Here is a 57,194-nt window from a genome sequence, read left to right on the forward strand (position 1 = left end):
TGATATTCATCAACGAGTGCCCACACAGATTGATAGGTTTAAATTGTTAAAGAGCTTCTCTTCGTTGTGACTTACATCACTTCGGAAGAGGCGGCCATTCTAGCGATTTAATCCTCAGTGTCAAACACTTATTTGGAATTAATTCCTACTTTCTAAAAGTAGAAGCGAATCATCGCTTAAAGCTAGTTGCCTTACTAACATTTCTCGCTGAAGCCTTGTGGCGTCTGCCGTGTCAGTGAGGCGGCATTATAGAGATGCCGCTCATATTGGCAAGCAATAAATGCGTTTTTTATTAAAAAAAGAGGTTAAGCGAAGACATTTCAACCAAGGGCTTATTTATACCACTTTCACCCCAAGTTTCGAACAAATTACCCACAACGACCTGTGGATAACTACTCTCCACTATCAAAAAAGTAAGATAAACGAGCCCTAGGGTTTAGATACTCTCGAACTTGTTCAGGTAATTTGCTTGGATGAACGGCATTAACGATTTTGATCTCTTTAATAAAGAGGTCAATGATCGGAGCTTGGGTTCTTGGCACGCTAGGATCATAGATAAGTACATTTGGATAAAGCATATGTTTAGCGTTAACGGATATCACAATCCCAATCGAGTCATTTGAAAGCTGTACTACAGTTCCTGGTGGATAGACTCCCATGAACTTAACTAACAGCCCCAAGTTATCTTGGCTATATAGATGCTTGCAGCTCTTATATAGGTGGGACAGTGCCAAATACGGGATCATTTGTTGAGATTGCGTTTTACCATGGCAAAGGTTATCAAATGCATTAGCCACGGCGACTATCTTGGCAAATTCATCAATCTCATGTTCTTTTAAGCCCTCGGGGTAGCCAGAACCATCATTCATCTCATGATGTTGAGCGATCACCTTTTTAGCACTTTCAGGAAAGTCATCAATTGCCGATACAATATCCGCACCGTATTTAGTATGAAGCTTCAGGTAGTTCTCTTCTGGCACCGTTAGTGCACTCTGCTTTCTTAGTATCGCGACTGGTATTTTGATCTTGCCTACATCGTGAAACAACGCTGCGAATGAGAGGTCTTTCAATTGCTGTGTGTTATAGCCTTTGGCCTTTCCTATCATCAGTGCAACAACCGAAACATTTAGAGTATGAAAGTAAATATCTTCGAAATCTGCTTTAGCATTCATAAGGTGCAAGGTGACGTTATCATCGCTCACTAGAGTTTCAACGATATCATCAACAAGAGCCTTAACCTCCCCTACCGCATCTAAAGGTCTGTTACGGATCTTGGTCATCACAGATCGCATTCGAGCAAGCGAACGTTCAAACTCTCTCTCACAATGACTCACCCTGCGGCGGTAAGAGCTAAGGGTTTCGATACGCTCATGCTTATCTTTCCACATTCTTTCCGTTTCAAGGCTTACCTGTGAATCAATATTGACTTCTTGTTCACCTACGTGATTAACAGGTAAAGGTGAGGTATCACTTTGACTCAGGTTTATATAGACGTGCTTAATCCCAAGATGTCGAATTACTTTTACTTGAGCGTCATCTTTGATTTTAAAGCTGTTGAATAAAAATGGGTGTTCATTCCATTTTACGGGGAGTCGTATATGCAGACCGGGCTGAATGCGATCTACGGTAATCTTTATGCTGCCCATTTTTATATATAATATTGATGATTAATCTCTATTTATAATTCTAATAAAACCAAGCAGCAATTTCACTATCCAATTTCACTATCCAATTTCACAGGCTCAACTTAAAGAGTCGCAGTGCACCATCCAGCGTATACCGAATTTATCTTCTACTTTGCCAAATCGAGCCCCCCAAAAAGTATCTGCGAGTGGAGTCATTATCCGCCCTCCCTTCTTGAGCTTTTCAAAGATTTGTTCTTGAGTCGCGGTATCTTCAGTCACAAGAGAGAGAGCGAGATTGTTGCCTTCAAGTTCTTTTGCCTTAACACCATCAGACATCATCAGCTTCATACCAAACGCTTCGAACTCAGCATGCATAACCCAATCAGGTTGAGCGCCCTCGATTACCTGTGGTGCATCACTAAAAAGCTGCTTAGATAAAACCACACCACCAAAGCACTTGTGATAAAAATCCAACGCTTCATTACAACGACCATCAAAAAACAAGTAAGGGGTTACTGTCAGCATATCTATCTCCTCTGTTAGTCCTTTAAACATAGACAATAGAAAAGAGAATGACAGGTAACATCATGATTTAAGATAATTAATTCATTATCAGATCGAATAGCGAAGGGAAATTATGAGATTTAGGAGTGAAACATCAAGATCTGTCTGATTGAAGAGCAACTGCAACGACACGCCGGATTTCAAATTCACATACGTCCAAAACATAGAAAGGTCGCTATAAAAGCGACCTTTCTATGTTTGGTACCGATAGGCGGACTGATTGGACAGGCATTCTTGCCGCCACCGTGAAGGCAATGCTTCCTATACCCCACAACAAAGCCCCGATTTTCATCTAGGCTTTGTCATTTAAATATGGTGCCGGTAGGTGACTTGACTGGGCTTGCATCCAAGCCGACACGCTGGATTTAAAATTCACAAACGCCCAAAATGACGAAAGGTCGCTATAAAAGCGACCTTTCTATGTTTGGTACCGGTAGGCGGACTGATTGGACAGGCATTCCTGCCGCCACCGCGAAGGCAACGCTTCCTATATCCCAGATACAACAAAGCCCCGACTTTCGTCGAGGCTTTGTCATTTAAATATGGTACCGGTAGGCGGACTTGAACCGCCACGCCCGAAGGCAACGGATTTTGAATCCGTCGTGTATACCAATTTCACCATACCGGCATTATCTTGGGGCATTGCCCTTTCGATGTTTGGCATTATACGTATGCGAACTGATGTGGCAAGTATAAAAACTTGAATTCATGTGTGTTTGCCGATAATTTCGCCACTAAGTCATAAGCTGTGCGTCATGTCTCTTTTCAGGCTAAGCCTTAAACTATATTCTGACGCCTCAATTTTTAAAGAAGTAATAACACATGACATCAACAAACACTCTGCCACCAGCAGGAGTCATGCGCCGATTTGGTGCCTTGTTCTACGACGCTCTGATCGTAATCGCTATTGAAATGTTGGCGGCTGGCGTCATTGTCGCTCTACTGCACGCGCTCATGGCTCTCGGCATTTTTAACCACAGCGGTTATGCCGATGTTAGTGACTTCTTAACCAACCATCCGATTTGGAGCCCTGCATATACCTTTTACTTAGTCGCCGTTTGGGTATATTTCTTCGTGTTCTTCTGGACTAGAGCTGGTCAAACTCTCGGCATGAGAGCTTGGAAGCTGCGCGTTCAAAACAAAGATGGCTCAGCGATCACAGTAACTCAGGCGCTGATTCGTTTAGGTACTTCAGGTTTTGGACTGGCAAACCTATGTGTTCCATTCGATCCTGAAAAACGTGGCTTTCACGATATCTGGGCAAAGACCGAAGTCGTTGTGTTACCACAAGCACGATAATGTGATTTAAGTTAGCTCCAATCAAGATCAAAAAAGGAAGGCGTTATGCCTTCCTTTTTACTATTTACAGTTTCCGCCTCAAGAGCATGATGGCAATTCCAAGGAACACCACGCTCGGGGCTATTGCGCCAAAGGCGGGTGGTATTTGATAAACCAAACTCACTGGGCCAAAGAACTCACTGGATATATAGAAGGTAAAGCCAGCAATAACACCTGACAAAATCCTCGCACCCATGGTCACACTACGCAAAGGACCAAAGATAAACGACAGTGCCATCAACATCATAACCGCGATCGAAATTGGCTGGGTTATCTTTCTCCACAGCGCCAATTCATAGCGTGATGCATCTTGCTCTGACGCCTTCAGATAAGAAACATAATCATACAACCCACTTAACGATAGCTCTTCTGGTTTAACCGTTACTATCGCCAACTTATCTGGAGCTAATGACGTTTCCCAAGAGTAAGTCGGTAAACTTTCTTTAGTAATTTGAAGTTCGTTTTCAAAAGACGTGATCTCTACATCCTTCATCGTCCACACGTTGTCTCCAACGTAATCAACTTCGTCAGAATAAATAGCGGTTTTAAGTGCCTTGTTTTCATCAAAGCGCCACATGTTCATTCCATATAGCTTCTGGTCATCGATTTTGACAATGAAGATGAAGTCATTGGCATCACGAGCCCAGACACCACTTTGCGTCGAAATAATATTACCACCAGCAATCGAGATAGTTCTTAAATCACGAGCCATTTTCTGCGCTTGCGGTGCTCCCCATTGACCAAGCAATGTCACCACGATCATCAGTGGAATAGCTGTTTTAAGTACTGATAGGCCGATATCTAACTTAGAGAAACCAGCTGCCTGCATAACGACAAGCTCAGAACTTGCAGCAAGCATACCAAGCCCTATCAATGCGCCAAGCAATGCAGCCATTGGAAAGAACATTTCGATATCACGAGGGATACTCAATAAAACGAAATACAGCGCTTGTAATAGATCGTATGTACCACGGCCAACTTTTCTTAGCTGTTCTACATATTTGATGATCCCAGAGAGACCAACAAACGTCACCAATACCAGTGACGTCGTTGCGATGATGGTTCTGCCTATATATAAATCGAGAATCTTAAACACGGCTTAAGCCAACCTCTTATTCTTGAATTTTTCTTTCAAACGCCTTACTGGCACGCTATCCATAAAGTTGGCACCAATCGCGACAAATAACAATAACGCATTGATTGGCCACATGCCGATTACCGCAGGAATGCTCCCCTCTTCGATTGAAGACTTGGTTGCACTGATTGCTAAGAAATAGGTGAGATAAATCAGTATTGCTGGGCCGATTTTCGCAAAACGACCTTGTCGAGGGTTTACCGCAGACAGTGGCACGACAAGCATGGTCAACAATGGAATACAAAGTACCAAAGAAATACGCCACTGCAACTCTGCTTTCGCACTATTATTTGAGTTACCAATCAGTTCAAGCGTAGGGATCGCTTCCCAGTCTCGACCTTTCTTCTCAACTTCACGCTGACCAATCAGGCCTTCGTATTCTTCAAAGTGCGTCACCCTGTAGTCGAGGCGAGTCGGAATGCCTTCATGACGAGTACCATCGTACATTACGATCACTTGGCGACCATCACTGAGCTCTTTTACATCACCTGACTTCGAGAACATCACACTTGGCAGTACAGAATCACGCGGACGCATTTGAGCTACGAACACGTTTTCTAACTTATTACCGTCGATATCATCAATAAACACGACAGAAGAGCCATCCGGCGTACCTTCAAACTTACCTTTTGGTAGCAAATCAACGCTGTTCTCTGCAGCTACTTCTTCATACATTTGTTCAACTTTGTCTTGTGACCAAGGAGATAACCAAAATGAGTTAAAGGCTGCAACAGATGCCGTAATTAAAGCGAGGTAAAGCGCAGATTGGATCAGGAATTTATTACCGATACCGGTGGCGTTCATGACCACTATTTCACTTTCAGCGTAAAGGCGGCCAAAAGTAAGCAAAATACCAATATAGATACTGAGTGGAAGCATCAATAGGCCCATCGCTGGCATATTTAAGCCAACAATCGACAATATAAGACTCGCAGGGATATCACCATCAGAGGCATCCGCTAAAACACTGATGAATTTTTGGCTGAGAAACACGAGAAAGAGAACAAAAAAGATCGCAAATTGGCTCTTGATTGTCTCGCGGATCAAATATCTAACAATAATCACGCTCAAATTACCTATACAAAACTTGTTTTTTTGATTGAATCACTATAATTTCCCGTTGAACCTTTTATTTTTTTAAATTTTTAGCTAAGTGTTAGCGTTCTTCTTTAAGGTTAGTTCCATTATAGGATCCAACAAGTAAGAACCCATTATCTAACATTTAGTTCGATTTGTCTTCAGGATGTAGGAGTACGCATGGAGTTCAGTGTAAAAAGTGGTAGCCCAGAGAAACAGCGCAGCGCATGTATCGTTGTCGGTGTATTCGAACCGCGCCGCCTTTCTCCAGTAGCCGAGCAATTAGATAAGATTAGCGATGGCTACATTAGTTCACTGCTTCGTCGCGGTGATCTAGAGGGTAAACCTGGCCAGATGCTACTACTGCATCAAGTACCTGGTGTACTTTCAGAACGTGTTCTACTGGTAGGCTGTGGTAAAGAACGTGAGCTAGGCGAGCGTCAATACAAAGAAATTATCCAAAAAACCATCAGTACACTAAACGAAACAGGTTCTATGGAAGCTGTATGTTTCCTTACAGAACTTCACGTTAAAGGTCGCGACACTTATTGGAAAGTTCGCCAAGCGGTAGAAGCGACTAAAGATGGTCTTTACACATTTGACCAATTCAAGAGCAACAAGCCAGAGACTCGTCGCCCACTACGTAAATTGGTATTCAATGTACCAACACGTCGCGAATTGAGCCTGGGTGAGAAAGCAATCTCTCACGGCCTTGCTATTGCTTCAGGTGTAAAAGCGTCTAAAGATCTAGGCAACATGCCACCAAACATCGCAAACCCTGCTTACCTTGCTTCTCAAGCTCGTCGTTTAGCCGACGATTACGAGACAGTGAAGACTAAGATCATTGGCGAAGAAGAGATGGAAAAACTGGGTATGACATCATACCTAGCAGTTGGCCGTGGCTCTAAAAATGAATCGATGATGTCTATCATGGAATACAAAGGCGCTCCGGATCCAGATGCGAAGCCGATTGTATTAGTAGGTAAAGGTCTGACTTTCGATTCAGGCGGTATCTCGCTTAAGCCTGGTGAAGGCATGGATGAGATGAAGTACGACATGTGTGGTGCGGCGTCTGTATTCGGTACAATGAAAGCACTGGCTAAGCTGAACCTGCCTATTAACGTGGTTGGTATCCTAGCCGGTTGTGAAAACATGCCGGGCAGCAATGCTTACCGTCCAGGTGATATCCTAACGACAATGTCAGGCCAAACGGTTGAAGTACTCAACACTGATGCTGAAGGTCGCTTGGTTCTATGTGATGCTCTAACTTACGTTGAGCGTTTTGAACCTGACTGTGTTGTCGATGTTGCTACGCTAACTGGCGCATGTGTTATCGCTCTAGGTCACCACATCAGTGGCGTTCTATCGAACCACAACCCACTTTCTCACGAACTTGTTAATGCTTCAGAGCAAGCAAGTGACCGTGCATGGCGTCTACCAATGGCAGACGAGTACCATGAGCAGCTAAACAGCCCATTCGCTGATATGGCGAACATCGGTGGCCGTCCTGGCGGCACAATCACTGCTGGTTGTTTCCTGTCTAAATTCACTAAGAAGTACCACTGGGCACACATCGACAGTGCTGGTACAGCTTGGAAGTCAGGCGCAGCGAAAGGCTCGACAGGTCGTCCTGTCTCAATGCTAGTCCAATTCTTATTGAACCGCAGCGGCCAAGAGACTGAAGAGCAATCTTCAAAATAATAAAAAGGGCCTACGGGCCCTTTTTTAATAAGCGCTATTTGTTAGACCCTGTTAACCAAGTAACATTGATATCCACGATTTTCAGTTCGAGTATTAAGTATGCAGACTGCTACATTTTACATTGTGCCTTCAGACAGCCCGCAAGCCAGCGAAGATGGTTTTGCTCACTATGTGCTGTTTCTTGCTCAGCACTTTGCAAAACAAGGCGCTAAACTTTATCTCAACTGTAATGACAAAGAGCATGCCGAGCGTATTGCTGAAGTTTTCTGGCAAGTCGAACCCTGTGATTTTATTGCGCACAACTTGGTTGGCGAAGGCCCAAAGTATTCAACCAACATCGAAATTGGCTATCAAGGCGTAAAACATAATTGGAATCGTCAGCTAGTAATTAATCTGGCCGATAATCATACAACCTTTGCGAACGCCTTTGCTCAGGTGATAGACTTCGTCCCTTGCGAAGAAAAAGCTAAGCAACTCGCTCGAGAAAGGTATAAAATTTACCGTCAAGCTAGATATCAGCTACAAACTATCGAGATTCAACATCCATAGTCAAACCTCATAGTTAAAGCTATCTTTGGATTTAGATTCAAGAAGCTTCACTTATGAAGTTTGACCACGATTAACCATTCACAGTATCCGTTTAAGAGCACTATGGAAAAGACATACAACCCAACATCAATCGAACAAGCTCTGTATAAGACTTGGGAAGAGAAAGGCTACTTTAAGCCACACGGTGACACATCAAAAGAAGCTTACAGCATCATGATCCCGCCACCGAACGTCACTGGCAGCCTACACATGGGTCACGCGTTCCAAGATACGATCATGGATACGCTTATCCGTGCTCAACGTATGAAAGGCAAAAACACGCTTTGGCAAGTGGGTACTGACCACGCAGGTATCGCAACTCAAATGGTTGTTGAGCGTAAGATTGCTGCCGAAGAAGGCAAAACAAAACACGACTACGGCCGTGAAGCTTTCATCGACAAGATCTGGGAATGGAAAGGCGAATCAGGTGGCACGATCACTCAACAACTTCGTCGTCTTGGTGCATCTGTAGATTGGGATCGTGAACGATTCACTATGGATGACGGCCTATCGGCTGCGACTCAAGAAGTGTTTGTTCGTCTATACGAAGAAGACCTAATCTACCGTGGTAAACGTCTAGTAAACTGGGATCCTAAACTGCACACTGCAATCTCGGATCTTGAAGTTGAAAACAAAGACAAAAAAGGTTTCATGTGGCACTTCCGCTACCCGCTAGCGAACGGTGTTAAAACGGCAGATGGTAAAGACTACATCGTTGTTGCGACTACTCGTCCTGAAACCATGCTTGGCGATACTGGTGTTGCTGTTAACCCAGAAGATCCTCGTTACAAAGATCTTATCGGCAAAGAAATCCTACTTCCTGTTGTAAACCGTCTTATCCCTATCGTAGGCGATGAGCACGCAGACATGGAAAAAGGCACGGGTTGTGTGAAGATCACTCCAGCTCATGACTTTAACGATTACGAAGTGGGTAAGCGCAACAACCTACCAATGATCAACATCCTAACGTTCAATGCTGATATCCGTGATGCTGCTGAAGTCTTCACGACTAACGGCGAAGAAAGCGATGTTTACTCAACAGGTATCCCTGCTAAGTACCAAGGTATGGAGCGTTTTGCTGCACGTAAAGCTATCGTTGCTGAATTCGATGAGCTTGGTCTTCTTGAAGAGATCAAAGATCACGACCTGACTGTCCCTTACGGCGACCGTGGTGGCGTGGTTATCGAACCAATGCTGACTGACCAATGGTACGTGCGCACAGCACCTCTTGCAGAACCTGCAGTTAAAGCGGTTGAAGATGGTCAAATCCAATTCGTACCTAAGCAGTACGAAAACATGTACTTCGCGTGGATGCGTGACGTGCAAGACTGGTGTATCTCTCGTCAACTTTGGTGGGGCCACCGTATCCCAGCATGGTACGACAACGATGGTAAAGTTTACGTAGGTCGCACTGAAGAAGAAGTTCGTGAAAAGAACAACCTAGCGCCTGTTGTTGTGCTTAAGCAAGACGACGACGTACTGGATACTTGGTTCTCTTCTGCACTTTGGACGTTCGGCACACAAGGCTGGCCTGAAGATACTGAAGCACTGAAAACATTCCACCCATCTGAAGTACTAGTATCTGGTTTTGATATTATCTTCTTCTGGGTTGCTCGTATGATCATGATGACCATGCACTTCGTGAAAGACGAAGATGGCAAGGCTCAAGTACCTTTCAAAACTGTTTACATGACAGGTCTTATCCGTGATGAAAACGGCGATAAGATGTCTAAGTCGAAAGGTAACGTACTTGACCCAATCGACATGATTGACGGCATCGGCCTTGAAGAGCTAGTAGAGAAGCGTTGTGGCAACATGATGCAACCTAAACTGGCTGCTAAGATCGAAAAGAACACACGTAAAACATTCGAAAACGGTATCGAACCCTACGGTACTGACGCACTGCGTTTCACTCTTGCTGCTATGGCTTCAACTGGCCGTGACATCAACTGGGACATGAAGCGTCTTGAAGGTTACCGTAACTTCTGTAACAAGCTATGGAACGCAAGCCGTTACGTACTGATGAACACAGAAGAGCACGACTGTGGCATGTCACTGTCTGTAGAAGACCGTGCAAACATGGAATTCTCTCTAGCCGATAAGTGGATTGAGTCTCAGTTTGAAGTTGCAGCGAAAGAGTTTAATGCTCACCTAGACAACTACCGTCTAGACATGGCAGCAAACACGCTTTACGAATTCATCTGGAACCAATTCTGTGACTGGTATTTAGAGCTAACTAAACCTGTTCTTTGGAAAGGTACTGAAGCTCAACAACAAGCGACTCGTTACACGCTTATCACGGTTCTTGAGAAGACTCTGCGTCTTGCTCACCCTGTTCTTCCTTACATCACTGAATCTATCTGGCAGAGCGTTAAGCCGCTAGTAGACGGCGTTGAAGGCGAGACAATCATGACTCAAGCGCTTCCTCAGTTTAATGAAGCTAACTTCAATGCTGAGATCGTTGACGACATCGAATGGGTTAAGACTTTCATCACTGCTATCCGTAACCTACGTGCGGAATACGACATTGCACCAAGCCAAGGCTTAGAAGTAATGATCAAGGTTGCTGATGAGAAAGATGCCGCTCGTATCGAAGCGAACAAGATCGTTCTTACTTCTCTAGCTAAGCTAGACGATATTAAAGTTCTAGCTGATGGTGAAGAGACTCCTGCTTGTGCAACTAAACTGGTTGGCAAATCTGAGTTGATGATCCCAATGGCGGGTCTTATCGACAAAGATGCAGAGCTTGCTCGTCTAGATAAAGAAGTCGCTAAGACTCACGGCGAGATTAAACGTATCGAAGGTAAGCTAGGTAACGAAGGTTTCGTTGCTAAAGCACCAGAAGCAGTTATCGCGAAAGAGCGTGAAAAGCTTGAAGGCTACAAGGAAACTCTTGTTAAGCTTGAAGAGCAAAAAGCGACAATCGCTGCGCTTTAAAACCGAGTGAACGAGAAGGCTTCAAACTTCTCGGTCTAAATAGAAAGGTTGGTCTTGGTGACCAGCCTTTTTTTATGTCCCTGATTCCAATATTCCAATGCTTCTCACTCTAGCCGCACTGATTGATAGGTTTCATCTATCAAATTAATCTCTACTTCCCATTATACTTAATGATAATAATTCTCAATAATAGACCTATCAAAACAACACAACGACTGAGTAATTATCATGAAAAAGACACTAACCTTTGCTGCATTACATTTTACTATCGCATTTAGTGTCGCTTATGTACTAACAGGCGACATCTTAATTGGTAGCTTAATCGCTATGATTGAGCCCTCTGTGAATACTGTTGCCTTCTATTTTCATGAAAAGGCGTGGGCTCAAGTTCCAGCTCTTAAAGCTCGCCAGTGGATGACCAAATTAAAAACAGCAAGCTTTGCTACCATCCACTTTAGTGTTGCCTTTACCGTTGTCTACTTGTTGACTGGAGATGCTTTCATAGGCGGCGTGATGGCTTTGCTAGAGCCAACTTTAAATACCGTTGCTTACTACTTCCACGAGAAAGTCTGGTTACGTAAATCAGGCGACCAAATGGCACAACAACAATTCTGTTTGCACCAACATGCTTAGTCACCATATATTGGGTCACATATTAGTGACCCTTTCATAGGCAGATCATGGAACAAATTGCTGAGTTCACCCTTAGACCCATTACACCGCAAGACAACCCAAGCATCGCACAAATCATTCGCCAAGTTTCGGCTGAGCATGGACTCACAGAAGATAAAGGTTATGGCGTAGCCGACCCAACACTCGATGATATGTACTCTGTCTATAGCCAAGCGAATGCAATGTACTGGGTTATCGAACACAACGGAAAGATCGTCGGAGGCGGTGGCTTTGCCCCTCTAGCAGGTAAACCCAATGTGTGTGAGCTACAAAAGATGTACTTCTTACCGCAAACTCGAGGGCATGGCCTAGCCAAGCGAATTGTCGCTTTGAGCTTAAAGCAAGCCAAGCAACTTGGGTATCAACACATGTATTTAGAAACGACGAAGTGCTTGGGTGCTGCGGTCAAACTCTATGAGAAGCTTGGGTTTGAGCATCTTGAGTCAGCTTGGGGAGAAACAGGCCACGACGCTTGTGAGGTTGTCATGGCCAAGTCGTTATAAGCAGAATGCGCCGCTATAGCGAAAGAAGATAACGCTAAAATATACGGAGTTAACGTAGAAAGTTACTGACGCAAGAAGTTGGGTTCAAGGCAACAAAAGAACTCTCTTCTTGCCCATCAAGTACCACTTCTAATGGGTATAGATACTTGGGGTTAGGATTCTCAATATCAAAAATGATAGGAGCTTCGACCTGGAACACGACGCCAGTATGTTCAGCGCGTACATCAATCGGCATCACGAGAGTCATACCATTAAACTTGATGGATGCCGATACTAACCCCGCCTTTAGCGTTTGATAGATAACATCCACTTTAAACTCACAGCCACCACCGTGGTGCCAGATCTGCTCTGTGACAACTTGCTCTAGCTTGACGTTTCGAACGAACTGCAGGTATGGCGCTTGCCAAATCCCGATGCGTGAATCAGATTTAGCGATAGCCTGTGAAGATACAGAGTCATCCATGTCTTCTTCAAGCAATAGGCTCTCCTCTTCTTCAAGGAAAAGGATCTCGAAACGGTTTCGGCCGGACTGCATATAAGGACGGATATCTTTACGGTATTCAGCTTGGCTACCATCACAATCAAAAACAGCCACACCATTAAGTCGAACTTCAGCAAAATAATCGACTCCAGCCATCACTAACTCAACAAATGGACACGCTAACATAGCGTCATCCACTTCGATGTCGTGCATCAGGTGCCACTCTTGCTCTGCAATTTGACTTTCACTCAAGCTATCAGGGAGCTTTGAGCTTAACGGAGCCGGAAAGGTGATGTCATCTTGTGGGATAGAGAGATCCGTCAGTGGCGAAATTTGCCAAAGACCATCGAGAAGCAACCGCATATCATTCCTTGAGCTAGATCAATTTTGACCGCATTATAATGAATGAATGCATATAAAGACATTTATTTTTCTGAGGGTAAAAAAATGCCAGCTCGAGGCTGGCATTTTTTAAAATTGGGAAAGAATTACTCTTCGCCTTCATCATCTTCGTCTGGGTAGATAGCATCTTCACCTTCGTAGTAAGTGCCCCAGCCGTCGTAGATAATGTCAAACTTCTCTGCAAGGTTTACAAGCTTCTCAACTTGCTCATCAATCGCTTCTGCATTCAGAGTGCATTGCATCGTTGCATCACAACAAAGTAGCTTATTGCCATCTTCGTCTTCTGTCTCTTCAGCTTCAAGCACTTCAAAGCCCATTTTGAATGCTTCAACAACCGCTTTCTCAAGCACATCGAAATCTTCAGCAAATAGGTGATGCTCGATATCGTATAGAGCTTCAGGATCGCTACCATCTTCAATTAATGCTGTAATGATGTCGCGAGTCTCTTCCTTTTGAAATTCAATTAATTCCGCTACTGATAGATATTCATCTTCGTGAGACATGTGTCTGCTCCAGAGTGTTGACTATGAAAAGATCAAATTTGATTGCCACGAAATATGGCACGGATCGTCCAGAAAAGCCACCCAGATCAGGCCTAGAAAGGTAAGTTTATCGCGAGATCGCAGCGCCAATATCAATTCAAAAGTGAAATCAAAATCACAGAAACAAATTTTCAACATTTTATTAACTACGCCGTATTTTAGCATTTCGTTTTTGTGGCCACTTTAGGGCTTATTGAATAAAACTTGCGTGATTAGTCACGTTAGGTGCATACGCTAAACCGCTTTTGGGGTGCATAAATCCTCAGCTTGTTATCAAAAAGTGCATAATAGTGAATAAAAAGTCACGATTAATAAGCAAAATTCAATTTTAACAAGCCACGAATTGAGCATAGATCCTCAAAAACGTTGTTCCGTTCGATAGCCAGTTAGTTGGAATTTAATCTGTATAAACTTAAAAATCACAGGTTTTATGACCAATTATTACCCAAATACCTTGTATTAACTCAATCTACAAAACTTGCATATTACGGACAAGCTTGTCATAAATAGACGCTGGATTAATAGTAAGGATGCAAAATGAGTAAGCTGTACGTTGGCTCCGAAGTCGGTCAATTGAGACGAGTTCTCCTAAATAGACCTGAAAGAGCACTCACCCACCTCACCCCTTCAAACTGTCATGAGCTTCTATTTGATGATGTACTTGCCGTTGAAGCCGCTGGTGAAGAACATGATGCCTTTGCAGAAACGCTGCGCAGCCAAGACGTAGAAGTACTACTGCTGCATGACCTGCTAGTAGAAACGCTTGCCGTATCTCAGGCTCGTGAGTGGTTGCTGAATACTCAAATCTCAGATTTCCGTTATGGGCCGACTTTCGCCCGTGACTTAAGAAACTACCTTGCTCAAATGGATAATGAGCATCTAGCAACGATCTTACTCGGTGGCTTGGCCTACTCTGAGCTTCCTATCAAATCATCATCGATGCTGCCTAAAATGCATCGACCACTCGATTTCGTTATCGAGCCACTGCCTAACCACCTATTTACGCGAGATACTTCTTGCTGGGTTTACGGTGGTGTATCGCTTAACCCAATGATGAAGCCTGCACGTCAACGTGAAACGAACCACCTGCGTGCTATCTACCGCTGGCACCCAGTGTTCGCAGGCCAAGATTTCATTAAGTACTTTGGTGACGAAGACCTTCACTACGACAACGCTAACATTGAAGGCGGTGACGTACTGGTTATCGGTAAAGGTGCGGTACTGGTTGGTATTTCAGAGCGTACGAAACCACAAGGTGTCGAAAACCTAGCGGCTAGCCTATTTAGATCAGGCCAAGCGAGCGAAGTGATTGCGATCGATCTACCAAAACACCGCTCTTGTATGCACCTTGATACGGTGATGACACACATGGATATCGACACGTTCTCTGTCTATCCAGAGATCGTTCGTAAAGACCTCGACACTTGGCGCTTAACGCCAAAAGAAAACGGCGAAATGCGTGTCGAGAAAGCTGAAAACTACCTGTCAGCGATTGAAGGCGCACTAGGCCTTGATCAACTGAAGATCATCACTACCGGCGGTGATAACTACGAAGCTGAGCGTGAACAGTGGAATGACGCTAACAACGTACTGACAGTGAAACCTGGTACAGTGATTGGTTATGAGCGTAATGTTTACACCAATGAGAAATACGACAAAGCGGGTATCGAAGTTCTAACGATTCCTGGCAACGAGCTAGGCCGTGGTCGTGGCGGCGCGCGCTGTATGAGTTGCCCTATCGAAAGAGATGGTATCTAAGTCAAAGAGCTCAGTTAAACAGACTCAATAATCTTATCTAGGCCAGTATTCATTTACTGGCCTTTTTTATCAAATTAATAAAATTAATAAAATAAATATTCACAAATATAGCATTTTTATGTTTAACTAAGTTCTTCATTGATTCTATATACGCAAGGAGCGAGAGATGGCCTTTAATCTTCGCAATCGTAACTTTCTAAAACTTCTCGACTTTACTCCTAAAGAGATTCAGTTTTTACTCGACCTGTCTGCTGACCTAAAAAAAGCTAAGTATGCAGGCACTGAGCAGAAGAAACTCAACGGCAAAAACATTGCTTTGATCTTCGAGAAAGCATCAACTCGAACACGATGTGCGTTTGAAGTGGCCGCCTTTGATCAAGGTGCTCAAGTCTCTTACCTTGGCCCTTCTGGTTCTCAGATTGGTCAAAAAGAATCAATGAAAGATACGGCGCGTGTATTGGGACGCATGTACGATGGCATTGAATATCGTGGCTTTGGCCAAAGTATCGTTGAAGACTTAGGCGCTTATGCGGGCGTGCCGGTTTGGAATGGCTTAACCGATGAGTTCCACCCTACTCAGATCTTGGCTGATTTCCTCACTATGCTTGAGCATGGCCGCGGGAAGCATCTACACCAAATCAGCTTTGCTTATCTAGGCGATGCACGCAATAACATGGGTAACTCTCTGTTAGTCGGAGCCGCGAAGATGGGCATGGATATTCGCCTTGTCGCGCCAAAAGCCTTTTGGCCAGAAGAGCAGCTTGTTGAAGAGTGCCAAGCTATCGCGCAAAGCACAGGTGCCAACATCACGCTGACAGAAGACGTTGCTGAAGGTGTTCAAGGCTGTGATTTCCTTTATACCGATGTTTGGGTTTCAATGGGCGAGGCCCCTGAAGCTTGGGACGAACGTGTAGCGGTAATGAAACCATACCAAGTGAATATGGATGTCATTAAGCTCACTGGCAATCCTCAAGTGAAATTCATGCACTGCCTACCCGCTTTCCATAACAATGAAACCGTGATCGGCCAGCAAGTCGCAGATAAGTATGGAATGAACGGTTTAGAAGTTACTGATGAAGTCTTTGAATCGGATTACTCAATTGTGTTTGATGAAGCTGAGAATCGCATGCATACCATCAAGGCGGTGATGGTCGCGACGCTTGGTCAATAGACAATAATGAAAGTAAACAAAAGCTTGATGTAATCGCTTGCGCTCACAAATTGAAAGCGTATAATTCTCGGCAATTTGTCTGAGAGTAGTGAAAATGACGCCAAGCAATGTTGTGATAAAACATAATGATATTGTGAAAACACATAGTAATATTGTGAAAACACCAAATATTGCTCGTAAGCTAAGATGCTTACCAGGCCGTCTATTCTGCTTTTCAGCACTTTTTTAAAGCCTCCCATTATGGGGGGCTTTTTTATGGCCAATACATTATTGTGGGGAAGAAGATCATGGCGAATTCGCTCTATCAAAAGCACATCATCTCAATTCCAGAGCTTTCTCGTGAAGAGCTAGAATTAATTGTTCAAACGGCAGGTCAGCTAAAGGCTGAGCCAAACCCAGAACTCATCAAGAACAAAGTTGTTGCCAGCTGCTTCTTCGAACCTTCTACGCGAACTCGTCTCTCTTTTGAAACTGCGATTCAACGCATCGGTGGTGATGTGATTGGTTTCGACAGTGGTGGTAACACTTCTTTGGCAAAGAAAGGCGAAACGCTAGCGGACTCGGTACAGGTTATCTCTTCATACGTTGACGCTTACGTGATGCGTCACCCTCAAGAAGGCGCAGCGCGTCTGGCTTCTGAGTTCTCAAACGGTGTACCTGTTATTAACGCAGGTGACGGCGCAAACCAACACCCAACACAAACGTTACTAGACCTATTCTCTATCGCTGAGACACAAGGCCGCCTCGACAACCTAAACGTTGCATTCGTTGGTGACCTTAAGTACGGCCGTACGGTTCACTCATTGACTCAAGCACTAGCGAAGTTCGACAACATCTGTTTCTACTTCGTGGCTCCAGAAGCTCTAGCGATGCCAGACTACATTTGCGAAGAGCTTGATGAAGCGGGCATCAAGTACCAACTATTGACGGACATGGAAGATGTGATTCCTGAACTAGATGTCTTGTACATGACTCGAGTTCAAAAAGAGCGCTTCGATGAGTCAGAATACGCGCACATAAAATCCGCATACATCCTGACCGCTTCGATGCTGGAAAATGCACGCGATAACCTGAAGGTTCTGCACCCTCTTCCTCGCGTTGATGAAATTACTGTCGATGTCGATAAAACACCTTACGCTTACTACTTCCAGCAAGCAGAGAATGGTGTTTACGCCCGTGAAGCATTGCTAGCCCTTGTTCTTAACGAAACGCTGTAGAGGAGAGATATAATGTCTAAAGAGACTCAATTAAAAGTTGAAGCAATCAGAAACGGTACTGTTATCGACCATATCCCAGCCAATATCGGGATCAAGGTTCTAAAACTGTTCGACATGCACAATTCTCATCAGCGCGTGACGATTGGCCTGAATCTACCGTCTTCTGCACTAGGCGGAAAAGACCTGCTCAAGATTGAGAATGTGTTTATCACAGAAGAACAGGCGAGCAAGCTGGCACTTTATGCGCCTCACGCAACAGTGAATCAAATCGAAGATTACGAAGTGGTTAAGAAACTACCACTAGAACTTCCTGAGCAAATCAACGATGTGTTCGAGTGTCCAAACACCAACTGTATTACTCACAATGAACCGGTTGAAAGTAGCTTTAAGATCTTTGAAAAGAAAGAAGATATTCGATTGAAGTGTAAGTATTGCGAAAAAGTCTTCTCTCGCGAGATCGTAACAGAAAGATAACGTCATACGGCAAAGCAGACCGAATGTAAAAACTATCAAATACCTCGCCTGTGCGGGGTATTTTGCGCTTTACCTATCCAAAGTTTGAAGGCACACTGAAAATTGATTTTTATCTAATAACTGATGGAATAAACCAATGACTAAAGTACTTCACACAGAATCTGCTCCAGCTGCAATCGGCCCATACGTACAAGGCGTTGACCTTGGCAACATGGTACTGACTTCTGGTCAAATCCCAGTAAATCCAGCAACTGGTGAAGTATCTGCTGATATCGCAGAGCAAGCTCGCCAATCTCTAGACAACGTTCAAGCGGTTGTTGAAGCTTCAGGCCTGACTGTAAAAGACATCGTAAAACTAACGGTATTCGTTAAAGACCTAAACGACTTCGGCACAGTAAACGAGGTTTACGGCAAATTCTTCGATGAGCACGGCGTTGCAAACTACCCTGCACGTTCATGTGTTGAAGTAGCTCGTCTACCAAAAGATGTAGGTATCGAGATCGAAGCTATTGCGGTTCGCAAATAGCTTTTAATCTCTAGATTAAACACCTTCGGATAAACGACTTAGCGTAATGCTGAGTGTTTATTAGATACAAAAAAGGTTGCCCCGTTGGCAACCTTTTTTATTGTTCATCGTTTCGCTTAGATAATTACTTTTTATTAAGCTCAACCACTTCTTTGTCTAACTCTTCAAGTTTCGCAGCCATCTGCTCACGAGCTAGGTTAGCCAGTTCACGAACATTAGACTTGTCGTAGCCTTCAGTGCTGATTGGTGGCAGCATTTCAACAATCACGTGACCATTGTTCCAACGGTTTAGCTTCACGCCACCGGTTGAGCTACACACGATAGGGATGATAGGCAAGCCAGCACCAATCGCAGCATGGAATGCACCTGTTTTGAATGGCAGCAGACCACGGCCACGAGAACGAGTGCCTTCAGGGAACATCCAAACTGAAACATCGCTCTCTTTTAGACTCGTCACGACCTGATCAATCGTACCTACCGCTTTGCTACGGTTAGCACGGTCAATTAGGATGTTACCCGTCAACCAGTAAAGCTGACCAAATAGAGGCATCCACACTAGGCTTTTCTTACCAACAGTTACCACTTTTGGCGTTACCGCTGATGAAATCGTGAATAGATCCCAGCTGTTTTGGTGGTTCGCCACATAAACATGTTGGCCGCGAGAGTAGGCATCTTCTGGGATGCGAAGCTCTAACTTCATGCCGAAGATCTTCGACATGCGACCGAAATAACGGCCAAAGGTAAATACGTGTTTCGGGTTGCGTGGACTTAATAGGCAGTAACCACAACCAAATACAAACATAAGAATCGCAAATATCGCCACTGCGAAAATACGTAATATTGCTATCATTTTGTTCCTCACCGACCGCCAAGTTGATTCATCTATTCGCGCAAAAATGAGCAATAGATTTACTCGCGGTAAATACAACTATAAAAAAGCCGAAACCAAGGTTCCGACTTTTATGTTTTCATCTTACTGATTCATGAATCCACTAACCTAGGTTAGTTCGACTCACTAAATCGTGTAATGTTTGCGCCTAAGGCTGACAATTTATCTTCAATCTTATCGTAGCCACGATCGATGTGATAAATACGGTCAACGATGGTTTCACCTTGAGCAATACAGCCAGCAATAACAAGGCTCGCAGATGCGCGAAGGTCCGTTGCCATTACTTGAGCGCCGCTCAGTTTTTCCGTTTCACCACAGATAGCCGTGTTACCTTCGATTTCCGCTTTTGCACCCATTCGCTGTAACTCAGGAATGTGCATAAAACGGTTTTCAAAGATAGTCTCAGTGATAACACCACTGCCCTTCGCCATCATGTTAAGCAGAGTAAACTGTGCTTGCATGTCGGTTGGGAAACCAGGGTGAGGTGCCGTTACGATTTTCACCGCTTTCAGTTCACGACCCGTCATATCAAGACTGATCCAGTCTTCGCCCGTTTCAACCTTCGCACCCGCTTCTTCAAGCTTCGCTAAGGCAGCTTCAAGAAGATGAGCGTTGGTGTTGCGACAAACCACTTTACCGCCAGAAACAGCAGCAGCAACCAGGAAAGTACCTGTTTCAATACGGTCAGCAACCACAGAGTGTTGGCCACCACCAAGACGTTCAACGCCTTCGATAGTAATCGTATCTGTACCTGCGCCAGAAATTTTAGCACCCAGTTTGTTTAGGAAGTCAGCCGTATCAACAATCTCAGGCTCACGCGCTGAGTTATCGAGTACTGTTGTTCCTTCCGCTAGCGTTGCTGCACACATGATAGTAATGGTGGCACCCACACTTACTTTATCCATCACGATGTGCGCGCCTTTCAGACGGCCATCAACACTTGCTTTCACATAGCCATCTTCCAACTTAATGGTCGCACCTAGTTGCTCTAGGCCGTGGATATGCAGATCAACAGGTCGAGCACCAATTGCACAACCGCCTGGAAGTGACACTTGGCCTTCACCAAAACGAGCGACTAGAGGACCTAAAGCCCAGATAGAAGCACGCATTGTTTTCACTAAATCGTAAGGCGCACAAAATTCATTAATTTCGCTGCCATCAACATGAACACTACCATTACGCGATACTTTTGCGCCTAAACGCTTAAGCAGTTCCATCGTAGTATCGATGTCACGTAGGTGAGGAACGTTACTTACTTCCACTGGCTCTTCAGCAAGAATTGAAGCAAATAAGATAGGTAGCGCTGCATTTTTTGCGCCTGAGATCGTCACTTCACCGCTTAGCGGCTTATCCGATCCAATAACTCGAAACTTTTCCATCATAAACCTTAAAGTGACATCAGTTTCTTATCACGTTCCCACTCTTCCGGCGTGAAAGCCTTAATAGAAAGAGCATGGATGTCATTGCGTTGAATGTATTCCATTAGTGGGCCGTAGATTAGTTGCTGCTTCTTAACTCGATTCATGCCGTCAAAACATGGATCAACCGCAACAACTTCGTAATGACTGCCTTCCCCTTTCACGAAAATTTCCTGAAGGTTCAGTGCTTCTGCTAATAATTCTTGTACTTTTGTGCTGTCCACAAATAGCTCCTGCCTAATTTTTTATGTGTTCTGCCATCATTGGCTGGATATTGCTCAATTGGAACAACGTTCGTAATTGTTCTGGCACGAAACTGAGCATTATATGACAGTTTTGATTTTTTGCATGCTCTAATAAGTGAATTAGCATCACCATTCCTGCTGAATCGACTCGATTTATATGGCTAAGGTCAATTTCAACGCTCGATTCCGTCGTTTGCCACTTTTCCAATATACGCCAGATTGCAGGGACACTGTCTCGGTCTAAATCACCGAACAGTTGATACTCTTTAGAGCTTAGTGCTTGCCATTGAGAATGGCTCATTATTTGTTACTCTCAAAACGAATCGGTTGTGCGGCTAATTTCTCTAGTTCGTCTGCAACTTGTAAGATGCCTTCTTGACGAATCTTAGTATTCCACTCCGATTGCTTGCTCGACAACAAGCTAATACCTTCGGCAACCATATCAAATGCTTTCCACTCGCCAGATTTCTTGTCTTTGCGAAGCTTAAATTCAAGCTTAATGTTTGGTCGCGGCGTATCGATGATGTCGACCTTGATACTGGTAATGCGGCTATCCGCTTTGATTTTTGGTTCTGGACCAAATTCAATCGTCTGATCTGTGTATTGAGTCAGCACTTGGGCATAAGAAGAAACAAGGTATTTACGGAATGAATCGATAAACACGCCCACGTCTTTTCTATCCGCGCCTTTCAAGTTTGGTCCAAGTAACTTAAGAGCTGCATATTGTGCATTCACATAAGGCATCAACTCTTCTTCCACGATGACCTTCAATAACTCTGGATCTTGGTGGATGTTGTCTTGTTCACTCTTCAAACGCTCAAATGCCACTTCGGCAACTTGAGTCATCATCTGGTAAGGCTGAGTACGGTCAATCGATTCTGCAGCAAAGGCTTGGGTAGAAATAAGCAACGCCATTGCCGCCATAAACATTGATTTCAAGTAACCAATAGCTTTTAAATAACTAATAGTTTTCAACATTATCTTATTCCTTAGCTTCGCTGTCATTAGAACCACCAACGCTATACAGCACTTGGCCAATCAAATCTTCTAGTACCAATGCTGACTTAGTGTCTTCAATTGAATCACCATCGACCAACATCTCTTCATCATCAAAAATGAAGCCTGGAACCAGACTAATGTACTGCTCACCAATTAAGCCAGATGTTAAAATTTGAGCACTAGAGGTATCTGGAAATTGTGAGTACTTCCCGTCAATAGACAGTTCAACGACAGGAAGGTAGCTCTCGGTATCAAGCTCAATGCTTTTAACTCGTCCAACAACGACGCCACCCACTTTCACTGGAGAACGAACTTTTAGGCTGCCAATGTTGTCAAAGGTCGCTTTTAGATTGTAAGTATGGTTCGAACCTATGCCTTTTACGTCAGCGACTTGAAAGATCATGATTAAGATTGCGCAAATTCCGGCAATAACAAAGGTGCCGACCCATAATTCTAATTTTCGAGTTTGTTGCATGATTAATTCCCAAACATCAATGCGGTAAGAACAAAATCTAGCCCTAGTACCGCTAGAGAAGAGTGCACTACAGTGCGTGTGGTTGCCTGACTGATACCTTCTGAAGTCGGTACTGCGTCATAACCATTGAAAAGTGCGATCCAAGTTACGGTGATAGCGAAGACCATACATTTGATCATGCTGTTACCAATATCTCGGCCAAGTTCTACTGAAGACTGCATCGCAGACCAGAAACTGCCGTGATCAATGCCTTTCCAATCAACACCAACCAGTTGACCGCCCCAAATACCTACCGCCATAAAAATCATAGCAAGCAATGGCATTGAGATAAGCCCGGCCCAAAGACGTGGTGCAATAATGCGTTTAAGAGGGTCAACGGCCATCATCTCAAGGCTTGAGATCTGCTCTGTTGCCTTCATTAACCCAATCTCTGCCGTGAGTGCTGAACCGGCTCGACCTGCAAATAATAACGCAGTCACCACAGGCCCCAACTCACGCAACAGTGAAAGCGCGACCATTTGACCAAGGTTTCCCTCAGCGCCGTAGTCAATTAACACGACATAGCCCTGCAGGCTGAGCACCATGCCGATAAACAGACCCGAAACTAAAATAATAGCCAATGACTGAACGCCAACGCTATAAAGTTGTTTTACTAATAAGGGGAAGTTTTTTAGTCGCGGGATGCCAAACAAAGCCCCAAATAACATCAGGCTTGCTCGACCAAATGACTCACAGCTCGCAAGTGTACGCTTACCGACACCCGCAATAGTTTTAACAATCATATTAAAACAAATCCTTTTCTAAGCTCTTCGCAGGGAATCTAAATGGTACTGGACCATCGGCTTCGCCTTGCAAAAATTGCTGCACTCTCGGATCGCTATTGTTGTACAACTCATCAGGTGTTCCAGCGGCAATAATCTTGCTATCTGCCATGAGGTAAACCCAATCAGCAATACTCATCACCTCTGGCACATCGTGAGAAACAACAATCGAGGTTAAGCCCAAGGCTTGATTGAGATTTCGGATCAATTCAACCAATACGCCCATGGTGATGGGATCTTGGCCAACAAACGGCTCATCGTACATGATAAGTTCTGGATCCAGTGCGATTGCGCGCGCCAGTGCGGCACGCCTAGCCATTCCGCCAGACAACTCACTCGGCATCAATTGCGCAGCACCACGTAATCCTACCGCTTCAAGCTTAAGTAATACGATGGTACGAATGAATTTTTCATTAAGTTCAGTGTGCTCTCGCAGCGGAAACGCCACATTATCAAAGACATTGAGATCCGTAAAAAGCGCACCCGATTGAAATAGCATGCTCATTTTCTTACGTGCTTGATACAGCTTTCGACGTGATAATGCAGGGACATTGTCGCCATCAAACCAAATTTCGCCTTCATCTGGCGGCAGTTGCCCACCAATCAAACGCAGTAAAGTCGTTTTGCCAATCCCAGACGGCCCCATGATTGCGGTTATCTTGCCTTGAGGCACCTCTAAACTGATGTCATCAAAGATAACGCGCTCACCACGTGAGAAGCTGAGGTTCTTAACTTTCACAAGCTCAGTGTTCAACATATTTTTGTTGTTTCCTTGCTTTAAAAAACGCCAATTATGGCTGCAATAATAATGAGTCTACTTTAGAATTAAAAGCACTGTTCAATTAATTCATATTAAACAGGAATCTATGCAGGGATTTGAAAGCATTAGGAAATTATCTATTGATCTCTCTTTCTTGCCTGCTAACTGGTAATTAATTTGCCGAGTGACTTCCCTTTTATCTAGCAACAGGTCAAAATTAGCGGTTAATTCTCCGTTTTTATTAATTTTTTAGGAATCATCATGCTTGAAGCGATTGCGTTTCTTATTATCGGTCTAGGTTTTTTGGTGTGGAGTGCAGATAAGCTGGTTTACGGTGCCGCTGCTCTTGCTCGCAACTTCGGTATTTCACCACTAGTTATCGGTATGACGATCTTAGCAATGGGGTCTTCGGCTCCTGAAATGATGGTTTCTGCGACAGCAGCCCTTGATGGCAAAACAGATACAGCTGTAGGCAACGTACTGGGCTCTAACATCGCCAACATCGCGCTGATTTTAGGTATTACAGCCCTTATCAAGCCGTTATCGATTAGCTCAGGCGTGATTCGTCGTGAACTACCATTAATGATCGGTGTCACTCTGCTAGCGGGCGCCCTATTGTGGGATAACCATTTAGGCTTCTATGAAGGCGTGTTGTTGTTTGTTCTTTTTGCCGCGTTTTTGTTTGCTATGTTGCAAATCAGCCGCAGCGAGAAAAAGAACGGCGATGCTTTCCTTGATGAGCAAGAATCAGAGATCCCTGAAGGCGTAAGTAACCCTAAGGCTGCAATGTGGGTCGTGATTGGTCTAATCGTCCTACCTTTAGCTGCTGATATGCTGGTAGATAACGCTGTGATCATCGCGAAGTTCTTCGGCATGAGCGACCTTGTCATTGGTTTAACCATCATTGCTGTTGGTACTAGCCTTCCTGAACTTGCAGCATCACTAGCCGGCGTTATGAAGGGTGAAGATGATATGGCTGTAGGTAATATCATTGGTTCAAACGTATTCAACATCCTTGCTGTTATGGGTATCCCGGGCATCCTAAACCCTTCGATCTTGAGCGAGTTCGCTATGGGTCGTGACTTCTGGGTAATGCTAGGCGTATCGCTACTACTTGTTGTGATGGCACTAGGAAAATCTCGTAGTGTGAATCGTATTGAAGGCGGCGTGTTAATTGTGACGTTCGTAGCCTACCAAAGTTACCTATTAATGAACATGTCGGCTTAATTGTTGATTTAACTTCCCGTACTTGGAGTATTTGATGTCTCAGCCATTTGATTACCGCAGCGTTGCAAAACAAGTTTTGGAAACCGAAGTTGCAGGTCTCACTCAATTAGACCAATATTTTAATGATGATTTTTGTAAAGCTTGCGACCTTATCCTGAACAACAAAGGCAAAGTCGTTGTGATGGGCATGGGTAAATCAGGCCACATTGGCAACAAAATCGCAGCAACATTGGCAAGTACCGGGACATCGGCTTTCTTTGTTCACCCAGGCGAAGCGGCGCATGGCGACTTAGGCATGATCGAACCTGGTGATATTGTGATTGCAATATCCAACTCCGGCGAATCGGGAGAAATCCTCAGCCTATTTCCTGTGTTAAAGCGTCTGAGCATCAAGATCATCAGCATGACAGGCAAGCCAGCATCAAACATGGCAACCCTGTCTGATATCCATTTACAAATTTCAGTACCGGAAGAAGCTTGTCCGCTGGGCTTAGCACCAACAACAAGCACCACGGCGACTTTGGTCATGGGTGATGCATTAGCCGTTGCACTTTTGCAGGCTCGAGGCTTCACCGCTCAAGACTTTGCCCTGTCTCATCCTGGTGGCGCTTTAGGTCGTCAGCTGCTGTTGAAGCTCGACGACATCATGCACACAGGCGATTCACTTCCTGTTGTAGCACCCGACGCACTAGTAAGAGACGCTCTACTAGAGATATCTCAGAAAGGCTTAGGCATGACAGCAATCGTTGGTGAAGATGGCCAAATGGCCGGTATTTTTACCGATGGTGATTTACGCCGTATCTTAGACAAACGCGTTGATATCCATAACACGCAGATCGGTGATGTGATGACGCTAAACCCGACGGTAGCCGAGCCAAACATGCTCGCGGTTGAGGGCTTAAACTTGATGCAAGCGAAGAGCATCAATGGCCTGATGTTATGCCAAGAAGGTAAATTAGTCGGAGCGTTAAACATGCATGACTTACTGAAAGCAGGAGTAATGTAATGACACAGACAGTCGAAACTCTATACGGCACTGTTAATTCAGATGTATTTGCAATTGCAAAAGAGATCAAACTGCTGATTTGCGATGTCGATGGTGTCTTCTCTGATGGTCGCATCTACATGGGCAACAACGGTGAAGAGCTGAAAACCTTCCACACTCGTGACGGTTACGGTATCAAATCACTGATGAACGCAGGCATTGAAATCGCGATCATCACGGGTCGCAAATCTCAAATTGTTGAGAATCGTATGACCGCTCTAGGCATTAAGCTGATTTATCAAGGTCAAGACGATAAAGTTAAGGCATACCAAGATATTTGCGATAAGCTTTCTGTAAACCCTGAAAATACAGGTTACATCGGAGACGATCTGATTGACTGGCCTGTAATGGAAAAAGTTGGCTTGAAGGTCTGTGTGGCAGATGGGCACCCGCTACTTGCAAAGCGTGCAAACTACGTGACAACCATTAACGGTGGTCATGGCGCGGTACGTGAAGTCTGTGACCTTATTTTACAAGCAAGAAATGAACTCGACGTGCATAAAGGTTTAAGCATATGAGTTTTACTCGTATTATCTATTTAATACTCATATTTATTGCCTCTTGGTCGACCTATTACTTGTACGACAAAGAGCAAACATCAACGATACAAGTGGCTCCAAATTTGGAGCTGCCCGCGTTTAGTGGCAAAAGCCTGAACAACATTAGCTACGACGAAAGCGGTATTCGCAGCTATCAGGTTGAATCGACGTATTTAGAACACTACTCAGTAGTTGGCGATACGCACTTTCAAAACCCAGTTCTTTCGGTATTCCGTGAAGGGCACACGATTGAATGGCAAGTCACCGCTGATCGCGCGATTATGGATGAGAATCAAGTTGTCACGTTTTATGACAACGTCGTGGCAAAGAACCTGTTGCCAGAAGCCAGCTTCGATACAATGACCACAGATAAAATGGTTGTTGAGCTGCCTAGCCGAGATTTTTATTCAGAGACTCCGGTCCATATGATCGGTACATTTTTTGAAACTGAGGGACAAGCAATGAAAGGTAACTTCGGTACCAACAATGCAACCCTCTTTAATTCTGTTCAAGGTAGATATGAAACTCTTACACCTTAGTTTATTCGCTTTGACCCTTGCGGCACCTAATGTCTATGCTCTGTCTTCGGATAGTGAGCAACCTGTCTACATTGACTCAGACAGCCAGCAATTGGATATGAAAAGTAACCAAGTGACTTTCCTTGGTGATGTGAACCTTAAACAAGGCAGCATCAATATCAATGCCGATAAGGTTATTGTTACTCGTAACGCCGTAAACGGTGAGATTGAAGAAATTCAAGGCTTCGGTAAGCCAGCAACCTTCTCTCAGCTTACTGACGACGGTAAGACACTCTACGGTGAAGCTGACGACCTGCACTACCAGCTTGTTGCCGACCGACTGATCATGACTAAGAATGCGATGTTATCTCAAGATGGCAGCATCATTCGCGGTTCTAAGATCACTTACCAGATCGGTTCTCAGAAATTAGTCGCTGACAGTGGTGAAAACAAACGAGTGTCAACGGTTTTACAACCAACGGAAGTGAATAAGTAACGATGGCTGTTCTTAAAGCAAAAAACCTAGCGAAAACCTACAGTAAACGTAAGGTTGTTACCGATGTAAGCTTACAGGTAGAGTCAGGCCAGATCGTCGGTCTGCTTGGGCCTAACGGTGCAGGTAAAACCACATCTTTCTATATGATTGTTGGTTTGGTGGCGCGTGATGAAGGTACCATCAGCATTGATGACCGAGACATCAGTATCTTACCAATGCACAGCCGCTCTCGTCTTGGTATCGGTTACCTGCCTCAAGAAGCATCGATTTTCCGTAAGTTGTCCGTAGAGAACAACATCATGGCGGTTTTACAAACCCGTGATGAAATGACCAACGAACAACGCCAAGATAAGCTGGAAGACCTGCTAGAAGAGTTCCACATCCAACATATCCGCACCAGCAATGGTATGGCTCTGTCGGGTGGTGAGCGTCGTCGTGTAGAGATTGCTCGTGCACTAGCAGCAAACCCGCAGTTCATTCTATTGGATGAACCATTCGCCGGTGTTGACCCGATCTCAGTAATCGATATCAAAAAAATCATTGTTCACCTGCGTGATCGCGGCTTGGGCGTTTTGATTACCGACCACAACGTTCGTGAAACATTAGACGTGTGTGAAAAAGCTTACATCGTAAGCCAAGGACACCTGATCGCTGAGGGTACTCCTGAAGATGTTCTCAATAACGAACAAGTTAAACAAGTTTATCTAGGCGAACAATTCCGTCTATGATTATATAGAGAGTATCGAGAGTTCTAATAATAATAACTAGGTAAGTCACACTGAATGAAACCCTCATTACAACTTAAGCTAGGCCAACAGTTAGCAATGACTCCTCAATTGCAGCAAGCGATTCGTTTGTTGCAATTGTCTACTTTAGATTTGCAGCAAGAGATTCAAGAAGCACTTGAATCTAACCCACTACTCGATGTCGAAGAAGGCAATGAAGATACGCCAACATCGGAAGAAAAACCTAGCAGTGACGAAAAAGAAACTGTTGAAGCCACAGAGCAAGACTTACCTGATAGCTCAGACTTAATCGAAAAATCAGAGATTGGCAACGAACTAGAAATCGACACAACTTGGGAAGACGTCTACAGCGCGAACACCGGTAACACGGGTATTGCGATTGATGACGACATGCCGGTTTATCAAGGCGAAACCACTCAAAGCCTGCACGATTACCTACTTTGGCAACTCGACTTAACGCCATTCACTGACACCGACCGAAGCATCGCTTTTGCATTAATCGATGCCATCGACGACTACGGCTACCTCACTGTAACTTGTGAAGACATCCTTGAAAACTTCGACAATGAAGAGATCGAGCTTGATGAAATTGAAGCGGTACGTAAACGAATTCAGCAGTTTGATCCGCTAGGTGTCGGTTCAGTCAACCTGCAAGATTGCTTGTTACTGCAACTGGCAACCTTTCCCCAAGATACGCCTTGGCTTAACGAAGCTAAGTTAGTACTTACTAGCCATATCGACCAACTCGGCAATCGCGATTACAAACTGGTTATCAAAGAGACCAAGTTGAAAGAAGCAGAACTACGTGAAGTTTTGCAACTGATTCAACAGCTGGACCCTCGTCCTGGCAGTAAGATTACTCCGGATGAAACTGAGTATGTGGTTCCAGATGTATCTGTCTTCAAAGACCTTGGCAAATGGTTAGTGACCATTAACCCTGATAGCGTGCCTAAGTTGAAAGTGAATCAGCAGTACGCTGATCTGGGCAGTAAAGGCAACAGCGCCGACAATCAATACATCCGCTCAAATTTGCAAGAAGCAAAGTGGTTAATTAAAAGCCTAGAGAGCCGAAATGAGACGCTACTCAAAGTTGCGCGATGCATTGTTGAACATCAGCGTGATTTCTTCGAACATGGCGAAGAAGCGATGAAGCCAATGGTTCTTAATGATGTTGCGTTAGCTGTTGATATGCACGAATCCACGATCTCTCGTGTGACGACTCAAAAATTCATGCATACGCCACGTGGTATCTTCGAGCTCAAATACTTTTTCTCAAGCCATGTCAGCACTGACAATGGCGGTGAATGTTCATCTACAGCAATTCGCGCACTCATCAAGAAGCTTGTCGCAGCGGAAAATACCGCGAAGCCTCTAAGTGATAGTAAGATTGCTGCTTTACTGGCTGACCAAGGAATTCAGGTAGCTAGACGTACCATAGCGAAATACCGTGAGTCTCTGGGCATTGCCCCATCGAGTCAGCGTAAACGCCTGCTATAAGCTCATTTAGTCGCTAGTTACTTAGCAACTATGATCAGGCAACCAACTGAAAAGGAAAGTCTATGCAAATCAATATTCAAGGCCATCACGTTGATCTTACCGATTCAATGCAAGACTATGTTCACACCAAATTCGACAAACTTGAGCGCTTCTTTGATCATATCAATAGCGTTCAGGTTGTTTTAAAAGTTGAGAAAATCAATCAAATCGCAGAAGCTACCCTGCATATAAATCAGGGGGAAATCCATGCGACAGCAACAGATGAAAGCATGTATGCCGCGATTGATTCATTGGTTGATAAACTCGTCCGCCAACTCAACAAGCACAAAGAAAAGCTAAGTAGTCACTAACATGCAATTAAGCGAAGTACTTTCATTGGACTGCACCAAAAGTGCAGTCCAATGCACAAGCAAAAAAAGAGCCCTTGAGCTCATCAGCCAGATAGCAGCTGAGAGCTGCGGTCAAGATTCAACAGAGCTATTTGAGTGTATGTTGAGCCGTGAGAAGATGGGCAGTACCGGTATTGGTAATGGTATCGCGATTCCCCATGCTCGTATGAATGTCAGTGATAAAGCGATAGCTGTATTACTGCAATGCCAAGATCCTATCGAATTTGATGCGATTGATAATCGTCCTGTCGACCTACTATTTGCCCTGCTTGTTCCTAGCGAACAATGCAAAGAGCATCTAAAAACCCTTTCTTGTATGGCAGAACGACTAAACGACAAGCAGACTCTTAAACAGCTGCGTAATGCTCAGAGCGATCAAGAGCTTTACGACATCATGATTCAAGTGCCAACTTGCGAGCAATAACATGCGATTAATCGTGGTTAGTGGCCAATCAGGGGCCGGTAAAAGTGTTGCGTTACGAGTCCTAGAAGACTTGGGGTATTACTGTGTCGATAATCTACCAGTAAACCTGCTCAACAACTTTGTCGAATCGGTACGCGAAAGCAACCAAAACGTTGCGGTAAGTATTGATATACGTAACCTACCGAAAGAGCCTCAGTTAGTCACCGACACGCTCGAGCAACTCGAGTCAGCTACAAACATCGATGTTGATGTATTGTTCCTCGATGCCAGCAAGCAGACACTCCTTAAGCGCTACAGCGAAACCCGCAGAATCCACCCTTTATCAATTGGCCAAGAAAAGCTCTCTCTTGAGCAAGCGATTGATTTAGAGAAGACACTTCTGACACCTCTCGCAGAGCACGCCAGCATTGTGATCGACAGCAGTGACTGCAACCTCTACGAATTGAGTGAAAAGGTTCGATTTAAAGTTGAAGGCAAAGAGAAGCAAGAGCTGATCATCGTCTTTCAATCTTTCGGTTTTAAGTATGGCTTGCCAAGTGATGCCGACTACGTGTTTGATGTTCGCTTTTTGCCGAACCCTCACTGGGAACCTGCACTACGACCACTAACCGGGCTAGATGCACCAATTCACTCCTTTCTAGAAGAACACTCAGAAGTTCTGGAACTCAAGCAACAGATCCAAGGCTTTGTTGAACAGTGGTTACCAATGTTAGAGAAGAACAATCGCAGTTACCTAACGGTCGCGATTGGCTGTACTGGCGGCAAACACCGCTCGGTTTATCTAACCCAGAAAATTGGTGAGTACTTTGAGCAACTTGGCCATCAAGTTCAAATCAGACACGCCTCCCTAGAGAAGCACCAACAGGGCTAACCATGGAATTAACTCGAACTGTACTGATCCAAAATCGCTTGGGTCTTCACGCTAGAGCAGCCGTAAAGTTGGTTGAGCTTGCACAAAGCTTTGATGCAACCATCACTATCCATAGCGAAGAAGATAAAACAGCAACAGCAGACAGCGTAATGGGGTTACTTATGCTGGAATCAGCGCAAGGGCAACATATTACGATTCAAGCTGCAGGTACCGATTCACAGCAAGCACTGGATGCCGTCTGTCATCTCATTGAAGACAAGTTTGATGAGGGTGAGTAGCGAAAACGCTTCACTCACAACGCCTAAGACTCAAACAACGAACCAACCTATATTAAATCTTAGTTCTACCTAAGTTTATGATTTAAATAAGCCCTAGAATTAAGTTACTATTCCAAGCATTGTAAGAATAATGAGATAGGAGGAAAATATGGCAGAGCAATTAGAATTCGACCAAGCTCACCAAACCCTCCAAGAAGTCAGCGAAGCCCTAGAAAACGGCCGATTTGTTCACGTACGCCGACAACTTCAGGACATGGAACCTGAGGATATTGCACACCTTTTAGAAGCCTCCCCTCGCAAAAGTCGTGACGTACTCTGGCAACTCACCGATCCTGAAGACTACGGTGAAATTCTTGATGAACTAAACGAAGACGTCAAAGATGCTCTTGTGTCAAAAATGGCACCTGAGACCTTGGCAGAAGCAACCGAAGGCATGGAAACCGATGACGTCGCGTACGTACTTCGAAGCCTACCCGACGATGTTTCTCGCGAAGTCCTTTCTCAAATGGACTCCGTCGATCGTGCATTAGTTGAAACTGCCCTGTCGTACCCTGAAGATTCAGCGGGTGCGATCATGAACACCGACGTAATCACGATTCGTGGTGATGTCGATGTTGACGTTGTATTGCGCTACATGCGTATGCGTGGCGAACTGCCGGATGCAACTGATGCTCTGTATGTTATTGATGAAGAAGAACGTCTTATCGGTAACCTATCACTTACCACGCTAGTAACGACTCAACCTGATGTCCCTGTTTCAGAAGTGATGGATGATGCCGACGAAGCGATCGCGGTAGAAACCAGTGCGTCAGATATCGCGAGCCTGTTTGAACGTCGTAACTGGGTTTCTGCGCCTGTCATCGATAGTAACCAGCACCTTGTTGGTCGTATCACCATCGATGACGTGGTTGATGTTATCCGTGAAGATGCCGAACACTCAATGATGAGTATGGCGGGTATGGACGATGACGAAGATACCTTCGCACCGGTCGTAAAATCTGCTCGTCGTCGTAGTGTGTGGCTTGGTGCTAACGTACTCGCAGCACTGGCGGCAGCATCTGTATCAAACATGTTTGAAGCAACGCTCGATCAAATGGCAGCGATTGCGGTTCTGATGACTATCGTGCCTTCGATGGGGGGTGTTGCGGGTAACCAAACCGTTGCTCTGGTGATTCGTGGTTTGGCACTCGGTCATATCGGTGACAGTAACAAACGCGAACTGCTACTCAAAGAGGCAGCCATCGGCTTCCTAAACGGCGTTCTATGGGCCGTTATCATTGGTGGTATCGTGGTGGCTTGGAAAGGTAACTGGATACTGGGAGGCATCATCTCAGCGGCGATGATGACCAACTTGATTGTCGCAGGTATTGCTGGTGTAACTATCCCAGTGATGTTGAAGAAGATGAATATCGATCCAGCCCTTGCTGGCGGTATGGCACTGACCACAGTAACCGATGTTATTGGCCTATCGGTGTTCCTAGGCTTAGCGACCATACTGATCTAGTTAGCATAAGCAGTTAGCCAATTTTTGGCGAAATACAGAAAACAAAAAGGGAGCCACGGCTCCCTTTTTTAATTCATCAGATTCGCTTTAATTGAATTACTCACCCGCGACTTTCATCGACTCAAGCAGGATAGAACCCGTTTGAATTTGCGAACGTGTTTCTACGTCGTTACCCACAGCAACAATCTGAGTAAACATGTCTTTTAGGTTACCTGCGATTGTTACTTCTGATACTGGGTATTGGATCTCTCCGTTTTCAACCCAGAAACCTGCAGCGCCACGTGAATAATCACCCGTTACGGTGTTTACGCCTTGGCCCATCACTTCAGTGACTAGGAAGCCAGTACCCAACTCTTTTAGCATCTGCTCAAAGTTTTGACCGGTCGATTTAACGAACCAGTTATGAATACCACCAGCATGACCGGTTGGCGTCATATCCATCTTACGTGCGGCATAGCTCGTTAGTAGGTAAGTTGCTAGCACACCGTCAGTGATGATTTCACGATCTTGAGTGAACACACCTTCGCTATCGAATGGGCTTGAAGCCAAACCACGCAAGATATGTGGTCGCTCAGAAATGTTAAACCAGTCAGGTAGGATTTTCTGACCGAGATGATCCAATAGGAATGACGACTTGCGGTAAAGGTTACCGCCACTGATCGCCATAACAAGGTGACCAATCAAGCCAGTTGCCACATCATTAGCGAACATAATTGGGTACTGGCCTGTTGGTAGCTTTTTCGCATCCAAACGGCTAATGGTCTTTTCTGCAGCTTCTTGACCTACACGCTCAGGCGTCCACAGCTCGTCACGGTGACGTGCAACGGTGTAGCTGTAGTCACGCTCCATCTCACCGTTAGCGCCTTGTCCAATTACACAGCAGCTCGTGCTATGACGACTAGAAGCATAGCTTGCTAGTAAGCCATGGCTGTTACCATAAACCTTAACGCCATAGTGGCTGTCGTAGCTTGCGCCATCACTCTGTTTGATCTTATCGCTATAAGCTAACGCTTGCTTCTCAGCAGCAATCGCAATCTCAGCGGCATAGTCAGGGTTTGGTTCATCAGGGTGAAAAAGATCCAAATCTGGAATTTCTTTTACCATGTATTCTTTTGCCGCAGGACCGGCAAATGGGTCTTCAGAAGTGTACTGAGCGATATCAAGTGCGGCCGCGACGGTTTGAGCAATCGCCTTTTCACTCAGATCAGATGTAGATGCGCTGCCTTTTTTCTGGCCGCGATAAACAGTAATACCTAGCGCACCATCACTATTAAATTCAACGTTTTCCACTTCACACATACGTGTTGAAACACTTAAACCCGTTGACTTAGTAATAGCGACCTCAGCTGCGTCTGCACTCACTGATGCCATATCCAACGCTTTAGCTACTGCGGCTTCTAGCTCAACTCTTTGCTGGGCGACTTGCTGTTTTACATCCATATCTATTCTAATTTTTTAGGTCAATATTACGTAGGATAACAAGAATTTCGCTTTCTCCCCAAGATTCTTGCTAAAATAGGCAATATATTCGTTTGAGATAGTGACATAGGCAGAAAAGATGGCTCGCAAAAACCAAAAAGCCCCATGGGAACCAGAAGAAGAAATCATCTGGGTAAGTAAGACAGAAATGAAAACCGACATGGAAGCGCTACAAAAACTGGGGGAAGAACTTGTTTCCCTGAAGCCTTCTGTATTAGACAAGTTTCCTCTGTCTGAAGATTTGGCACAAGCGATTAAAGATGCACAACGCTTTAAAAATGAAGCGAAGCGCCGTCAACTTCAATACATTGGTAAAGTAATGCGCAATGTTGATCCTGAGCCAATTCAAGCGGCTTTGGATAAAGTACGTAACAAGCACTCGCAAGCAACCGCTGAACTGCACAAGCTTGAGCAACTGCGTGATCGCGTTGTTGCTGAAGGCGATGCTGCCATTTCAGAAGTCATGGACATGTACCCTGAAGCAGACCGTCAGCGTCTTCGTCAGCTAGCTCGCCAAGCTAACAAAGAGAAATCAGCGAACAAGCCAGCAAAGGCTTCTCGTGAAATCTTCCAAATCTTAAAAGAGCTAAAGCTAGAAGACTAATCGTTATCTCGCTTTACTCATAGAGTGAATAAAAGACCTAGCACATGCTAGGTCTTTTTGTTTTTGACGTACTCGATATCAAGAAGCACTCAATATCAATAAATACTCACAGGAGTGATGAGTCGTCACTCACCCGCTTTAACAAATGAGCTTAATTCTGTCTGTGGATGATCCGCCGTCAGTGCCTCTATCGAGTCTTCAACCAACACCTTACCTAGCGCCACAAACACAAACTTATTCGCGATACTGCGTGCGTCACCTAAATGGTGAGTCACCATCAAGACCGTAATATTTCGCTCTGCCGCTAATCGCTTCACTAAGCTAAGCATCTCTTCACGCAGCAAAGGATCAAGCGCAGAGAAAGGTTCATCAAGCAGCCAAATATCATGAGGTTGGACAAAACAACGCGCTAACGCAACACGCTGGCGTTGACCGCCGGATAAGTGCTCAGGCAACCTATCCAAATACTCAGCGACGCCAACTTGCGCTGCGGCTTGCTCCACAGCTTGCTTTTGGGTTGCAGTAAGCTTTAAACCTGGATGCAGACCTAAACCAATATTTTCTCGCACCGTAAGGTGAGCAAACAGGTTGTGCTCTTGAAACAACATCGCCAACGGACGCTGATGTGCTTCTTTACCAATAAGCGACTGCCCAGCCACTGATATCTCACCCGATGTAGGCTCGATGAAACCAGCAACTAGCGCCAACAGGGTAGACTTACCCGCACCACTCGGCCCCATAAGCGCAACAATATCGCCCTGCTCAGCTTGAAAATCAAAGCTAAACAACTCTCTGTGATAGTGGTAATCCACATCTTTCATCACTAACATCATCGGTTCCTTAATTCTTTAGCATCGAGCTTAGATCTTCGAGTAAATAAGAATTCTATTAAGCTAAAGCTGCCGACACTCAATAACAGTAAGCTCACAGAAACTACCGCCGCCGCTTCCATTTGATAGCTGCCTAACAATTGGAATAGGTACAAAGGCAGAGTTCTAAAATCTTGGCTACCAAACAAAGCAATCGCGCTTAAATCACCCATCGCCAACATAAAGCTGATCGAGAAGGCTTGCGCCATCGGCTTACGCAATGCGCGCCATTCCACGAGCCTGAATCGAGTGAAGCCAGTCATCCCTAAACTCGCACACACATACTGATACTGCTGAGACAGGTGCAGCATAGGTTGAGCCAAGGTTTTAATTACGTAAGGCAGCGCCATTAAACTGTTGACGGCAATCACGACAAAGAAAGCTAAACTGAATACATCGGTGAATGAACGCAGTAATAAGAAGATACCCGTACTGATCACCAGCCCCGGAGTCACTAAGATAATAGTGCCAATCAGCTCGATTTTATCGGCTCGAAAATTCTTGTTCTGTAAACGCCATGCTCGGCTAGTCAGCAGTATGGCGATACCAATACCAACTGCGATAACACTTGCTAATGACGCGACTTTAACCGAGGTCATTAACGCCGCCCAAAACGGCTCGCTGCTGAGTACGGTTAATGCCTGTGAGTTAATTCCACTGACGATAACCATAGCTAATGGCGGCAATACCAGCATTGAGACTATGATGATCCAAAAGCTATCCCAAGCTTTTGACCACCAGCTGTCCTTAACCAAATATTTCTCTTCAGACAACTGACTGGCCGTCACTGAAATAGGTTTCGATAGCCGTTGAATGCTCACTGCTAGCACACCACACAGCAGCATTTGCCAAATCGCGAGCAAGGCACCAGCTTGAAGGTCAAAGTCAAATTTAATCGCCTGATAAATAGCGAGCTCGATAGTAGTTGATTTGGGTCCACCGCCTAGTGCCATCACGGTAGCAAAGCTGGTAAAACACAACATGAAGACTAAGCCACACACATGTGGCAATTGCTGTCTTAAGCGAGGCCATTCAACCCATCTGAATTTGTTCCAATGACTCATACCCAAGTGAGCACAAAGCTTGTGTTGCTCGGCAGGCACGGTATCTAACGCTTGCAGAAGTAAGCGACTGGCATAAGGCAAGTTGAAGAAAACGTGCGCCAGCAAAATACCATTCAATCCGTATATGGAAAATGGCAATTCAATATCGAAGTTCGCCAAAAACTTAGCTAACCAACCACTATTGCCATAGATCGCAAGTAAGCCAAATACACCCACTAACACTGGCAGGACTAAGGTCGACGCGAACAGCCTTAACAACAAAGCGCGTCCAAAAAATTGTCTACGACACAGCGCATGAGCAATAGGTATAGCAAAGCCAACACTCAGTGCCGTTGAGAGTGTCGCCTGATAAAAACTGAATTTCGTTACATGCCAATAGTAGGGATCGGACCATACTTGGCTGATATCAAGAGAAGGGGCATTGCTAAGCAATGCCCCAACTGCTGAAACCACGAAGGCGGTAATGAGTATCGCAACCCAGATACCTACCTTAGGTGTTTTCTTTATCATAGATTGATTTTTTACCGTAAATGGTTCGCTCAGTTAACATCGAACAAACCTTTAAATACAGAAAGTTAGAAAGCTAATTTTTTAAAAGAAAATTAAAAAGTAAGTGCACTCTGCCATTCACGAATCCATGGCTTACGCTTAGCTGCAATTTCTTCGGGTGTAAAGCTTAGCGCTTTCTGAGGAACCGTAAGTTGCTCGAACCCTTTTGGAAGCTCAATATCGGTCACTGGGTACATCCAGTTACCTGTTGGCATCGCCGATTGGAATTCATCACTTAGGATAAACACCATAAACTCATCAGCAAGTTTCTCGTTCTTACTGCCTTTAACTTTAGCGGCCACTTCCACTTGAGTGTAATGCCCTTCTTCGAAGCTTGCTGCTGCATACTTAGAATCGCTCTCTGCAATAATGTGGTAAGCAGGAGACGTTGTGTAAGACAACACTAAATCCGACTCGCCTTCTAGGAACATTGAGTAAGCTTCAGACCAACCTTTGGTTACAGTCACTGTTTTCTGAGCAAGCTTCTTCCATGCTGCTGTCGCTTCATCACCGTATACTGATTTCATCCAAAGCATCATGCCTTGGCCTGGTGTTGATGTACGTGGATCTTGGTAGATAACCTTAAGATCATCACGCTGCTCAACCAACTCTTTAAGACTCTTTGGTGGGTTTACCAGCTTCTCTTTATTGTAAACAAAAGCAAAGTAGCCAAAGTCATAGGGTACAAAAGTGCTGTCGTTCCAACCATTAGGAAGCGTTACTGATGAAGTATCAACATTATGCTCAGCCAATAAGCCCGTCGCTTTCGCTTCAGCCATCAGGTTGTTGTCGAGACCTAGCAAGATATCGGCTTTGCTGTTGCCGCCCTCAAGACGTAAACGGTTCAGAATAGACACACCATCTTCTAGAGCGACAAAATTCACATCACAACCACACTTCTCTTCGAATGCTTTTTCAACGGCAGGACGAGGGCCCCAATCCGCAGCAAAAGAGTCATAGGTGTATACAGTCAAAGTGTTGTCTGCAGCAAAGGCAGAAAAAGAAATAGCTGTAGTAACAGCAAGGGTAGTTAATGTGAATTTCACTGGACGCTCTCCATGGTCTGAGCGGCACAGGTTTGAGGGAGGAGAACGGTAGAGGTTGTTCCTAACTCAATTCCTACGCCAGCATTATCTGGTTCAGGTTTACGGGTCCCAAGCACCTGCTTGATCTCAGCTCGCATTCATTATTTGAATGGTTCGCTCCCCGATGAGTGTTCAGAATTGTAATTTGATTTTTAACAATAAGCTATCAAGTTTGGATCAATTACGTTGATCGTAACCCCAACGTGGCACTAAACCTTGTTCGATACCAAGGTGATCTAGAATACGCGCCACCATAAAGTCGACCAGATCTTCAATTGACTTGGGTTGATGATAAAAACCCGGAGCTGCAGGCATGATCGTTACGCCCATCGTCGAAAGTTTGTGCATGTTCTCGAGATGAAGCGTCGAAAATGGCGTCTCGCGAACCACCAACAACAATTGGCCTCGCTCTTTCATGACTACGTCTGCTGCTCGCTCAATCAGGTTATCTGATAGACCATGAGCAATCGAAGCCAAGCTTCCCGCTGAACATGGACAAACGACCATCTGCTTCGGTGCAGCTGAACCAGAGGCAACCGGCGAGAACCAATCATCTTTGCCACACACCACCAGCTTTTCAGGGTCGCAGCCAAGATGTTTAACCAAAGCTTGTTTCGCCGCATCTGGCCCAGCAGGTAACTTAAGTTCATGCTCGGTCGCCAATACCACTCGCGCTGCCGATGAAATCAGCAAGTAGACCTGATAGTCGGCTGCCAAAAGGCATTCAAGTAAACGCAGGCCATAAGGCGCACCAGATGCGCCAGTGAAAGCAAGGGTTATCGCTTTATCGTGTTTTGTCATGTTCTCAATTACTTCAAATTATAAGGTCGTGGATGCCGTTAGCCTTTGAGTGCCAATCCATCCAACAGTTTTTGATGAATGCCACCAAAGCCACCATTACTCATTACCAAAATTTGGTCGCCAGCTTGTGCCTCTGAGACAATTTTAGCAACGAATGCATCCATGTCATCACTCACGTGTGCCGGTTGGTGACAAGCGTCTGCAACATCTTGAACTGACCAATCAATGTTATCCGGTTGGAATAAGTAGGTAGAATCCGCCTGCTTCAACGAATCAGCCAGTATTTCTTTGTGCACACCACGTTTCATGGTGGCAGAACGAGGCTCTAAAACGGCAATGATTTTCTTAGTGTCGACCTTATTACGTAATCCCCCGAGCGTAAGTTCAATCGCCGTTGGATGATGAGCAAAATCGTCATAAACAGACACACCTGCCACCTCGCCTTTAAACTCCAAACGGCGCTTAGTATTAATAAAGGTAGCTAGTGATTCACAAGCAAGGTCAGGTGTCACGCCCACATGACGTGCAGCTGCAATCGCCATCAAAGCATTATTTACGTTGTGGTCGCCCACTAAATCCCAATTTACGGTTCCAACACATTCATTTTGGAAGTAAACCTCAAATTGAGAGCCATCTTTGACCAGTTTCTTGGCATCCCAGTCGCCTTGCTCGCCACTCGATTCAGTTTCACTCCAGCAACCGCGAGCTAGAACATCTTCAATAGCGCTGTCTTGCTTAGGTGAGAAAATGCGACCATTGCTTGGCACAGTACGCACCAAATGATGAAATTGTCGCTTAATCGCTTCAAGATCGTCAAAGATGTCCGCATGATCAAACTCTAGGTTATTCATCACTAAGGTTCTTGGGTGGTAATGAACGAACTTAGATCGTTTATCGAAAAAAGCACTGTCGTATTCGTCGGCTTCTACCACGAAGAACATGCTTTCACCAAGGCGAGCAGAGATACCAAAGTTACCCAACACTCCGCCAACTAAGAAGCCCGGTGCATAGCCACAGTCTTCCAAGATCCAAGCCAACATGCTTGATGTCGTGGTCTTACCGTGCGTTCCCGATACCGCTAACACCCAACGGTCATGCAGTAAGAACTCTTGCAACCACTGAGGACCAGAGGTGTATCTAAGGTTGTTATCCAACACATACTCAACACACGGATTACCGCGGCTCATTGCGTTACCGATAACCACGAGATCTGGCCTTGGTTCTAATTGGCTAGGGTCGAACCCTTCAATAATTTCAATCCCTTGTGATTCCAACAAGGTGCTCATTGGTGGGTAAACATTCGCGTCACTACCCGTAACCTTGTGACCTAATTGACGAGCCAATACCGCAGCACCACCCATGAAGGTGCCACAAATTCCTAAGATATGAATATGCATAAATTGCTTCCAAACGCTTGGCTAAATAAACAGTGCCTAATTAAAACGGCTTGCACTCATTATCATTAAATGGCGATTAAAAGCGAGCGGCAATGCAAAACAAATTGAGTCGACATAGTAAGTGAGATCTGTGTCGCTTAGTTCATTACCATTAAAAAGATCTAACCTTTAGAATTTAGGTAAGCGTCTAGATGAATAAAGCCCACTCAAGAGGCCGAATCTACAGTGCTCAAATCCCCCCTAATATTGAGAGAAGTTTAAGGAAATAACATGTCTGAGATGCGCACCCTTGGTGAGTTCATTGTTGAGAAACAGAGTGACTTCCCCCATGCAAGCGGTGATCTATCATCCCTTTTGTCGTCTATTCGACTTGCTGCAAAAATTGTTAACCGTGAGATCAACAAGGCTGGCCTAGTCGACATCACTGGCGCTGTTGGTACAGACAACGTGCAAGGTGAAGAGCAGCAAAAGCTAGACCTTTACGCGAACGACAAATTTAAAGCGGCTCTAGAAGCCCGTGACCAAGTTTGTGGTGTTGCAAGTGAAGAAGAAGACGAAGCTGTCGCCTTCAATAAAGAGCTCAACAAAAACGCAAAATACGTTGTACTGATGGATCCACTTGATGGCTCTTCAAACATCGATGTGAATGTATCGGTTGGTACAATTTTCTCTATCTACCGTCGAGTATCACCGATCGGTACTCCACCAACACAAGAAGATTTCCTACAGCCAGGTCACAAACAGGTAGCTGCCGGCTACGTAATTTACGGTTCTTCAACCATGCTGGTTTACACAACTGGTGCTGGCGTAAATGGTTTCACCTACGATCCATCTCTGGGTACTTTCTGTCTATCTCATGAAAACATGATGATTCCAGACGAAGGCAAGATCTACTCGATCAACGAAGGTAACTACATCCGCTTCCCAACCGGTGTTAAGAAGTACATCAAGTACTGCCAAGAAAATGAGCCAAGCGACAACCGCCCTTACACATCACGTTACATCGGTTCTCTAGTATCAGATTTCCACCGTAACCTTTTGAAAGGCGGCATCTACTTGTACCCAAGCACGCAAAGTCACCCTCAAGGTAAACTGCGTCTGCTTTACGAGTGCAACCCAATTGCTTTCCTTATGGAACAAGCGGGCGGCATCGCTTCAGACGGTGCTCAACGTATCATGGATATCAAACCAACTGAGCTGCACCAACGTGTACCTTTCTTTGTTGGTTCAACAAAAATGGTACGTAAAGTAGAAGAGTTTCTTGAGCTGAACCCTGAGTAACCCTCTCATTTCATTCTCAAACTAACGCTATTAAAAAGCCAGCACCTCAGTGCTGGCTTTTTGTTGTCTCGTAAGGTGATTAACTAGTTAGGAATCATTGTTCCGCTGACACCAGTTACCCGAAAGTATTTCTTTATTAGCTGTTAGATCAAGCTGATACAAATATACCCATGCTAATCCAAATATAGTCTCTATTTGCTCACGACGATACTCAACAGGAACATCTTCTAGCCGATCGAGCGACTCTAAAATTTCGTCGTTAATGATATAGACCTCACCAGCGACACTTTTCTTTCCCAAAATCATCGCCGGATAGGCACCTAAATCAAAAAGTGCGTATTCCTTAGGTGTATCAAACTGCCCTAATAAATCGCAGCCCTGCAAATAATGGTGATTGGACTGACCTTGCCTCAAGGTTCCATAGACAAAAACAAGATGCTGCATATGCCCTCCCATACGGCTCTACTCGAACTCAAATTGATAGAGAAGATCCACAGCACTGTCTAGGCCAGAAACAGCTTCAACATAGAGATCCTGCATCAATCTATAACGAACGGTAAACTCACCTAACGAGTTAAAGATACCCACACCATACTTCACCTGTAAGCCAGGCAGGATGTAACCACTTACCGTCACTTGAGAGTCATCGCCAGAGCCTGCAGTATCCAGTTGCAAGTCCTTTACACCAAAGGCTTCACCGATTTCACCAACAACCTTACCACTCTTCGCTAAACTCAAACCGATTAAAGTCGTTGTCATCGAACCGCTCGACTCACCGTCGATATCTTGGCCACGCAAAATATAAGACAGTGCGTTCGCTTGTGGCATCGCTGGGTCAGAATAAATCTCGATGGTAGGCTCTGTCGCAGGGCCAGTCACTCGAATACCAGCGGTCACGTCATCCTGAGTATTATCAGGATTACGAATCGCGTTGATGGCTACGTATGGCTGATCCGGTGGTCCATTCATTAGGATCTTACCCTCTTCGATCAAGAGGTCTTGCCCGAATGATTGATAAGTACCATCGACGATGTTCACTTCACCTGTAATAAATGGACCTTGGTCTTTTTGAGCCACGTTGAGCTTACCGACCAAATCACCTTCAAGACCGAAGGCAGACAGTTTAAAGTCATCACCAATGAAGATATTAATATTCGTCATCACATTGAATGGAATCGTATCTTCGTTTTCTGGCTCTAGATCTTTATTCAAAATAACCTGATCAGAAGAGACGCCAACCGCTGACGGTGGTAAATCTTCAACAACAATTCGTCCCCATGGTAATGCAATATCACCGGTGATTTTCGCCAGATCTGGTGTGACATCAATAGTCATATCAGGTACGACCTTCACCTTAACCATCGGTGGGATATCAACCATCAACTCATCAGCGAAAACTCTAACGTTCGAATGCCATGCTTTAAGATCTTGCCAATCTCCGGTTCCCTCAATATCAAGGTGACCATCAGGTGTTTCGACATTCGCATCCAGTTTTGCACTATAACCATCAAAGTCGAGGTCGATGCGGCCATCTTTCACATCAACAGGCGTAACATCGCCTTTGACTTGAATACCATCAACAGAGAATTGACCAAAGACTTGAGGGTGCATCAGAGAGCCTTTAACTTGAAGATCACTCTCTAGGTCGGCTTTCAATAGGCTGTATTCACCTAGTATTGGTTGTAAGAAATCAAGATGGAACGTGGTCAACTTAATTGCCGCATCGACCATTTTGTCTTCGGCAAGAATATCCGGTAACGACACCGTGCCAGACAGGTCACCATTATCGGAAACATCCAACTTAAAGTCGGCATCCAGTTTGTTGTCTTTCAGTTGGGCATTCAATGCAACGCTTTCCCAACCCAGTGTGATTGGCTCACCCACTTGTTGAACAACCTGACCTTTCGGCATATCAACGCTTACCGTGACCTCAGGCTCACCTTGTTCAGACCACTTAGCATGAGCAGTCGCATTGACTAAGCCCTGTAATTGCGTCTCTTTAGGCACAAAGGCTTTAATCTGCTCGAAATCGAATTGATTGATGGCCACCTTGGCCTCACCCGATTTTCCGACACGAACGTCTTCATCCAAACACACACTCGAACCCGATTGGTTCCAACAATGCGCTTGAACATCAGCAAACTGCTTATCGACATCCGCCTTTATCGCGACAGGTTGGTCTAATACCCAAGGACCTTGCTGAGTAGTGATTTTGACTCTGTCTAACGATCCATCCCAAATAAGAGAAGGCTTTTGAATCAACTCTCCGGAAATAGCTAAGCTTGTAGACACGATGTCGGATATCACATCAAGTGTCATTGTGTGTTTCTTCTCACCACCACTCACCGTGAGAGCAATGCTTTCTACGCTTTGATCTTGATAGGTTAGGTTGTTAGCTTTTAATTCAAGATCAGCTTGAGCTTCAGGCAATGGCAGAGGAATCACAGAGCCATTAAGCGACAAGGATTCTAGTGTTGCTTCGCTATTCCAATCTACCTTATCCACATTTAGAGCGAGATCGACTTCAGGCTCTTTCGTTGGACCGCTTAGCTGGATGTTACCAATCACTTTACCTTTCAAATCAGGGACGCTTTTTACAAGCTCAGGGAAGTGAATCTCAACACCCATGTCCCATTTCTTATCAAGCTCACCCTGAGCCTTAATCGAGTTAACACCGTGAGCTAAGCTCAAACCACTGGTTTTCAGTTTTGGTTCACCGCTCGCGCTGCGATCCGACGCTGACAACTGACCTTCGATATCGAGAGGATATTCTCGTAAGATCCCTTCAATATCCAGTTTAGGCAATTCAATCGCCCAGCCGCCCGCTTCCGTCAACTCACCCGAGGTGACGATGCTTCCGCTAATGTTACCCTCGGCTTCTGGCCATTGCAGGCCCGGCTGAATGTCTTTAAGTGTCACGTCAGCTTGCCAGTTAACGAGACTCTTCCAGTTCGCTTTGACCACACCATTTAGTTCTCCACCCAAGGTATTCAGTTTCAAACGTTCAAGTTCAATTTGTTCCGTGGTGCCTTTGCCTTGCAGGTCTATTGTTAAGGCCGGAATTTCCTTACCATCCGCTTCGCCTTTGAGCTGCACATTAAAACCATCTAATGAGCCATCGGCTTTGAATTTCTCAATTGCAGCTTGGTAGTCACTTTTACCAGTAAGAGGCCATTGCGCTTTACCTCCCTCCAAAAGAAGGTCAAATGGCAGAGTTGGCTCTAAGGGTTGAATATCCCCAGACAGTTTTGCCTCAATCAATTCAGAAAACTGAGACTCTAGGCTTAATTTGGCCACGCTACCTTGTGCTTTCAGCGATAGCTTCTGACCAGCGAGGTCGGTTTCTTTCACCAAAGCATCTAAAGAAAGATCTAACGGATAGCCACCTTTAAGCTCAACCTTAGCCGCAAGGTTAGCGCTTGCTTGTGGCATATCGAGCTCTAGAGTAGAAACATCTACCGTATGTTTACCTGCTCGAGCTTCTAGCCCAAGATGGTTCACCACAATTGGGGTTTCTTGTTCTAAGGTGAAACGGTTGAGGTCAAAACGCTCCAACACAACCTGCAGAGGAATCCAGACTTCCGGCAATTCGATAGCCGTTTTAACGGCAGCTTTTGGCTCTACTGTTTCTGTTTGCGGTTCTTCTGTCGACTCAGCAAGCTTAACCTTCAGATCATTGAATAAGGTTGGCGATACCGTCAGCGTTTCTCCCTGCATACTCAAAGCCGTAGAGAACAGGCTCCATTCAATTTCATGTCCCAAGATATTTAACTTGATATCAGACAAAGCGATACGGTTGATCACAATTGGCAACGGTGTTTTTACCGATGTTACGGGCGGAGTAGGTTCTGTTTCTTCTGTAGAGGCCGGAGGCAGTTCAGTAAATGCGAAGTCCAATCCTTGAATCGCTAAACGATCGACACACAACTTAGGGTCGAGCAGACAGCGAGGATTAATCGCCAAGTTCAGCTTTTGAACTTTGGTGTCTATATGCAGGCTCTCATCTTTAAACTGAACATTATTAAGCGTAAAGCTCGGGAACAGAGCCCCTTTAGTGCTTTCCACTTTAAGCTGTGGCAACGCTTTTTCAGCGCCCCACAACACAGTGTTCAACCCTGGATTGGTGAACAAAACAAAACCTAGCAAGGCTATCAACAACAGCAAAATAGACGTCAATGAGATCGACGTCCACTTGATGCACTTGCCCATCACTTTGATCATAATTCTGGCCCTAAACTAAAGTGTAACTGGAACTCATCACCTTTTGCTGCATCTAGACCCCAAGCAAAATCTAAGCTCACAGGGCCGACGGGCGACGCCCAACGAACCCCGACGCCGGTACCATGTTTCCATTCAGGTTTATCATTGAAGGCATCACCAATGTCGTAGAATGCTGCGCCCCACCAGTTTCCAACCAAGCGGTATTGGTATTCAAACGAGCTGGTTGCAATGAATTTGGCACCCGTTAGTGCGCCACTTTCATCTCGAGGAGAGATCGACTCATAACCATAACCACGAATGCTATTGTCACCACCAGCAAAGAATCTTAGGGAGGGAGATAGCTTATCAAACTCGTCGGCAAAGTTGCCGCCAAATTGAAGTCGAGTTAAGCCTCGGTGATTGTCGCCAATGCTTCGAATCCAAGCGGTTTGACCTTGAAAACGAACAACCTTAGTTTCAGATAACAAGGTATCATCACCCGCTTCAACCATAATGGTTTGTTTATCGCCCCACATCGGCATCGAACCGCCTCGCGTTCGAGTGCGTGAGAAAGAGATACCCGGCAGCACAAATTGCGCTAAATCATCCTGCAAACCTTGCTCATAGTTTTCGACCAAGTATCGAATGAAGACCGTGCGTTGCCAACCGTTATCCAGTCGCCAATATCTTTCTAGCGCTAAGTTTGACTCCAAACTCTTGGTATCACGATTATCCAAGTTTTTCATACCGTACTTAACTTGATAGTAGTCGTTCAGCACGTCATCCAGAGGGATTTTATAGGTAGCGGTAATCGTCTGTTCAGGTTTAGAAATCGACAGGCTGCTATTGAAGCTATGGCCTTGTTCATTAACCCAAGGTTTTTTCCACTTCAGAGTGCCTTTTACGCCAAGGTCGGTGGATACACCGATACCCGTTTCGATTTGGTTACGAGCTTGCGGAGCAAGGCTAACCTTCATCGGGATCTCTCGGCCTTCGCCTAACTGGCTTAAATCTGGTTCAACAAATACCGAGGAGAACCAATCCGTATTGGACAGGTTTTGGTTGTACTCACCGACTTTGGTGATTGAGTAAGGTTCGCCATCCTCAAATGGTTTAAGTGACTGCACCTTATCTTCTTCTATCTGGCTACCAGTAACCTGAGTAGTACCAAAGTGATAGCGGATACCACTGTTATAATGAAGACGAACATAAGCGCGGTTCAATTCAGGAGCGACTTCTAGCTTACTAAGATCATAAGCACCATCGAAGTAGCCTTTCGCTAAGCCAAGGTTGCGGATCGACGATTTCAAAGAGTCATAATTACCATGATTCAGAGTCGAACCTTTAGACAAGCTACTCTTCGCTATCAAGGCTAAAAAGTCTGGGTCATCCTTGGCTTCACCAGTTAGAACGATATCTGAAGTATAAATAACAACAGGCTCTCCCGGCTCAACCGTAACGGTCATTTCGGTATCATCTTCGGAGTGAGTAAATGTGATTTTAGGGTGGTAGTAGCCTAACGCATTCAGGGCTTCTTTAATCATAGATTCCAAGCGGGATTGGAATCTTAGTGAAACCGAATACTCTTCTTCAGGGATCGCACTCAGATAAGCATCAACATTATCCTCAAGCGCTCCATCTAGCCCTTTGATTTCAAGGGAAACGTCAGCGAAAGCGAGCGTCGATGACAATAGAGTGCCAATCAGAACTGGTAAAGTTTTTCTTATCATGTTTAATTGGTGAAGAAGTTATCAATACGTTAATAAGTGAAAAGAAATAATACCGCTAAATAGGCATTGAGTCTGTAATAAATCCTGGAATAACACGGTCTAATTTAAAGACTTATTCAATATTGACCAACAGTTAATATGAACCCACGTTAAATAAAAGCCAGCGCGGTAAACGTATGCGAAAAGGAATATAACATGCTAAACAAACAACAACTGGTTTCTGCAGCAACCGCACTACCGGGAAATGCTGACCCAATTCGAATCACTGAGCGCCATTTCGTCAATCAAACCGACCTGCTCGATGCACCCACGGGCTCTCAACAAGAAGTCCTGTTTGGTATGGGGTGCTTCTGGGGAGCTGAGCGTTTGTTTTGGCAATTGGATGGCGTTATTTCAACATCCGTTGGTTACGCTGGCGGATACACAGTTAATCCCACTTATGAACAAGTATGTACTGGGCAAACCGGCCATACCGAGGTCGTTCGTGTCATATTTGATAGTGAACAAACCTCTCTAGCTCGAATACTTGAAACCTTTTGGGAGCGTCATGACCCAACTCAAGGGATGCGCCAAGGCAACGATTTAGGGACTCAGTACCGTTCTGCGATTTACACCTTCAGTGAAGAACAACAATCTATCGCTGAGCACTCTAAACGTGAATATCAACGAGCAATGACTGAATCTTTAGGCAACGAGATCACGACGGAAGTTCTGCCTGCTGGAAAATATTTTTTCGCAGAAACCTACCACCAGCAATACCTAGCTAAAAATCCGAATGGGTATTGCGGGTTGGGTGGAACAGGTGTGTGCTTCCCTCCACAATAAAGTGCCGTTCGACATACCATCGTGAACGACACGCATTAAAAAAGGGCTTCCATCAGGAAGCCCTTTTCATTGTTAATCTATTCGGTGCAAGACAAATCGATAAAGCTCAGTTACACCGGCAACGCTGCAATGGTGCCGTTAACTTCTTTAAAAATAGTGAGCTTTTGTTTGTCTGAAACTTCAGGAAGTAGCACCTTGCCTTGGTCGAAGCGAAACTCTCCAACACCTTCAATAGCAAATTGGCCTTTGAACAGGACTTTAACGAAACGCGCCACCTGACGTGGACGGTAAGTAGAAAATTTTCTTAACATAATACAACCTCAATTCCATTTGAGTACTACAGTCACATACCTGAACAGCGTCGCTGTTCAAAGCACATTTAATCGCTAATTCCTTTAGCAAACAGCAAGATAATCTATTGTTCATCTTGATATTGATGCATTATACCTTTTGGTAACAAGCCTGCAACTTCTTTCTACGTCGTACGATAAAAAAGTTAAAGAGGCATTTTTCAAATTTCATATTATACTTCCTGTGCAAACCAATAAGCGGAACAAAAATATAATGAAAAACAAAACTCTACTGGCTTTTCTAGCCGCAGCCTCTCCACTCTTCGCCAATGCTCACAACCTATCAGTAGGCGCTACCCTGCCTGCCGTCGATGTGAGTAACTATGGTGAGATTGTTCTAAACGACGGAAATACTGGATATCAAGCTTGGGCAACCAATGATCTTCTAGGTAAAGTTCGCGTCGTTCAAGCTATCGCTGGCCGCAGCAGCTCTAAAGAGCTCAACGCACCACTGATGGCAGCCATTACCGCATCGAAATTCTCAGAAGACAGCTACCAAACCACCACTATCATCAACCAAGATGATGCGATTTGGGGTACTGGGTCTTTTGTTAAGTCCTCTGCCGAAAGCAGCAAAGAAGAATTTCCATGGTCTTCTATGGTCCTAGATGAAGACGGCGCCGTTGCGTCAACATGGGCTCTAAAAGAAGAAAGCTCAGCGATTATCGTTCAAGACAAGCAAGGTAAAATCTTGTTTGTAAAAGAAGGTGCATTAAACGAATCAGAAGTCACTCAAGTCATTGAGTTGATTAAAGCGAGCCTTTAATAAGATATTCGCGTCTTTTTCGAGACCTAACCAAAGGATATTGTTATATTATAACAGTATCCTTTTTTTTAATTCTGTGGTTAATCATCCTGATGTGGCAAAACACACCCAACAATGTGAAACGCAAAACAGGCTTCTTGCTTGGGCTTATGCTCATGTTAAGCGTGTTAGCCGCAACACACATTGTGGATATCGCACCAGAGCACCACACTTCACACCATTGTGAGCTGTTTTCGCTTAATCAGTTCATCACAGCGCACTCACTACCACAGATTCCAGAGTTCCATTCGGAATTTACTGTCGCTATTACAGAGTCAGTAACTTCACTACAGCGGCTATATTTCGCTTATTTGGCACGCTCACCTCCTGTAAATATCGCTTAATTACCACTACTTTTTAATTAACCTTTATTCAGGAAAAAACATGAAACCTACTTTTTTAGCCGTTGTTATCGGCATGACTGTCTCTACAAATGCTCTAGCTAACGAAGAATTCCGCTCTCATGATGCACACGTACATGGCCAAGTTGAAGTAAACATCGCGCAAGATGGGCAAGAATTGCTTGTTGAAGTAACAGCTCCAGGCGCAGATGTGGTTGGGTTTGAACATGCTCCAAAAACTGCAGAACAGAAGAAAGTGTTTGAACAGGCTATCGCACAATTAAACAAGCCAGAAGAGCTGTTTAGTTTTAACAATGCGATTTGTACTCTGAAGTTCAAGTCAGTAGCAAACACCTTAGAAGGCGGTCATGACGACCATGAAGGCCATGACCATGCGGAACACGGTTATGGCGACCACAAAGACCATGATCACGCTGAACACGATCATGACGACCACAAAGACCATGACCACGCTGAACACGATCATGATGACCACAAAGACCATGACCACGCTGAGCACGATCATGATGACCACGAAGGTCACGACCACCACGATCACTCAGAAGGTGGCCACGGTGAGTTCACTGTTGAGTACCACTATGAATGTTCAGATGTTGCTAAGCTAGACACAGTTAGCACTCAGTGGTTCTCTAAGTTCAGCAACACTGAAAAAATGACGGTGAACCTACTAACAGACACAGCTCAAGTACAAGAAGTGCTTAACGCAGAGCGTATTAGTTTCCGATTCTAATCACTCCTAGATCGGATTAAACGTAAAATAAACAGCCAGGTAAGTCATCGCTTACTTGGCTGTTCAAATCGGTGTGTTCCTGGGAATTTATGTTTCAAATTACTGTCCAGTAGATACACCGCTTTAATTATTGGAGCTAGCATGTCTTCTGACAGTTCATCACTTGTGGTCAAACTCGAAAATATCAGCTTTCGTTGGAAGCCTGAATTACCACCAACGCTAGAGATCCCCTCTCTTCACATCCAAGCCCAAGAGCACCTTTTTATTAAAGGGCCAAGTGGTTGTGGAAAATCAACTTTGTTAGGGCTACTGACCGGAATCAACCAAGCTGAGCAAGGAGAAGTCTCTATCCTTGATCAAGACCTCACTCAGCTTACACCTCGTCAAAGAGATAAATTCAGAGCCGATCATATTGGTTATATTTTCCAACAATTTAACCTGCTTCCTTATCTATCAGTTATCGATAACGTGACGCTCCCTTGCCAGTTTTCACAGATACGTAAACAGCAAGTCGCTGAAAGCCAGAAAAGCTTACAAGAGACGGCTCGAGAGTTGTTACTCAGATTAAAACTACCTCAAGCTTTAATGGACAAGCCCGTTACCGAGTTAAGCATCGGTCAACAACAACGTGTTGCTGCCGCTCGTGCTTTGATCGGCCAACCCAAAATCATTATTGCCGACGAGCCAACCTCGGCTTTGGATCATGACAACCGAGAAGCTTTTATCGAACTGTTGTTAGAACAAGCCAACCAGGCAGGTTCTACTCTTATCTTTGTTAGCCATGATCCAACACTAGAAAAATTATTTACTCGAACCATAGATTTAAAAACCGTTAACCAAGCTAAGGTTGTCGTATGAAAGTAATTACTCACTTAGCCTTAAAAAGCGTACTCAACCGTAAAGCCACGGCTATTCTCACCATTCTCACGGTGGCGGTATCTGTCATTCTCTTGCTCGGCGTAGAACGCGTTAGAACCGAAGCAAAAAGCAGCTTCGCCAATACGATTTCAGGTACTGACCTTATCGTTGGTGGCCGTTCTGGTCAGGTCAACCTGCTGCTTTACTCAGTATTCAGAATCGGTAATGCGACCAACAACATAGACTGGAAAAGCTATGAAGAATTTAGCCAGCACAACGCAGTAAAGTGGGCGATACCAATATCATTGGGCGATTCACACAAAGGCTTCCGTGTGATGGGTACAAATCATAGTTACTTTGAAAACTATCGCTATGGAAGTAAGCAATTACTTACTTTCCAACAAGGTAAAGAATTTGAACAGCTATTTGATGTAGTGATTGGTGCCGATGTTGCGAAGAAGCTAGATTACAAAATCGGTGATCAAATCATTCTTGCGCACGGTATCAGTGATGTTGCGTTTAGCCGTCACGATAATCTGCCCTTCAAAATTGTGGGAATACTCGCGCCAACCGGGACACCAGTAGATAAAACCGTACACGTTTCGTTAGAGGCTATTGAAGCGATTCATGTTGGCTGGGAGTCAGGTGCTAACCTAGGACATACGCCGGATGCCGAAACCTTAAAGACTTTTGATTTCCAACCGAAGCAGATTACCGCGATGATGGTTGGCCTTAAATCGAAGATCCAAACCTTCGCACTGCAACGAGAAATCAATAACTACCGCCAAGAACCTTTAAGCGCCATTATGCCGGGCATTGCGCTTCACGAATTGTGGGGAATGATGGCTGTAGCAGAACAAGCACTACTGATTGTTTCAGGGTTTGTTGTCGTCGCCGGTTTATTGGGCATGCTCAGTAGCCTACTCACTAGCTTGCAAGAAAGGCGCCGAGAGATGGCCATCCTACGTGCGATGGGCGCAAGACCTCGTCATGTGTTTGGTTTACTGATCAGTGAAGCCAGTGCGCTAACCTTCCTTGGCATTACATTAGGTGTTGCAGTATTGTTTGCGCTGATCGCAGTGGTTGCTCCTATTGTGCAACAAAGTTATGGTATCAACATATCGATATCCGCAATCACACCGCATGAGTGGAAACTGCTTATGCTGGTACAAGTTGCTGGAATCATTATCGGCTTTATTCCCGCTTTCAGGGCTTACCGCCAGTCATTGTCTGATGGCATGACGATTCGAATCTAAAATAGGAACCTACGATGCAACGCAAATTCCTACTGATACTTGGGCTACTTCTGTTCCCATTTATCAGTACAGCTCACGCTGAAACCACTCAGAATGACGAATCGGTATTAACACTTGAATGGATTGATTTGATTCCAGAATCAGAACGTGCTCAGCTAGATTCATTTGGTATGCCGATGGTTGACCACAATAGTATGGACAAACCTCAACAATCGACACTTGGTGCTGTTCGCCCAGAGCTGAATGGCAGCACAGTGAAGATTCCTGGCTTTGTGATTCCATTGGAAGGTGATGAGAATATGATCACTGAGTTTCTGCTGGTACCGTACTTTGGCGCATGTATCCACGTGCCACCGCCGCCACCGAACCAAATCATCTACGTGAAGTTCCCGAAAGGTGCACCAATACAGCAGTTATGGGATGTGATCTATTTGGTCGGAACGCTGAAAACTGAGTCAATCAGCCATGACTTAGCGCAAACCGGTTATCTTATTGAAGGTACTGCGATTGAAGAGTATGACGACATGTAGTCATTAGAAGGGTGGCTCAAGGATGAGCTGCCGTCACTGAACGAGTGTGATCATTCAATAACAGTTTAATAACGATAATTTTCTTCTGAATTACGCGATGTAATTAGATAAGTAAGCTAGAACAGCGACATAAATCGCGAGTAATAACCCTATACTAAGCTGTTTCTTCAGCTTGTTATCATTGACTTGATTCATAACTCCTCCTTGAGAATTACAACAAATTTAACATTTTATTATCATTAACAAAAGTAAAATTTTGTTGAAACCTTCAACTCTGCACGCAAAATCTAGCCACCAATAAGATAAAGAGTTACATTTTAGACAGTTATACCAATCACAATAAGTAAGTGTTCAGAAATAGCGTAGAAAAAAGGCTTGAGAACCAGGCGGAGCTTTTTGATAAGTGGTTATTCTACAATCAAAAGTTCTAACGCCGTTATCGAGCGTTTTAACAAGCTAGAGCGAGCAATTATTTACTACGATTGGTCTTGAGTCGTCTCCTAACGGTACTCTTATGTCAGAAACCAAACAGCCAGTGATCATTGAGCATGCTAGCGATACACAGCAAAAGCATGAGAAAAAGCCTCATATTGCCGACAGTGCCAGCAGAATGCTGCACATCGCACAAAGCTTCGGCCTCGATTTCTTAATTAGTCATAGTGCCAAGCCAAAGGATAAAGCTGAGAGTACGCTTATCGAACGGGCACTATTGCGAGAGAAAAAACGTAGAGAGCTTCGCCAAAAGAACCTAGAACAGATTCTAAAGTTGGCGCACTCTTCATGTAAGGATGAAGCGGCTGGAGACCCGGATCAGGACTGGCTATACCGTTTCTTCGACATGGCACAAGAGATCCACAATACATCGATGCAGAGGCTATGGGCTCAAGTACTGAAACGAGAAGTCACCAACCCAGGCTCGACGTCGATGAAGGCACTGCAAATCTTAAAAGACATGACGCCAAAGGAAGCACTGACCTTACAAAGAGCAGCTTCATTAGGCTGCAGTTTTGGTAGCGATAACAGCAGAAAGCTCTTACTCGGCTTTAAATCTCATGCTGGGCTATTCAACTTTGGCAAAAGGGACACCACCAACACCATCAACCTTGGTGGGCACAACCTGCCCTACTCCAGCTTGCTCCACTTGATAGAGCTCGGGATTATTCTGGGCACAGAATTAGAATCCGGAGAGATTGATTTCGATCCAGCCCTGCACCTAACCTATCAAGGTAAGAGCATGTCACTGGCACCATTATCAAAAGGCGTGAAGCTGGTTTACTACCGATTCAGCCCTACAGGCAATGAGCTTTGTACCTTGCTCGGTAACAAGCCAAACACGCAGTATTACGATCAACTGATTGCTCTATTAAGTCAGAAGTTCACGGTACAGACAGAAGTGAAAAGCAGTGTGAATTACACCGTCTAGGCACTCGACGGTGCAAAAAATAGACGGTGTAAAAAGTGAGAGTATCGAGAAGAATAAAGAGAATCTAGAGGATAGGTTTCTTGTCTCGGTAAACTAAGGCTGCACTATTTATCGGTCGTGAATAAACAGATAAACAGCTGAGTAGCCTTAGTCATACCAACGATCTCAGTTGGCTAAGATATTTCGCTTCTCCAACGCATCAATACACAGTTCGACCAATTCATCGAGTGTCTTCTCACCTGCAGGTAGATCAATCTCAGGGTTCTGAGGCGCTTCGTACACTGAACTAATACCTGTAAAGTTCGGGATCTCTCCGGCACGTGCTTTCTTATACAGACCTTTAGGGTCACGCTGTTCGCAAACCTCTAATGGAGTATTGACGAACACCTCAAGAAACTCACCTTCCGGCAATAAATCTCTCACGAGTTGCCTTTCAGCTTGATGCGGAGAAATAAAGGCTGACAACACGATCAAGCCTGCATCTGCCATCAATTTAGCAAGCTCACCAATACGACGGATGTTCTCTCGACGATCTTGCTCAGAGAAGCCAAGGTCACTACATAATCCATGACGCACATTGTCGCCATCCAATAAATAAGTATGGTAACCAAGCTGTGCCAAGCGATTTTCTAATGCTCCAGCGACTGTCGATTTACCAGAACCAGACAACCCCGTGAACCAGAGCACGGCTGGCTTTTGTGATTTCAGATCCGCGCGAAATGTTTTATCAATCGAGTGTTGATGCCACACAACATTCTCATCTTTGGATTTGAGTACTGCGGTCATAATTAGTCCTTTAAATAAACAGCATTAAAATGGGAAAAAATAAGGAATTAGGGTCAGCACCAAGCCCGAATATACAATCGAGATTGGAATGCCGATACGCAGATAATCCGTTAAATGGTAATTACCTACGCTATAAACAAGTAAGTTGGTTTGGTAGCCGTATGGAGAGATAAAACTGGCACTGGCACCAAACAGTACCGCCATGATGAACGGCATAGGGTCAACGCCATAACCTACTGCCATACTGTAGCCAATCGGAAATGAGAGTGCTGCAGCCGCATTATTGGTCACCAGCTCTGTCAAAACCAAAGTCATAAAGTAGGTAGCAACTAACGCACCGAATACGCCCCAGCCATTA

The 57,194-nt window shown here is 44.8% G+C and carries 59 protein-coding genes, 1 tRNA gene and 1 riboswitch (1 of these 61 running past the window's edge); of the genes, 33 read left to right on the forward strand and 27 right to left on the reverse strand.

Annotated features, from left to right (window positions below; translation table 11 throughout):
• Positions 1–392 precede the first annotated feature (392 nt).
• The 3 genes from AB6E51_RS16220 to AB6E51_RS16230 all read right to left on the reverse strand — a co-directional run bounded on the left by AB6E51_RS16220 (position 393) and on the right by AB6E51_RS16230 (position 2,817).
• Entirely contained in the window at positions 393–1,646 is a 1,254-nt protein-coding gene (locus AB6E51_RS16220; protein ID WP_372058744.1) for an HD-GYP domain-containing protein, read from the reverse strand.
• A 96-nt stretch (positions 1,647–1,742) separates the two neighbouring features.
• Positions 1,743–2,150 (reverse strand): VOC family protein, encoded by a 408-nt coding sequence (locus AB6E51_RS16225; protein ID WP_017055297.1) that lies wholly within the window; start codon positions 2,148–2,150, stop codon positions 1,743–1,745.
• A gap of 582 nt (positions 2,151–2,732) precedes the next feature.
• Positions 2,733–2,817: transfer RNA gene (locus AB6E51_RS16230), tRNA-Leu, on the reverse strand.
• 194 nt (positions 2,818–3,011) lie between these two features.
• On the opposite strand from AB6E51_RS16230, the gene AB6E51_RS16235 reads away from it, so the two are divergent.
• Positions 3,012–3,488 carry an RDD family protein gene (locus AB6E51_RS16235; RefSeq protein WP_017058939.1) on the forward strand — a complete coding sequence of 159 codons (477 nt, stop codon included), beginning with the start codon at positions 3,012–3,014 and terminating at the stop codon, positions 3,486–3,488.
• Positions 3,489–3,552: 64 nt separating this feature from the next.
• On the opposite strand, the gene lptG is transcribed toward AB6E51_RS16235, so the two are convergent.
• Positions 3,553–4,623, reverse strand: coding sequence for an LPS export ABC transporter permease LptG (lptG, locus tag AB6E51_RS16240; RefSeq protein WP_017058938.1), 1,071 nt, complete (start codon positions 4,621–4,623; stop codon positions 3,553–3,555).
• 3 nt (positions 4,624–4,626) lie between these two features.
• Positions 4,627–5,727 carry an LPS export ABC transporter permease LptF gene (gene lptF, locus AB6E51_RS16245; RefSeq protein ID WP_017058937.1) on the reverse strand — a complete coding sequence of 367 codons (1,101 nt, stop codon included), beginning with the start codon at positions 5,725–5,727 and terminating at the stop codon, positions 4,627–4,629.
• A gap of 192 nt (positions 5,728–5,919) precedes the next feature.
• Between lptF and pepA the strand changes: the two genes are divergently transcribed.
• From pepA to AB6E51_RS16270, 5 genes are all read left to right on the forward strand, one after another.
• A complete protein-coding gene (pepA, locus tag AB6E51_RS16250; RefSeq protein ID WP_017058936.1) occupies positions 5,920–7,440 on the forward strand; it encodes a leucyl aminopeptidase in 1,521 nt (506 codons plus the stop codon).
• A gap of 99 nt (positions 7,441–7,539) precedes the next feature.
• On the forward strand, positions 7,540–7,989 hold the full coding sequence (locus AB6E51_RS16255; protein ID WP_017066664.1) for a DNA polymerase III subunit chi: 450 nt from the start codon (positions 7,540–7,542) through the stop codon (positions 7,987–7,989).
• Positions 7,990–8,091: 102 nt separating this feature from the next.
• Positions 8,092–10,965 carry a valine--tRNA ligase gene (locus AB6E51_RS16260; RefSeq protein WP_017063742.1) on the forward strand — a complete coding sequence of 958 codons (2,874 nt, stop codon included), beginning with the start codon at positions 8,092–8,094 and terminating at the stop codon, positions 10,963–10,965.
• A 228-nt stretch (positions 10,966–11,193) separates the two neighbouring features.
• On the forward strand, positions 11,194–11,598 hold the full coding sequence (locus AB6E51_RS16265) for a DUF2061 domain-containing protein (RefSeq protein WP_017058933.1): 405 nt from the start codon (positions 11,194–11,196) through the stop codon (positions 11,596–11,598).
• A gap of 47 nt (positions 11,599–11,645) precedes the next feature.
• Positions 11,646–12,140 carry a GNAT family N-acetyltransferase gene (locus AB6E51_RS16270; RefSeq protein WP_017066666.1) on the forward strand — a complete coding sequence of 165 codons (495 nt, stop codon included), beginning with the start codon at positions 11,646–11,648 and terminating at the stop codon, positions 12,138–12,140.
• 49 nt (positions 12,141–12,189) lie between these two features.
• Here AB6E51_RS16270 and AB6E51_RS16275 read toward each other — a convergent pair whose 3' ends face one another.
• Together AB6E51_RS16275 and rraB are read right to left on the reverse strand one after the other, a co-directional pair.
• On the reverse strand, positions 12,190–12,984 hold the full coding sequence (locus AB6E51_RS16275) for a glycosyl hydrolase 2 galactose-binding domain-containing protein (RefSeq protein WP_017058931.1): 795 nt from the start codon (positions 12,982–12,984) through the stop codon (positions 12,190–12,192).
• Between the two features lie 125 nt (positions 12,985–13,109).
• Entirely contained in the window at positions 13,110–13,526 is a 417-nt protein-coding gene (gene rraB, locus AB6E51_RS16280; RefSeq protein WP_017058930.1) for a ribonuclease E inhibitor RraB, read from the reverse strand.
• 576 nt (positions 13,527–14,102) lie between these two features.
• Here rraB and arcA point away from each other — a divergent pair.
• The 5 genes from arcA (at position 14,103) to AB6E51_RS16305 (ending at position 18,711) form a co-directional block, all read left to right on the forward strand.
• On the forward strand, positions 14,103–15,323 hold the full coding sequence (gene arcA / locus AB6E51_RS16285; RefSeq protein WP_017063739.1) for an arginine deiminase: 1,221 nt from the start codon (positions 14,103–14,105) through the stop codon (positions 15,321–15,323).
• 166 nt (positions 15,324–15,489) lie between these two features.
• Positions 15,490–16,494 (forward strand): ornithine carbamoyltransferase, encoded by a 1,005-nt coding sequence (locus tag AB6E51_RS16290; protein WP_017066667.1) that lies wholly within the window; start codon positions 15,490–15,492, stop codon positions 16,492–16,494.
• Between the two features lie 287 nt (positions 16,495–16,781).
• Complete coding sequence (pyrB, locus tag AB6E51_RS16295) at positions 16,782–17,711, forward strand: aspartate carbamoyltransferase (protein WP_012604860.1); 930 nt, start codon at positions 16,782–16,784, stop codon at positions 17,709–17,711.
• Between the two features lie 12 nt (positions 17,712–17,723).
• On the forward strand, positions 17,724–18,185 hold the full coding sequence (pyrI, locus tag AB6E51_RS16300) for an aspartate carbamoyltransferase regulatory subunit (RefSeq protein ID WP_017058927.1): 462 nt from the start codon (positions 17,724–17,726) through the stop codon (positions 18,183–18,185).
• A gap of 136 nt (positions 18,186–18,321) precedes the next feature.
• Complete coding sequence (locus AB6E51_RS16305; protein WP_004735319.1) at positions 18,322–18,711, forward strand: RidA family protein; 390 nt, start codon at positions 18,322–18,324, stop codon at positions 18,709–18,711.
• A 124-nt stretch (positions 18,712–18,835) separates the two neighbouring features.
• On the opposite strand, the gene AB6E51_RS16310 is transcribed toward AB6E51_RS16305, so the two are convergent.
• The 8 genes from AB6E51_RS16310 to mlaF form a co-directional block, all read right to left on the reverse strand.
• Positions 18,836–19,561: a 1-acylglycerol-3-phosphate O-acyltransferase gene (locus tag AB6E51_RS16310; RefSeq protein ID WP_017058926.1), complete on the reverse strand. Its 726-nt coding sequence runs from the start codon at positions 19,559–19,561 to the stop codon at positions 18,836–18,838.
• A 152-nt stretch (positions 19,562–19,713) separates the two neighbouring features.
• Entirely contained in the window at positions 19,714–20,979 is a 1,266-nt protein-coding gene (murA, locus tag AB6E51_RS16315; protein WP_017058925.1) for a UDP-N-acetylglucosamine 1-carboxyvinyltransferase, read from the reverse strand.
• Positions 20,980–20,987: 8 nt separating this feature from the next.
• Positions 20,988–21,242, reverse strand: a complete 255-nt coding sequence (gene ibaG / locus AB6E51_RS16320; RefSeq protein WP_017058924.1) for a BolA family iron metabolism protein IbaG — start codon at positions 21,240–21,242, stop codon at positions 20,988–20,990.
• 13 nt (positions 21,243–21,255) lie between these two features.
• On the reverse strand, positions 21,256–21,564 hold the full coding sequence (locus AB6E51_RS16325; RefSeq protein WP_017058923.1) for a lipid asymmetry maintenance protein MlaB: 309 nt from the start codon (positions 21,562–21,564) through the stop codon (positions 21,256–21,258).
• Complete coding sequence (locus tag AB6E51_RS16330) at positions 21,564–22,193, reverse strand: phospholipid-binding protein MlaC (RefSeq protein ID WP_120459707.1); 630 nt, start codon at positions 22,191–22,193, stop codon at positions 21,564–21,566. The genes AB6E51_RS16325 and AB6E51_RS16330 overlap by 1 nt, the downstream gene beginning before the upstream one ends.
• A 52-nt stretch (positions 22,194–22,245) precedes the next feature.
• Positions 22,246–22,737: an outer membrane lipid asymmetry maintenance protein MlaD gene (gene mlaD, locus AB6E51_RS16335; RefSeq protein WP_017058921.1), complete on the reverse strand. Its 492-nt coding sequence runs from the start codon at positions 22,735–22,737 to the stop codon at positions 22,246–22,248.
• 2 nt (positions 22,738–22,739) lie between these two features.
• Positions 22,740–23,519 carry a lipid asymmetry maintenance ABC transporter permease subunit MlaE gene (mlaE, locus tag AB6E51_RS16340; protein ID WP_017058920.1) on the reverse strand — a complete coding sequence of 260 codons (780 nt, stop codon included), beginning with the start codon at positions 23,517–23,519 and terminating at the stop codon, positions 22,740–22,742.
• A 1-nt stretch (position 23,520) separates the two neighbouring features.
• Complete coding sequence (gene mlaF, locus AB6E51_RS16345) at positions 23,521–24,315, reverse strand: phospholipid ABC transporter ATP-binding protein MlaF (protein ID WP_171733232.1); 795 nt, start codon at positions 24,313–24,315, stop codon at positions 23,521–23,523.
• Between the two features lie 264 nt (positions 24,316–24,579).
• Between mlaF and AB6E51_RS16350 the strand changes: the two genes are divergently transcribed.
• The 12 genes from AB6E51_RS16350 to mgtE all read left to right on the forward strand — a co-directional run bounded on the left by AB6E51_RS16350 (position 24,580) and on the right by mgtE (position 33,852).
• Positions 24,580–25,545 carry a calcium/sodium antiporter gene (locus AB6E51_RS16350; protein ID WP_017063737.1) on the forward strand — a complete coding sequence of 322 codons (966 nt, stop codon included), beginning with the start codon at positions 24,580–24,582 and terminating at the stop codon, positions 25,543–25,545.
• A gap of 34 nt (positions 25,546–25,579) precedes the next feature.
• The gene (gene kdsD, locus AB6E51_RS16355) at positions 25,580–26,551 is read left to right on the forward strand and encodes an arabinose-5-phosphate isomerase KdsD (protein WP_017058917.1); all 972 of its coding nucleotides are present in this window, start codon (positions 25,580–25,582) and stop codon (positions 26,549–26,551) included.
• A complete protein-coding gene (kdsC, locus tag AB6E51_RS16360; RefSeq protein ID WP_017058916.1) occupies positions 26,551–27,108 on the forward strand; it encodes a 3-deoxy-manno-octulosonate-8-phosphatase KdsC in 558 nt (185 codons plus the stop codon). Before kdsD ends, kdsC begins: the two co-directional genes overlap by 1 nt.
• Entirely contained in the window at positions 27,105–27,668 is a 564-nt protein-coding gene (gene lptC / locus AB6E51_RS16365; RefSeq protein ID WP_004735306.1) for an LPS export ABC transporter periplasmic protein LptC, read from the forward strand. Before kdsC ends, lptC begins: the two co-directional genes overlap by 4 nt.
• Positions 27,649–28,143, forward strand: coding sequence for a lipopolysaccharide transport periplasmic protein LptA (gene lptA, locus AB6E51_RS16370; RefSeq protein ID WP_017058914.1), 495 nt, complete (start codon positions 27,649–27,651; stop codon positions 28,141–28,143). Before lptC ends, lptA begins: the two co-directional genes overlap by 20 nt.
• A gap of 2 nt (positions 28,144–28,145) precedes the next feature.
• A complete protein-coding gene (gene lptB / locus AB6E51_RS16375; protein WP_004735304.1) occupies positions 28,146–28,871 on the forward strand; it encodes an LPS export ABC transporter ATP-binding protein in 726 nt (241 codons plus the stop codon).
• Positions 28,872–28,925: 54 nt separating this feature from the next.
• Positions 28,926–30,386, forward strand: coding sequence for an RNA polymerase factor sigma-54 (locus AB6E51_RS16380; protein ID WP_017058913.1), 1,461 nt, complete (start codon positions 28,926–28,928; stop codon positions 30,384–30,386).
• Positions 30,387–30,448: 62 nt separating this feature from the next.
• A complete protein-coding gene (gene hpf, locus AB6E51_RS16385; protein WP_009847742.1) occupies positions 30,449–30,736 on the forward strand; it encodes a ribosome hibernation promoting factor in 288 nt (95 codons plus the stop codon).
• Position 30,737: 1 nt separating this feature from the next.
• A complete protein-coding gene (gene ptsN / locus AB6E51_RS16390; RefSeq protein ID WP_004738707.1) occupies positions 30,738–31,199 on the forward strand; it encodes a PTS IIA-like nitrogen regulatory protein PtsN in 462 nt (153 codons plus the stop codon).
• A gap of 1 nt (position 31,200) precedes the next feature.
• Complete coding sequence (rapZ, locus tag AB6E51_RS16395) at positions 31,201–32,070, forward strand: RNase adapter RapZ (RefSeq protein WP_017063735.1); 870 nt, start codon at positions 31,201–31,203, stop codon at positions 32,068–32,070.
• A gap of 2 nt (positions 32,071–32,072) precedes the next feature.
• On the forward strand, positions 32,073–32,348 hold the full coding sequence (locus AB6E51_RS16400; RefSeq protein WP_017066670.1) for an HPr family phosphocarrier protein: 276 nt from the start codon (positions 32,073–32,075) through the stop codon (positions 32,346–32,348).
• A gap of 148 nt (positions 32,349–32,496) precedes the next feature.
• Positions 32,497–33,852 (forward strand): magnesium transporter, encoded by a 1,356-nt coding sequence (gene mgtE, locus AB6E51_RS16405; protein WP_017058911.1) that lies wholly within the window; start codon positions 32,497–32,499, stop codon positions 33,850–33,852.
• A gap of 96 nt (positions 33,853–33,948) precedes the next feature.
• Here mgtE and pmbA read toward each other — a convergent pair whose 3' ends face one another.
• Positions 33,949–35,292, reverse strand: a complete 1,344-nt coding sequence (gene pmbA / locus AB6E51_RS16410; RefSeq protein ID WP_017058910.1) for a metalloprotease PmbA — start codon at positions 35,290–35,292, stop codon at positions 33,949–33,951.
• Positions 35,293–35,410: 118 nt separating this feature from the next.
• On the opposite strand from pmbA, the gene yjgA reads away from it, so the two are divergent.
• Complete coding sequence (yjgA, locus tag AB6E51_RS16415) at positions 35,411–35,935, forward strand: ribosome biogenesis factor YjgA (RefSeq protein ID WP_017069408.1); 525 nt, start codon at positions 35,411–35,413, stop codon at positions 35,933–35,935.
• Between the two features lie 125 nt (positions 35,936–36,060).
• On the opposite strand, the gene thiQ is transcribed toward yjgA, so the two are convergent.
• The 5 genes from thiQ to mpl all read right to left on the reverse strand — a co-directional run bounded on the left by thiQ (position 36,061) and on the right by mpl (position 41,700).
• Positions 36,061–36,765 (reverse strand): thiamine ABC transporter ATP-binding protein, encoded by a 705-nt coding sequence (thiQ, locus tag AB6E51_RS16420; protein ID WP_017071293.1) that lies wholly within the window; start codon positions 36,763–36,765, stop codon positions 36,061–36,063.
• Entirely contained in the window at positions 36,765–38,378 is a 1,614-nt protein-coding gene (gene thiP, locus AB6E51_RS16425; RefSeq protein ID WP_372058743.1) for a thiamine/thiamine pyrophosphate ABC transporter permease ThiP, read from the reverse strand. Before thiP ends, thiQ begins: the two co-directional genes overlap by 1 nt.
• A gap of 92 nt (positions 38,379–38,470) precedes the next feature.
• A complete protein-coding gene (thiB, locus tag AB6E51_RS16430) occupies positions 38,471–39,463 on the reverse strand; it encodes a thiamine ABC transporter substrate binding subunit (protein ID WP_372058742.1) in 993 nt (330 codons plus the stop codon).
• A 53-nt stretch (positions 39,464–39,516) separates the two neighbouring features.
• Positions 39,517–39,636: riboswitch (TPP riboswitch) on the reverse strand.
• A 43-nt stretch (positions 39,637–39,679) separates the two neighbouring features.
• Complete coding sequence (locus AB6E51_RS16435; protein WP_016787846.1) at positions 39,680–40,303, reverse strand: flavin prenyltransferase UbiX; 624 nt, start codon at positions 40,301–40,303, stop codon at positions 39,680–39,682.
• Between the two features lie 38 nt (positions 40,304–40,341).
• Positions 40,342–41,700, reverse strand: a complete 1,359-nt coding sequence (gene mpl / locus AB6E51_RS16440) for a UDP-N-acetylmuramate:L-alanyl-gamma-D-glutamyl-meso-diaminopimelate ligase (RefSeq protein ID WP_065584318.1) — start codon at positions 41,698–41,700, stop codon at positions 40,342–40,344.
• Positions 41,701–41,970: 270 nt separating this feature from the next.
• Here mpl and fbp point away from each other — a divergent pair, with 270 nt between their 5' ends.
• The gene (gene fbp, locus AB6E51_RS16445; protein WP_017063728.1) at positions 41,971–42,981 is read left to right on the forward strand and encodes a class 1 fructose-bisphosphatase; all 1,011 of its coding nucleotides are present in this window, start codon (positions 41,971–41,973) and stop codon (positions 42,979–42,981) included.
• An 87-nt stretch (positions 42,982–43,068) separates the two neighbouring features.
• Here fbp and AB6E51_RS16450 read toward each other — a convergent pair whose 3' ends face one another.
• Genes AB6E51_RS16450 through AB6E51_RS16460 form a run of 3 tightly spaced genes read right to left on the reverse strand, consistent with a single transcriptional unit; the run spans position 43,069 to position 48,911 of the window.
• Complete coding sequence (locus AB6E51_RS16450) at positions 43,069–43,425, reverse strand: gamma-glutamylcyclotransferase (RefSeq protein WP_017069403.1); 357 nt, start codon at positions 43,423–43,425, stop codon at positions 43,069–43,071.
• 18 nt (positions 43,426–43,443) lie between these two features.
• Positions 43,444–47,202: a translocation/assembly module TamB domain-containing protein gene (locus AB6E51_RS16455; RefSeq protein ID WP_372058740.1), complete on the reverse strand. Its 3,759-nt coding sequence runs from the start codon at positions 47,200–47,202 to the stop codon at positions 43,444–43,446.
• Positions 47,199–48,911, reverse strand: coding sequence for an autotransporter assembly complex family protein (locus AB6E51_RS16460; protein WP_065584316.1), 1,713 nt, complete (start codon positions 48,909–48,911; stop codon positions 47,199–47,201). The genes AB6E51_RS16455 and AB6E51_RS16460 overlap by 4 nt, the downstream gene beginning before the upstream one ends.
• 195 nt (positions 48,912–49,106) lie before the next feature.
• On the opposite strand from AB6E51_RS16460, the gene msrA reads away from it, so the two are divergent.
• A complete protein-coding gene (gene msrA / locus AB6E51_RS16465; RefSeq protein WP_017058899.1) occupies positions 49,107–49,736 on the forward strand; it encodes a peptide-methionine (S)-S-oxide reductase MsrA in 630 nt (209 codons plus the stop codon).
• 110 nt (positions 49,737–49,846) lie between these two features.
• Here the strand turns inward: msrA and AB6E51_RS16470 are convergent, their stop codons facing one another.
• Complete coding sequence (locus tag AB6E51_RS16470; RefSeq protein WP_017058898.1) at positions 49,847–50,047, reverse strand: DUF1107 family protein; 201 nt, start codon at positions 50,045–50,047, stop codon at positions 49,847–49,849.
• A gap of 253 nt (positions 50,048–50,300) precedes the next feature.
• Between AB6E51_RS16470 and AB6E51_RS16475 the strand changes: the two genes are divergently transcribed.
• The 7 genes from AB6E51_RS16475 (at position 50,301) to AB6E51_RS16505 (ending at position 56,050) form a co-directional block, all read left to right on the forward strand.
• Positions 50,301–50,852: a YtfJ family protein gene (locus tag AB6E51_RS16475; RefSeq protein ID WP_017063723.1), complete on the forward strand. Its 552-nt coding sequence runs from the start codon at positions 50,301–50,303 to the stop codon at positions 50,850–50,852.
• Between the two features lie 92 nt (positions 50,853–50,944).
• Positions 50,945–51,235, forward strand: a complete 291-nt coding sequence (locus AB6E51_RS16480) for a DUF2607 family protein (RefSeq protein WP_017063722.1) — start codon at positions 50,945–50,947, stop codon at positions 51,233–51,235.
• Positions 51,236–51,275: 40 nt separating this feature from the next.
• A complete protein-coding gene (locus AB6E51_RS16485; RefSeq protein ID WP_372058738.1) occupies positions 51,276–51,983 on the forward strand; it encodes a DUF2796 domain-containing protein in 708 nt (235 codons plus the stop codon).
• Positions 51,984–52,124: 141 nt separating this feature from the next.
• Positions 52,125–52,841, forward strand: a complete 717-nt coding sequence (locus AB6E51_RS16490) for an ABC transporter ATP-binding protein (protein WP_017058894.1) — start codon at positions 52,125–52,127, stop codon at positions 52,839–52,841.
• Entirely contained in the window at positions 52,838–54,097 is a 1,260-nt protein-coding gene (locus AB6E51_RS16495) for an ABC transporter permease (RefSeq protein ID WP_372058736.1), read from the forward strand. Before AB6E51_RS16490 ends, AB6E51_RS16495 begins: the two co-directional genes overlap by 4 nt.
• 14 nt (positions 54,098–54,111) lie before the next feature.
• The gene (locus AB6E51_RS16500; RefSeq protein WP_017058892.1) at positions 54,112–54,627 is read left to right on the forward strand and encodes a DUF3299 domain-containing protein; all 516 of its coding nucleotides are present in this window, start codon (positions 54,112–54,114) and stop codon (positions 54,625–54,627) included.
• A gap of 514 nt (positions 54,628–55,141) precedes the next feature.
• Positions 55,142–56,050, forward strand: a complete 909-nt coding sequence (locus AB6E51_RS16505) for a TIGR03899 family protein (RefSeq protein WP_017058890.1) — start codon at positions 55,142–55,144, stop codon at positions 56,048–56,050.
• A gap of 165 nt (positions 56,051–56,215) precedes the next feature.
• Here AB6E51_RS16505 and cysC read toward each other — a convergent pair whose 3' ends face one another.
• Positions 56,216–56,836 carry an adenylyl-sulfate kinase gene (gene cysC / locus AB6E51_RS16510; RefSeq protein WP_102320278.1) on the reverse strand — a complete coding sequence of 207 codons (621 nt, stop codon included), beginning with the start codon at positions 56,834–56,836 and terminating at the stop codon, positions 56,216–56,218.
• Positions 56,837–56,860: 24 nt separating this feature from the next.
• Positions 56,861–57,194, reverse strand: partial view of an SLC13 family permease gene (locus AB6E51_RS16515; RefSeq protein WP_017067554.1) — the 3' portion only. The gene runs 1,391 nt beyond the window's last position; the window shows 334 of its 1,725 coding nt (coding positions 1,392–1,725); its start codon lies off the right edge, out of view; it ends in the stop codon at positions 56,861–56,863.

The sequence above is a fragment of the Vibrio sp. 10N.247.311.47 genome (assembly GCF_041467535.1).
In the GTDB taxonomy this organism is placed as follows: domain Bacteria; phylum Pseudomonadota; class Gammaproteobacteria; order Enterobacterales; family Vibrionaceae; genus Vibrio; species Vibrio crassostreae_C.

What these genes read in the sequence shown, in the direction of transcription:
- mlaD (WP_017058921.1), bottom strand. Translation starts at nt 22,737, where the DNA reads ATGCAACAAACTCGAAAATTAGAATTATGGGTCGGCACCTTTGTTATT.
- AB6E51_RS16255 (WP_017066664.1), top strand. Translation starts at nt 7,540, where the DNA reads ATGCAGACTGCTACATTTTACATTGTGCCTTCAGACAGCCCGCAAGCC.
- murA (WP_017058925.1), bottom strand. Translation starts at nt 20,979, where the DNA reads ATGGAAAAGTTTCGAGTTATTGGATCGGATAAGCCGCTAAGCGGTGAA.
- AB6E51_RS16235 (WP_017058939.1), top strand. Translation starts at nt 3,012, where the DNA reads ATGACATCAACAAACACTCTGCCACCAGCAGGAGTCATGCGCCGATTT.
- msrA (WP_017058899.1), top strand. Translation starts at nt 49,107, where the DNA reads ATGCTAAACAAACAACAACTGGTTTCTGCAGCAACCGCACTACCGGGA.
- thiP (WP_372058743.1), bottom strand. Translation starts at nt 38,378, where the DNA reads ATGATAAAGAAAACACCTAAGGTAGGTATCTGGGTTGCGATACTCATT.
- mgtE (WP_017058911.1), top strand. Translation starts at nt 32,497, where the DNA reads ATGGCAGAGCAATTAGAATTCGACCAAGCTCACCAAACCCTCCAAGAA.
- mlaE (WP_017058920.1), bottom strand. Translation starts at nt 23,519, where the DNA reads ATGATTGTTAAAACTATTGCGGGTGTCGGTAAGCGTACACTTGCGAGC.
- mpl (WP_065584318.1), bottom strand. Translation starts at nt 41,700, where the DNA reads ATGCATATTCATATCTTAGGAATTTGTGGCACCTTCATGGGTGGTGCT.
- arcA (WP_017063739.1), top strand. Translation starts at nt 14,103, where the DNA reads ATGAGTAAGCTGTACGTTGGCTCCGAAGTCGGTCAATTGAGACGAGTT.
- AB6E51_RS16310 (WP_017058926.1), bottom strand. Translation starts at nt 19,561, where the DNA reads ATGATAGCAATATTACGTATTTTCGCAGTGGCGATATTTGCGATTCTT.
- AB6E51_RS16400 (WP_017066670.1), top strand. Translation starts at nt 32,073, where the DNA reads ATGGAATTAACTCGAACTGTACTGATCCAAAATCGCTTGGGTCTTCAC.
- pepA (WP_017058936.1), top strand. Translation starts at nt 5,920, where the DNA reads ATGGAGTTCAGTGTAAAAAGTGGTAGCCCAGAGAAACAGCGCAGCGCA.
- AB6E51_RS16505 (WP_017058890.1), top strand. Translation starts at nt 55,142, where the DNA reads ATGTCAGAAACCAAACAGCCAGTGATCATTGAGCATGCTAGCGATACA.
- AB6E51_RS16325 (WP_017058923.1), bottom strand. Translation starts at nt 21,564, where the DNA reads ATGAGCCATTCTCAATGGCAAGCACTAAGCTCTAAAGAGTATCAACTG.
- lptC (WP_004735306.1), top strand. Translation starts at nt 27,105, where the DNA reads ATGAGTTTTACTCGTATTATCTATTTAATACTCATATTTATTGCCTCT.
- AB6E51_RS16260 (WP_017063742.1), top strand. Translation starts at nt 8,092, where the DNA reads ATGGAAAAGACATACAACCCAACATCAATCGAACAAGCTCTGTATAAG.
- AB6E51_RS16495 (WP_372058736.1), top strand. Translation starts at nt 52,838, where the DNA reads ATGAAAGTAATTACTCACTTAGCCTTAAAAAGCGTACTCAACCGTAAA.
- mlaF (WP_171733232.1), bottom strand. Translation starts at nt 24,315, where the DNA reads ATGTTGAACACTGAGCTTGTGAAAGTTAAGAACCTCAGCTTCTCACGT.
- fbp (WP_017063728.1), top strand. Translation starts at nt 41,971, where the DNA reads ATGTCTGAGATGCGCACCCTTGGTGAGTTCATTGTTGAGAAACAGAGT.
- rraB (WP_017058930.1), bottom strand. Translation starts at nt 13,526, where the DNA reads ATGTCTCACGAAGATGAATATCTATCAGTAGCGGAATTAATTGAATTT.
- yjgA (WP_017069408.1), top strand. Translation starts at nt 35,411, where the DNA reads ATGGCTCGCAAAAACCAAAAAGCCCCATGGGAACCAGAAGAAGAAATC.
- lptA (WP_017058914.1), top strand. Translation starts at nt 27,649, where the DNA reads ATGAAACTCTTACACCTTAGTTTATTCGCTTTGACCCTTGCGGCACCT.
- pyrI (WP_017058927.1), top strand. Translation starts at nt 17,724, where the DNA reads ATGTCTAAAGAGACTCAATTAAAAGTTGAAGCAATCAGAAACGGTACT.
- AB6E51_RS16500 (WP_017058892.1), top strand. Translation starts at nt 54,112, where the DNA reads ATGCAACGCAAATTCCTACTGATACTTGGGCTACTTCTGTTCCCATTT.
- AB6E51_RS16475 (WP_017063723.1), top strand. Translation starts at nt 50,301, where the DNA reads ATGAAAAACAAAACTCTACTGGCTTTTCTAGCCGCAGCCTCTCCACTC.
- AB6E51_RS16220 (WP_372058744.1), bottom strand. Translation starts at nt 1,646, where the DNA reads ATGGGCAGCATAAAGATTACCGTAGATCGCATTCAGCCCGGTCTGCAT.
- AB6E51_RS16435 (WP_016787846.1), bottom strand. Translation starts at nt 40,303, where the DNA reads ATGACAAAACACGATAAAGCGATAACCCTTGCTTTCACTGGCGCATCT.
- AB6E51_RS16470 (WP_017058898.1), bottom strand. Translation starts at nt 50,047, where the DNA reads ATGTTAAGAAAATTTTCTACTTACCGTCCACGTCAGGTGGCGCGTTTC.
- AB6E51_RS16460 (WP_065584316.1), bottom strand. Translation starts at nt 48,911, where the DNA reads ATGATAAGAAAAACTTTACCAGTTCTGATTGGCACTCTATTGTCATCG.
- rapZ (WP_017063735.1), top strand. Translation starts at nt 31,201, where the DNA reads ATGCGATTAATCGTGGTTAGTGGCCAATCAGGGGCCGGTAAAAGTGTT.
- ptsN (WP_004738707.1), top strand. Translation starts at nt 30,738, where the DNA reads ATGCAATTAAGCGAAGTACTTTCATTGGACTGCACCAAAAGTGCAGTC.
- cysC (WP_102320278.1), bottom strand. Translation starts at nt 56,836, where the DNA reads ATGACCGCAGTACTCAAATCCAAAGATGAGAATGTTGTGTGGCATCAA.
- kdsD (WP_017058917.1), top strand. Translation starts at nt 25,580, where the DNA reads ATGTCTCAGCCATTTGATTACCGCAGCGTTGCAAAACAAGTTTTGGAA.
- thiQ (WP_017071293.1), bottom strand. Translation starts at nt 36,765, where the DNA reads ATGTTAGTGATGAAAGATGTGGATTACCACTATCACAGAGAGTTGTTT.
- AB6E51_RS16270 (WP_017066666.1), top strand. Translation starts at nt 11,646, where the DNA reads ATGGAACAAATTGCTGAGTTCACCCTTAGACCCATTACACCGCAAGAC.
- AB6E51_RS16350 (WP_017063737.1), top strand. Translation starts at nt 24,580, where the DNA reads ATGCTTGAAGCGATTGCGTTTCTTATTATCGGTCTAGGTTTTTTGGTG.
- lptB (WP_004735304.1), top strand. Translation starts at nt 28,146, where the DNA reads ATGGCTGTTCTTAAAGCAAAAAACCTAGCGAAAACCTACAGTAAACGT.
- AB6E51_RS16290 (WP_017066667.1), top strand. Translation starts at nt 15,490, where the DNA reads ATGGCCTTTAATCTTCGCAATCGTAACTTTCTAAAACTTCTCGACTTT.
- AB6E51_RS16330 (WP_120459707.1), bottom strand. Translation starts at nt 22,193, where the DNA reads ATGTTTATGGCGGCAATGGCGTTGCTTATTTCTACCCAAGCCTTTGCT.
- AB6E51_RS16380 (WP_017058913.1), top strand. Translation starts at nt 28,926, where the DNA reads ATGAAACCCTCATTACAACTTAAGCTAGGCCAACAGTTAGCAATGACT.
- kdsC (WP_017058916.1), top strand. Translation starts at nt 26,551, where the DNA reads ATGACACAGACAGTCGAAACTCTATACGGCACTGTTAATTCAGATGTA.
- AB6E51_RS16450 (WP_017069403.1), bottom strand. Translation starts at nt 43,425, where the DNA reads ATGCAGCATCTTGTTTTTGTCTATGGAACCTTGAGGCAAGGTCAGTCC.
- hpf (WP_009847742.1), top strand. Translation starts at nt 30,449, where the DNA reads ATGCAAATCAATATTCAAGGCCATCACGTTGATCTTACCGATTCAATG.
- AB6E51_RS16490 (WP_017058894.1), top strand. Translation starts at nt 52,125, where the DNA reads ATGTCTTCTGACAGTTCATCACTTGTGGTCAAACTCGAAAATATCAGC.
- AB6E51_RS16480 (WP_017063722.1), top strand. Translation starts at nt 50,945, where the DNA reads ATGTGGCAAAACACACCCAACAATGTGAAACGCAAAACAGGCTTCTTG.
- AB6E51_RS16265 (WP_017058933.1), top strand. Translation starts at nt 11,194, where the DNA reads ATGAAAAAGACACTAACCTTTGCTGCATTACATTTTACTATCGCATTT.
- AB6E51_RS16305 (WP_004735319.1), top strand. Translation starts at nt 18,322, where the DNA reads ATGACTAAAGTACTTCACACAGAATCTGCTCCAGCTGCAATCGGCCCA.
- AB6E51_RS16455 (WP_372058740.1), bottom strand. Translation starts at nt 47,202, where the DNA reads ATGATCAAAGTGATGGGCAAGTGCATCAAGTGGACGTCGATCTCATTG.
- AB6E51_RS16275 (WP_017058931.1), bottom strand. Translation starts at nt 12,984, where the DNA reads ATGCGGTTGCTTCTCGATGGTCTTTGGCAAATTTCGCCACTGACGGAT.
- pyrB (WP_012604860.1), top strand. Translation starts at nt 16,782, where the DNA reads ATGGCGAATTCGCTCTATCAAAAGCACATCATCTCAATTCCAGAGCTT.
- pmbA (WP_017058910.1), bottom strand. Translation starts at nt 35,292, where the DNA reads ATGGATGTAAAACAGCAAGTCGCCCAGCAAAGAGTTGAGCTAGAAGCC.
- AB6E51_RS16225 (WP_017055297.1), bottom strand. Translation starts at nt 2,150, where the DNA reads ATGCTGACAGTAACCCCTTACTTGTTTTTTGATGGTCGTTGTAATGAA.
- AB6E51_RS16485 (WP_372058738.1), top strand. Translation starts at nt 51,276, where the DNA reads ATGAAACCTACTTTTTTAGCCGTTGTTATCGGCATGACTGTCTCTACA.